We start from the raw sequence: 52,711 nt of genomic DNA, 5'->3' as shown, positions 1-52,711 counted from the left end.
AATAAAAGAAGCTTTAGGGAGCATAACGCTTACAGAGTTTACATTGGATGGCAAGGAATACTATTTAAAGAACAAGATGGATAAAGTAGCAAAAGCTTTATTTAAAGCATTGAAAGTATCTGAACCAACCCATTTAACAGCCAAAGAAGAATTCGGAATCTAAAAGATAAAGAAAATCAAAGAGTTACCCTTTGTGTTGTACAAAAATTTACATTTTTAAAAAATAAAATTCAATTTTTTCAATAACTTACAAAATTAAATTGATAAACTCAGGAAAAGCAATCACAGGTGGAACAGATGCTTTAGGTGAGGTAACAATAATCCTTGAAGAGGCAGGGCATACTGTTCGTGGACACGGTTCTGACACAGACATAATAGTAGCCTCTGCCAAGGCATACATAAATGCATTGAATAAGTTAGCTTTAAAAAATTTAAAGGGCTAATTTTTTAAATAATTTTTTACACCATTCTCTATCTTCAAAGAAGAGGATATTTCTGTTTGCATACTCTTCTTGATAGATGATTTTATCTCGAGAAGTTCCTTTTACTAAGTCTTCATATTTTGTCTGGGAGATAATAAGTGCATTTAAGGATATGTCTTGATCAAGCTTCCTTCCTATTTCTTCTATACCTTCATTGATGAATTCAACTTTTTCATACTCAAGTCCCTTTGTATGGTGAAGTCCTTTTGGGTCAATGAATACCAACCATGTTTTGTTATATCCTTTAATCCACATTATAAAATCTGGATAAAAGCCTGCCCAGTCAAGTTGAAAACCAAATCCAGATTTTGCTTCATTTCGTAAAAGAACAATATCATATCCTTTTAAAATGTGAGGATTATTTTTTAAATACTCCTTTAATCCTTTCACAAACTTTTCTTCGCTTTCAACAAGACCTGGAGGTGAAATTTTATCAATTTTTTCGTTCTTCAAAAGAATCGGTATATAAATAGAATTGTCAATGATGACCCTTCGCAAGATTTTCTCTTCTTCCTTGATTAATTCATCAAGTTTTTTAGAGAGTTCCCTTATCTTATTAATCAAGTTTCTCTTATTTTTATCAATATAAACAGTGTAATACTCAATTTTATCAGAGACAAAAAGAGAAAGTTGTTTCCCAACTTCTACATACTTTATATTATCTGTTTCAAACTTACCTTTATGTCTTTTATAGAATTTATCAATATATCCCTTAAGTAGCAAAATTGTTATTTCTTCAATTTTTTCTAAATCCATATTACTTTTTACTCTTAAAGACTCAACAAGAGCCTTTACTTTACACTGTGCTAAAACTTCCTTTAAGATTTCAACATTAAAAAATAAATTCCAATACCCTCTCAAGAGTTTAAATTCAAGCATTTCATTTAATATTCTTTGCCAGTTAAGCAATTCTATATCAACAATCTCGTATATAGTTTTTTCTTCTATCTCAGTTGTTACCTTGATTTCTTCTATTTGTCTTTCCTCTTTTTTTCTCTCTCCTAAATATCCGGAGAGCCTCGGTGTGAGGTCCAAAATGAAATTTACTGTGTTATCACGCCTTAACATAACAATTTCTTTTTCTTCAAATTTTTTAGATTCATCTTTTTTCAAGTAAGGTAAACTCTGCCATTTCTCTTTTTGCATAACTTTTACAGGTATTTTTATTTCTTCAAACTCAACTTCTTCCTTTTCTATTGCAGAAAGGAACTTGTTTAAATAATCTGCTTTTATTCCGTAGATATTTAAGGTTTCAAGCGGTTTAATCTCTTTATTATCAGACCTTTTAAGTGACATATCTTTTCCCTTTAATCTTACACCTCTTCCAAAAAGCTGAATAATCTGAGGTCCCTGTCCTGTTCCAATGTTCAAAAGTCCCATAGAAGAAACTCGCCATGTATCCCAACCTTCTATGAATTTTTTTGAACCTATAAGGATATTTATGTTGGAATTTTCTTTTCTTATATCCTCAAAAAGGGATGAAGAAATAACATCTTGTTTGACCTCAATACCTTTTTGTGTAAGTAATTTTTTGAACTCTGAGAAATTGCCGATGTTTATAACTCCGAAATACGGATTTTCACCAACCTTTAAACCAAATTCACCCTCAGCGTTTTTTATCTCGTATACTTCTAAAGAGCCTCTGCCATTGAAAATATCTTTGTAGAAAGCATCTAAATCAATTCCTTGCCTAAGTGTGTTAAACTTGTTACTGAACAAGTCATTGCCTTTACTATCCTTAAAATTGCCAGCAAGTATGCCATTAATTTTCTCATTCAGCCAATTCGCATTAAGAGCCCTATTAACAAAATCAACTATCTGTAAAACATCTGATTCTTCTTGTTTTCCTGTGACGGTTGTTCCCACGAATATCCAGAGTGGTTTTTCTATGTTGTATTGCTTAGCAAGAGAAGCTTTTTCTTTATATAAAAGCATCTGCTGGTAGAAATCAAGAAGGTTGGCAATAAACATTGTTTCTTGAAAAACCCCATCTGAAATATTTGATTCCTTTACATTTAAAACCCAGAAATCTTTGCCGTAGCCATCAAGGTAAAAATATTTATATGAGTAATCAAATAGAATTGCTTTAGAGTATTCTTTCAGGATATCTTCATTTTGTTTACTTAAAATCTGACCAAAAGTGGCACTATATTCAAAGACAAAACCTTTTTCTGCAAGTTTATCTCTTAATTTTGCCCATTTTTGCTCTTCGGATTTTTTACCTTTATGTCCTTCATCTACAAAAACAAGATTTTTTCCTTCAAAAGTATCAACTGGAAGAGTAACCCCTCCACCTTTCTTCTCCTCTACAAACTTTGTCATTTCAATGACAAGAACTTCTCTTTCGTTTTTTAACCCACCATTTAAGCTTCCAGAATAAATTCTTGCTGGTATTCCACTTTTTTGCAATTCTTCAAAATGCTGTTTTGAAAGCCCTTCGTTTGGAGTGATAAAGAGGATGTTGTCGGGCTCAAAAAGTTTGTATTTGAAGAATTGATAATAATTTATATGAGCAATAAGTGTTTTCCCTGAACCTGTTGCCATCCAGAAAGCAATTTTTTTAAGGTCATCTTCTGTAAACCCACCTATTAACTCTTTTACTTCTTCATCTTCATAACTTTTTAAAAACTCGTTAAGTTCATATAAAAATTCCAGTTTTCTATTTTTGAGATTATCAAGGAAGACTTCAGTAAAAAGCACAGCAAGATACTGAAAGTATTTTAAAGATACAGGTTCGCGCTTGTAATTTATTTTCCTCAAATAGGATTGGATGTTTGAGTCATAATTAAGAAGGGTATCTTCGGATATTTGAATATTCTTGAGGGATGAACGCAAAACATTTACAAAATGAGTTATTCCATCGCTGTCAGTCCCTGAAGGAGCATCTTTTAACTTCTCCTGTAGGTCCTTGAAATCATTTACTCCAAAAAGAGCAAGCAAGTATTTATTAAGAATAAGGTATTTTTCTATGCTCATTTTTCTTTCTCGAGGTCTTCAAACACTCTCCTTATTTTTTCTTTTAATTCAGGAAGTTTTGATTTTATCGTTTCCCAGACAATATCATATTTTATACCAAAGTAGAAATGGATAATTTTATCTCTAAAGCCCACCATTGTTTTCCATGGTATGTCAGGATATTTTTTTCTTATCATCTGCGGAATATGTCAAGTAGCTTCTCCAATTACTTCAAATTTTCTGATAACTGCGCTCGAAACAAGATCATTATCTTTAAACTGCTCAAAATTCATATCTTGAACAAACCTTTCAATTGCCTCAATTGCTTCCAGTATATCTTTCAGATAAAGTTTTATGTCTCTACCAGTCATAGATAAACTGCCTCTTTTAAAATCCTTTCTTTGATTTCTTCTCTTATTGTGTCATAAGGGACTACATCAACTCTTTTGATGCCAAGTTTTTTTTCAAGAAAAATGGCAAGACCAACAAGTTCAAAAAGTGTTGCTCCTTCATAAAATTTAACCAGAACATCAAGGTCACTTCCCCTTTTTTGCTCACTCCGAACATAAGAGCCGAATATGCCGATTATTTCTGCCCTATATTGGTTTCGTATTTTTTCTTTAAAAGAATTCAATATCTCTTTTATCTCATTGATGTTTTTCATCTTAACTCTCCATCAATCTTTTAAAGTCTGGCTCGATTGCTCTTATTTCAGCATGAAAATCTCCAAAATCTGGAGTTAACACACTTTGCCCGTTTACATAAACAACCTGTGGCTTCCAATCCTTGAGTTCCTCCCTTATAAAATCCCTATCCTCTCTAAACTTTTCTTCATCCCAACTGTCTGAATATTCTCTCCATACTATAGCGTAATCCTTGCTTTGCTTTTCTCCTAAGATAAAGAGATAAAGTTTGCCATTCTTTTCTCTTTTCTTTATCTTTTTGACTTTGATTCCAAGTAGATAATTGAATGTCTCAGGAATATCAACAACCATCTCCTGTGGTTCTCCCACTTCAGAGAGATTAACTTTTAGTTTGTATGAGAAGGGATTTTTAAGGTGTCCAATGTTTAAAAGATATGGACTTTCCCTTGTCTCAAAATCAAGGAAGTATTTGAGAAGATACTCGTCTTTGAAAAGTTCCAGTGCTTTCTGGTTTTCTTTCAGTTCAATATTATCTAAAGTATCTTCATATTGTTCAATGATTTGGTATTTGAAGAAGCCACCTGCTGTCTTTTCATTGTATTTCTCTTTAACATCCTTTTCTTTTGATATTCCAGATTTATCATAAGCCAAAACCTTTTTCATTCTTGGTAAAACTACTGTCCAGAAATGCTCTCCCATCTCAACCCCAATCCATTTTCTTTTAAGTTTATGTGCCACTGCTGTTGTTGTGCCAGAACCGAGAAAGAAATCCATAACTAAATCGCCTTCGTTTGATGTGGATTCAATAACACGTTTTAGAAGGATTTCGGAGTTTTCGGTTTTAAATCCCCACCTCTGGGAATAACCGGGTATGTCAAGCCAATCATTAACTAAAAAATCTGTTTCCCTAATAGGAATCCAATATTTAACAGATTTACCTTCTAATTTTACAAAATCTCTAATACCTGTTCTTAAAGAATATTCTTCCAAAGTTTCACCAGTTGATTTAGCTATCTCCAAGTATTTTCTATAATTCTCGATAGCTTCAAGCCCTCTTTCCTTCCCCCATTTCCAATAATAATTTTTGGGAGGTAACAATCCAAACAATTCATATCTCATTGTAGGTCTTTCCCCACTTGGTTTCATGTCATAGAAATTGCTCCAGTAACCTCCTTTCTTTTCTACTGCTATCTTGAAACCAGTATAACGAGTATTTGGATGTGATGAATACCATAAAAGGTTATCATACATAACGCCAATTGATTTAACTCCCTCAAATTGTTCAAACATTGATGATTTTGGTGCTCCCCTTCTTACCACAATCTCATTCCTAAAATTCTCTTTTCCAAAAATATCATCTAAAAGACATCTTACAATCCAGTTACCATTGTAATCACATCGAACAAAAATGCTTCCCCTTCCATTCAACAACTCTCTTGCTAATCTCAATCTATTTTCCAGCATACTTAACCAAGTTGAATCCTTATACTTTACATTGTAAAGATAATCAGCATCTTGTTCTTTGTTAAAAGGGGGGTCAATGTAAATTGTTTGGACTTTCTCTTTATACTTTTCTAAAATCGTATTCAGCGCCTGCCAGTTTTCGCTTTTGATAAGCAAGCCGTCTAAAAGGTTATCCAGATCCGCATTCTCGGTAAGTTTCTCAAGAAGTCTTTCTTTGAATTCTTGGTTAAAATACTTGGTATCAATTGGGAGTTTTTTTGTTTTAAGTTCATTCAATGTCTTAGGTATTTCAAACCCTAACTCTTCCCATTCCTTTATTTGCTCATTGTTCTTTAAGATTTCTTCATAAAAGTAATTAAGAGATTCTTCGCTTTGCTCAGAACAACAAGCAGAATAAATTCGGTCAGTTGTTATCACATACTCTGTTTTTAAGACAAACTTCTTTTTCTCCCATAATCTCTTCTGAAAATCTTCAATTTGAGATAAAAACTCAATTATTGCTTCTCCAATTTCTTTTACTGTTTTTGCTCTTGTTATATGTTTATCAAGATATTTTTCCTGTGAAAGAGTTTCTACATCTAAAACTTCGGATTTGATGAAATAATCCAACTGCTCAGTTAGGAACCTCTTAAGGTTTTTATGGATGAAGTAATCCTTTGTGTTTTTTGCACTAAATCTGTTTAAATGATATAAAAGATTTGGCTTTTCATTTTTTATTTCGTTAACAAGATACTTAATGAGTTCCAGATGCTTCCCCACTTCAAGATGGGTTTTTATAAACTCAAAACTCTTTTGATTAATCTTTTCCTGCTTCGAAGTGTTACTTCCACCTTCTATTTGATAATCTTTAACTTCCTTTTCAGTTAATTCTCTATACTGAAATCTTATAATTATTTCTCCGTCTTTTACTTCAATCGGATTTTCATCATCTAAAACAAAAAACCTTTCCTTTGTAGCCTTGTTTGAGGATAATTCTTCTTTTGCCTCTATGATTCTGAAAATAACCTTACAATTTCCTGCTTTAAAAGTGTAGTCTCTAAAAAGCAAACCTGTCTTGGTGTAATACTGCTCAGAATTTGCCCAGTAGAGTTTTACTTCTTCTCCATTATAAGGAATAGCATATTTATGCCCCTTGATAGAATATCTATATTGCGGAACAAAATCTCCCTCTTCATAATAGCGAGAGAAAAAACTATAAAGGTCATTAAAAACCTGAAGTTTTATTTCATCAATTTTTTCTGCCTCTTCTTTTTGGGCTTTAATTGTCAGAAATTCCTTGCCGAGAGGGGTATTTTTAAATTCATTCTTTAATTCACCACTTGTTGTTATAGCATCTTTTCCAAGAGTCTCGATAATTTTATTTTTAATATCCTCAAATTTTTCATCAATGTTAGCTTTTTTTTCATCTTTATGTTTTTTGAAAGCCTCTTCTATCTTTTTTGGTAGTGTATTTTCAATAAAATCTTTAATTTGTTGTCTTTTATAATTCAATACACGATAAATTCCAAAATCTAAATCAGAGGCTTCAAACTGGAAAATCCCTTTAAGTAAATTATGAAATTTTTGAATAGCCTCCATTATCCTGCCTCACTTTTTTGTTTTATTTTGTTTAAACATCAATATTATAAAATAGAATAAGATGTTATTAATACATTTTAATTTTTTGCCTTTTATCAATTGCAATTTAAAGGCTTATCTCAAAATTCAATCTGAAGGCTCAATACAAACTGGTAGGCTGAACGTCCTGTTGTTCCATGAATTAAAGCCCACTGATGGGCTTTTTTAATTAATTCTTCCTCTGGCATTTTTATTCCGTCTTTGCTTGCATAGTGCTTTACTATTTCAAAGTATTGTTCTTCTGAGAATCTGTAAAATCCTATTCTCAAACCAAATCTTTCAAGCAGGGATGCTCGCTCCTGAATACTATCTTCAGGAAAAAGCTCATTTTCACTCTGTGACACCGCAGGCATAAGATTTCTTCTATTTGAAGTAGCATAAATTAATGAGTTTTCTGGAATTTCTTCAATTCCTCCATCCATAACAATTTTTAGGTCTCTAAATTCCTGTTCATTTTCATTAAAGGAAAGGTCATCAATAAAGAGGATAAATCTGTACTCGGGACTTTCATGGAGCATGTCATAGAGAAAGGGTATTGTGATTATGTCATTTTTTAAAACCTGAATCATTCTTAACGGTGTTTCTTTGAAATAATTTAAAAGACTCCTTATCAAAGTGGTTTTACCTGTTCCTCTTTCACCCCAAAGAAGAACATTATTTACACGCCTGCCCTCTATAAAAGCCTTTGTATTTGTAATAAGTAACTGCTTTTGCTTTTCTATTCCGTAAAGTTCATCTATATTCTGCTTTGGAAGTCTTATAACAGGCTTTAAATTTCTTTCCTTACCATTCCATATAAATGCCTGATATTGAGCAAACATAATGTTATTATAAAATATTCTGTGGATATCTGGGCTAAAAACATAAGTGAAGCAAGGAAAATCCAGAAAATTCTAAGGAGTAAAGTAACAATCAAGCCTCTTTCCTTTAAGCCTGAATATATCTGTGGAGTTGATGCCTCTTTTTCAGAAAGCAATATTTTTGCCTGTGCTTCTTTATTTAAATTACCTGAACTGATTCATATTGAAGATAGTATTGTCAAAATGAAGTTAGAATTTCCCTATATTCCCAATTTTTTAAGCTTCAGAGAAGGTAAAGCTTTTATGGAAGCAATAAAAAACCTTAAGATAAAGCCTCAAATTATTCTTTTTGATGGTCAGGGAATTGCCCATCCGCTGTATTTTGGAATTGCATCCCACATCGGTGTCTTACTTGATATTCCCTCCATTGGATGTGCTAAATCAAGATTGGTTGGTGAATATGAAGAACCTAAAAAAGAAAAAGGAAGTTACAGTTATCTTTATTATAGAGGGAAAATTGTTGGAGCAGTTTTAAGAACTAAAACCGGAGTAAAACCTATCTTTGTATCCCCAGGTCATTTAATAGATATTGAATCCTCAATTGAAGTAGTTCTAAAGGTAACTAAACAATACCGAATTCCAGAACCTTTAAGAAAAGCTCATCAAAGAACAACCATAGAAAGATATAAAATTGCTGATTGAGACAAGGCTGTCTTTTGCTCAAACTTTCTTTCAGAACTTTAATCCCGATGTATGTCTAAAAAACTAAAGGTGATTAAATAATACAATTGCAACTACATTTACATTTCAAATTCCTTGATTTTTCAAAGGATTCGCGACCTTCTTTGAATGAAAACCAAGCTATGCCAATTGCTCCAATTGAATCTATCCCACCGAATCCTGTAAGTTCATAACCAAGACTTGACAAAAGTAAAATTATTGACAGTTGCATGCAGACTTTTGTGCAAGCTGCATCAGCAAGGATTGCACTTGAATTAAGCATGCGACCTACTTTAGTTTTGTAACTAATTAATATCCACATAGTTAAAATTGATATAACAGAAATGATTATACCCCATAAGGTTGTTTCAGGTTTATGCCCTGTATAAATATTAACAATAGATGTAACTACAAGACCTCCAGCAAGAATATAAAAAGCAGTTCCTGTAACTTTAAGTGCCTGCCTTTCAAATGTGTCAGGTTCTTCATTACCATTTTGTCTCAATCTTCTTATCATATACCATATGCCTATACCTGACATTACTTCAACAAAAGAATCCAGACCAAAACCCAGAAGGGCAATTGTCTCATCGTCAATTCCAAAATATACAGAAACCATGCCTTCAAGAAAATTATAAAAGATAGTAATCAGTGCAAGGGCTGATGCACGGTTATATAATTTTTCCTTATTAAGAATTATGGGAGATGTAACATTCATTTTTTAATTATTTTATCATTATTTTCTTTCTTTATCTTACATTTCTCTCAGTTGCATCTCAGAATTAAATTGCATAAAATTGCAAAATATGGATTAAAAGGAATTTTGTGGAGTTTATATTTTTGTCTCCCTATCGGCAATTTCAGAAATTTATAAATATGTCAGCTTTAAATATTCATGTATGATATAATAAAACAATTGTTATGAGTTGCGAAGGATTAATGGATACTTTAATATATTATGCCAATACTTTTATTGGATCTGAAAAAAAAAGAATGCACGAGGATGAATTTGGCTGTCACCTATTTGTTTTGACAAGGAAAGGTATAAGTAGAAATATTAGATGTTTTGATGAAAAAAAAGGTATAATTGGCAGATTTTTAGGGAATAAAAAAGTTTTTTGTTATGATGAATACAATGGAACTAAAATCGCAATAACTCTTATTTATAGATTTAGCAGTCTAAGAATGGTGACATTGACAACTTTCAAAAAAGGAGTTGATATTAAATGGCCTCCTACAAAGGAAAATCCATCTAAAAAATAAACACTGGGAAAGTTAAAGCGTTCTTTAATTTTCCCAGTGTAGCTAAGAAAGAATCTCAATCTGGTAATCTCATGGATTCTACAAATTTATCTACCTCAGGACCTTCAGGTTTAGTCAACAATGATACTAAAATTGCAGCAATTGCATTACCAAAAAAGCCGAAAATTCCCCATCCAATTGTACCAATTTTGTCTCCAAATAACTCTATCGGAGGAAGTTTTGCTATACCTACTAATATTATATATGGCAATGCTATTAGTAGTCCTGTTATCATTCCAGCAATCATACCATACCTATTAAGTCTCTTCCAGAATATACTTAAAATTATTATCGGCGTAAAAGTAGATGCAGCAAACACAAATGCCCAACCAACAAGTAAAACAACATAAACACCAAATCCAGGGTCTTTAAGGGCAAAATAAGCCATTACAGCACCTATAAAACCAATAATTACTAACAATAGTCTAACAATTAAAATTTCACGATGTTCTGTTGCCTGTGGATTAATGAATCTCTTGTAAACATCTCTTGTTATTGCAGTTGACATGGCAAGTAATAATCCATCAGCTGTGCTAAGAGCTGCTGCTAATCCTCCAACTGCTACCAAAGGAGCAATTACCCAAAGCATTCCAAACATATCAGGCATTCCAACAACTACTATGTCACCATGAAAGACAAGCTCTGCTGGTTGCAATATACCATCAGCATTTTTATCAGAGAGTTTTATAAGTCCCGTTGGTAACCATTTCTGAATCCAGTCTGTACTCATTACCTCAGCAAAAGGCTTTCCCCACAAAGCACTGAAACTGTGTCGAGCTATTGCTGCATATACAGAGGCTGTTATATATAAAAGACCAATAAATGTAAGTGCCCATCCAACGCTTACTCTCGCAGCATGAACTGTTTTAACAGTATAAAATCTTACAAGAATATGAGGAAGTCCCATTGTTCCAAGCATTAATACAAGTGCAAAAAATATCCAGTTTATTGGTCCTTGCCCACCTCCAATAGATCTAACAAATGGCTCAGTAATTAAAGGTAGATTAAATGCCATCTCACGCATTTCTATTTCCTGTATCAAATTACCATACTGGAGCTGAGGAAATGGAAGTAGTCCCAAAAAATAGGCAGCTATGAAAACAGGTGTGCAATACATTGTAATCATGACAAAATATTGTAAGAATTGGACCCAAGTAATACTTCTCCATCCACTTGTCCATGCATAAGCAAGAGCACCAAAAACTCCAATAAAAACCGCAACAGTTGCAGGTAACCCAAGAAATCTTGAAAAAACAACTCCAACACCTACAAGCTGAGCTGTAAGATATGTTAGTGACATGACAAATATCATTATAACAGCCGTGGTTCTTACAGGTCCCCATCCACCAGCTCTTTTTTCAAGTAACTCAGGGACAGTATAAGTCTTGGATTTTCTAACAAATGGAGCAATTGTAAAAGCCATTAATGTATAGCCAAGTGTCCATCCTATTACAAAAGGTAATGCATCATAACCCATAAGAGCAATTGCTCCTGCCATAGATAGATAACTAGCAGCACTCATCCAGTCTGCAGCTGTAGCAGCACCATTAACTACAGCAGGTATTTCTCTACCAGCAACATAGAAATGGGCTACAGACGTAGATCTTAATGTAACTGCTAATACAAGATAAATAAATATTGAACCAATAACTATAATCAGACTGCCCAAAAATTCTCCGCCTATTATGGTAATAATTACAGAACATAGTATCCAGCATATAGTAGCTATTATTGTTGCATTGATGGGTGATGAAAGGTTCATAACAGTTCCTCCTCTGAAACCTTTTTCTTTAATTCTTTGTCAAGTTTGTTCATAATAGCAGAATAGACGAATATTAATATCACACCAATAACTATTACAATAAAGGCATTCATATACCAATGCATAGATGGTAAACCAAATATTCTAACTCCTTTCAATAAAGGGGAAGTTACAGGTAATATCACTGCAATAATAATCCATGCAATTAAAAAAATCACAGTCAGCACTTTTACCCTTCGCCAATAAAAAGCTTTTAAATCTTCCATAAAAGCCTCCTAAATAATTTAAAATTGCTGCTTTTGTTTAATAAATAAGAATAAGTGATTGCATATAGAGAGAGTGGAAAAATTTAGAAGAGAGTTTATTGTCAAATTCATACTAAAATACTTATCAATTTTTATACCCAAAAAAAGAAATTCAAAGAAATAAATTGAAGATATTAAAATTTCAAATTTTTATTGAAAATTATTTGTTACGATAAGTAACAATAGTTGGAAAAAAAGTAACATATTCTTTAGTTAAGTCTGCTTTATTTTCGTTTATGCAGTCATTCCGAGGGGTTATATACCCCGAGGAATCTCTCATTAAAGAATCTATCTGGTGAAAAAGTAGGAGATTCCTCAGTCGCTTACGCTCCTTCGGAATGACAAAATCAGTGTTTTTCTATCGGCAAATTCAGGGGAATTAGTTAATTGCTAAAAATGGTGAAGATAATTTATATTTAACAGTGAGGGATTTTTTGTTAGAAATCTTAATATGTCCATCATGCTTGCCTGAGGAAAATTATTTAGAATTAAAGCATTATATTCATGAATACAATGATATTGTCTCTGGTAATCTAATATGCAATAAATGTGGTACAAAATACAGAATTGAAAATGGAATAGCAATACTTACTCCTAACCCTAATTGGACTCCAAGCAAAGATAATAAATATGAGAATCCAAAGGTGATATCTTCATATCTTTGGAGTCATTACGGTGACTGGCTTAATGATACAGAGTGGGTGCCTGCATACCCTAAATGGGCATCTTTAATTAATTCAGTAAATGGAATTTCCCTTGATATAGGAAGTGCTGTTGGAAGAACAGTTTTTGAGTTAGCAAATAAAAGTAATTTTTCGATAGGGATTGACCTTTCACTCTCTTTTGTCAAGACAGCACGAGAATTGATGAAAAACAGGGAATTAAATTTTGAGTTAATTGAAGAAGGATATATTACAAAGCCAGCTAAAATAAAACTTCCCGATGGTTATCAAAGAGAAAATATTGATTTTATTGTTGCCGATGCATTGGCTCTTCCCTTTAAAAGAGAAGTTTTTAAATGTGTGATTTCTTTAAATGTTATAGATAAAGTTTCTTTACCGTTTAAGCATATTGAGGAGATGAATAGAGTCTCTTCTTTTAAGGATGCTCAGCTCCTTATTTCAGATCCTTTTTCATGGAGTGAAGAAGTAGCAAAAATTGAGGATTGGCTTGGAGGAAAAAGAGAGGGTGATTACAGTGGATACGGAATTGAAAATATTGTTGAAATTTTAAAAAATCAAATTTATCCATCATGGATTATAGCTGACACAGGAGAGGTTTTCTGGAAAATACGAAATCATAGAAACCATTTTGAATTTATCAGAAGTTTATATGTAAAAGCATCAAGGTAGGGAAATATGAAAAAAATAACAAATTGTAGACTTTGTTCAGCCTGCTGTCCTGTGGAAGTTAATATTGAACAAGGAGAAATTACCGGAGCAAAAAGAATTACTCCCTTTGAAAAAACAATATCCTGTCTCAAGCTTGTAAATGTAAGAAAAATAATTTATTCAAAGCAAAGACTTCAAAAACCTCTTTTAAGAGAAAAATTAAATGAGGATTTTAAAGAGGTTTCTTGGCAGGAAGTCTTATCTTTTATAGCTTACAAAATGAATAAAATAAAGGAAGAATATGGTGCTTCATCAGTGGCTCTTTTAAGAGGCATGGCAGCTGATTGGGGAACATCGTGGGATTATGCAGTAAGGCTCATGAGTGCTTTTGGTTCACCAAATGCAGTTGGAAATGGTTCAGTCTGCTTTGTAGCCAGAGAGATGGCACATAACTATACCTATGGTGCTATTACCATTCCACAGGTTAAGGATTCTAAATGCATAATTATTTGGGGAAAAAATGACCGAAATACACTACCTCAAATGGCAGAGGCAATAATTTTCGCTAAGGAAAGAGGATCTAAATTGATAGTCGTAGATCCAGTAAAAACCTTTTTTACTGAAATGGCTGACATATGGATAAGAATAAAACCTGCCCATGATGGTTTACTTGCAATGGCTATTATAAATGAAATAATTAAAAAGAGACTTTATGATAGAGATTTCGTTGATAATTATTGTATTGGCTTTGAAGCCTTAAGAGATATTGCTTCCTTCTATGATGCTGAAAAAGTAGCTGAGCAAATTTGGGTAGATGCAGATTTAATTAAAGAAACAGCAAAGATATATGCAACAACAAAGCCAGCCTGTATAATTGATGGAAATGGTGTTGACATGCAACTAAATATTTTTGATGCAACAAGGGCTATCTGCATATTAAGAGCCATTACTGGCAATATTGATATCCCTGGAGGAGATTTTATTCCTCAACCTATACCAATTCGCAATATTCAACTCAAAGAAAAAATATCAGATATTAAGTCAGTTATGTATAAATATCCTCTTTTTGAAAAATTTCATCCTACATGGGGACTTCATGGACAGTCTACTTTAATAGATGCCATAATTGATGAAGACCCTTATCCAGTTAAGATGTTGCTTGTTCAATCTGCTAATCCGGCAGTTACCATGATGGATTCCCAGAGAGTAAAAAAGGCATTACAAAAACTTGAATGTCTTGTAATGATTGATATGTTTTTAAATAAAACAAGTAATTATGCTCATGTTATCTTACCTGCATCAAGCTGTTTTGAAAAAACCCAGATTAACAGAGCATATATAAGAAACTGTTTTATAATGTTACAACAGAAGGTTATTGAGCCAATTGGTGAAAGTAAACCTGATATTGAAATAATCTTTGAACTTGCAAAGGCATTGGGACTAAAGGAATACTTTCCCTGGGATACAGTTGAGGATGCCCTTGACTTTCAGCTTGAACCAACAGGATTAAAGGTAGAAGATTTAAAAAATAATCCTCAAGGAATCTGGTATGAAAAACCAAGGTTCAAAAAATTTGAACAGGAGGGATTTAAAACACCATCAAAAAAAGTAGAAATATATTCTGAAAGACTTTATGAATCTGGATTTGACCCTGTTCCCTTTATGAGAGGAATTCACGGGCAAACAATCAGTTTTGAGAAAGAGGGATACGATTTTATAGGAATAAGTGGAGAGAGAGTAAGTTGTTTTACCCATACTCAATTCAGGCATGTTGATGAATTAAGAAACATTGAAAGAGAACCCTTTGTAGATATCAATTTGCAGGATGCTCAAAAACTTTTTTTAAAGGAGCAAGATTTAGTTGAGATCACAACACCAAGGGGTAAAGTGACTATGAAAATTAAAATTTCTGATGTTGTTCCAGAAGGAATAGTAAGAATAGCATGGGGATGGGGAGAAGTTGATGATAAATGGAATCTTAATAACCTTACTGATGATTTAGAAAGGAATCCCGTAACATGTACTCCTTCAGGAAGAAGTTTTTATTGTAAGATAAAAAAATTAAAATTTTAATTAGCCTTATTTTTGGGATCGTCTTGTTTTATTTCATCAATTCTTTCTTTTATAATTTCCAGTAATTTTTCATGGAGACCTAATGGTTTTGTGCAAATTATTTCAATGTAAGGATAATTTTTCCTAAATTTTTTAATTATTTCAGGAATATCGTAGCTAACATGGGATCCTGAAAAAAGAAAAAGAGGATGGATTATAATTGTTTTAGCATTTTCTTTTATACATTCTATAATAGATTCCTCAATTGAAGGACTTCCAAACTTAATATAAGCATATTTTATATCCTCTGGTTGTTTTTTAAGAGTTATTGCAAGAGCTTTTGTTAAATCAGCAAGTTTATTGGCATCTTCTTTTGGACTTCCATGTCCTACTATAATTATTTTTTCCAATTTTTTCTCCTTTTTAAAAAATTTTTTTTATAAACAAATCAGGCAGATTTTTTAAGCCTAAAGGACTTAAAAATATCAACTATTGAAAGATTTATTTCTTCACTTTTTCTTATTTCTTCTATATTAAATTCTGGTTCTCCACATATATCTACTCCGATTATTTTATTTTTAGACTGAATCTTTGATAAAAATTCAAAAAGTTGATCTGGTGAAAGATTTCCCTGTGTCCAATTCGTTTTTAAATATTTCCTATCAATAATATCCTTATCTATGCTTATATATACTGGAATCATTATCTCGGGTATATTATCAATATTTGAAGAGTTAATGTAAAAAATTTGTTTAAGATTATTTAGAAGCCCTGCATTATAAATCCAAGAGTCACATCTTATGAAATTATCCTTAGAATATCTCATATCAAGATGGTTGTCAATAACTAAAAGCACAAAGGGTTCATTTATTAATTTTAGAAAAATAAAAGAAAAATAATGATAATCGCCTTTACCTATGAAACTTATTAAAGATTTATTAATCGGAATTTTTTTTTCCATAAACTTTAATTTATCTAATTGACACATCAATTTTTTCTCTTTGAGAAAACGAAGGTCTATTTCCATTGTTGCTCTTTTTCTTAATTTTCTTTGATAAAAATATGTATCATCCAAATGCAGTATTAAGACATGATACATACTCACTAAATACTGTTTATAACTCTTATTATTTCTCTTATTCCTTTTTCTGCTAAAGCAATAAGCTGAAGTAAACTTTCCCTAGAAAAAGGCATTATTTCAGCTGTTCCCTGTATTTCTATGAATTTACCAGATCCTGTCATTACTACATTCATATCAACCTCTGCCTGAGAGTCTTCATGATAGCAGAGGTCAAGACGGGGTTCACCAGTTACTATTCCAACGCTTATTGCTGCGATGTTGTCTTTAATTGGATATTCAGTAATCATTCCAGCATTCATTGCTTTTTTTATAGCTTCCTTTAAAGCTAAATATCCACCTGTTATTGAAGCTGTCCTTGTGCCTCCATCAGCTTCTATTACATCGCAATCAATCCATATTGTTTTTTCCCCAAGTTTTTCAAGGTCAACAACTGCTCTTAATGATCTTCCAATAAGTCTCTGAATTTCGTGAGTTCTTCCTCCAACTCTTCCAGCAGTTGACTCCCTAAGCATTCTTACAGGCGTTGAACGTGGTAGCATTCCATATTCAGCAGTGATCCAGCCCTTTTTCTGATCCTTTAAAAAGGGTGGAACTTTGTTTTCTATTGATGCGGTACATATTACTCTGGTGTTTCCAAGTTCAATTAAAACTGAGCCATCTGCATTTTTTATAAAATTTCTTTCAATCTTTACAGGTCTAATTTCATCATTTTTTCTTCCATCAGGTCTCATCTCTATTTTGCCTCCTAAAGAGATACTTTAAAAATATTGTTAAGTTCATAATCTAAAAATATTTCACCAATTTTTTTAAATCTTTCTGGTGAATCAGTTACATAAAAGATTTTATAATGTCCATCAGATTTTTCATTAAGAAGTCCTTTCTGAGCAAGTAATGTTTTAACTTCTTGTGCTATTTCCTGTGCAGAATCAACAAGAGTTATTCCTTCCATATATTTCTGAATAGTTTTTTTTAATAATGGATAATGAGTACAACCAAGAATTAAGGTATCAATTCCGCTATTTTTTATATCTTTAAGATACCTTTCAACTACTAATTCAGCAATAGCTCCCTCTAAAATACCATCTTCAACCAGAGGTACAAATAATGGACAGGCTTTTGAAATAACCTCTATGTTAGGGTTTAATGATTTGATTTTTTTTGTATAGGATTCACTTTGAACAGTTGCTTCTGTCCCAATTATGCCGATTTTTTCATTTTTTGTAACTTTTAGTGCTGCTCTAACACCTGGTTCAATAACTCCAATAACTGGAATCGGCAATCTTTCCCTTAAAACATCAAGGCTTACAGATGAAGAGGTATTGCAGGCTACAACAAGCATTTTTATTTGTTTTTTAAATAGAAAGTCTGCGCATTCAATAGAATATTTAATAACTGTCTCAGCTGAACGAATTCCATAGGGAACTCGAGCAGTATCTCCTAAATAAACTATATTTTCTGTAGGGATTAATTTTGATATTTCCTTAAGAACTGTAAGACCTCCAACTCCAGAATCGAAAATTCCTATGGGATTTTCTCTCATCTATTTTGCCTCCATAGATTCTTTTAAAGATTCAATTGGTATGTGACCAGAGAGAGTTTCTTTTTCTTCATTCGATATTAATATTTTAACATCTGTTATCCAATTAAAGTTAGTTTTTATTGTTGAATATAAACCTTTAATAAGATAAAATTCATTTTTAGCATCCCTTGATGTTGCAAAATTGCTTGATAAATTTAAATAAATTTTGTTTTCTTTATCACGAAATATAGAATGAATTTTTGTCTCATTCATTGGCTGAGGAAGTTCATTGAAAAAAAATTCTAAAACTTTTTCCAATTTTTTTAATTCACCATTTTCTTTTTTTACATAAATTTCTTTAGTAATCAATGAATTATTTAAGGGCAATATTAATTTAAATATTTCAGTTGTCTGCTCTTCTTGATTAGTTATTTTTTCTCCATCTTTTTTGAAAAAGAAAAAGTATCCCAGTACAGTTGAAGCTAATATTACAACAAAAATTAAAATAAAGATTATTTTTTTATTTATTTTTTGTAAATTTTTCATTAGCTTTTCCTATTTCAAATAAACTTTGAGATAGAACATCAACAATTTTATTTAAGTATTTTTTTTCATTAAGTAAAGTTTTTTGGGGAATTTCAATTAATAAAGCAGGTGAATTTATTTTATTAATTAAATATATGGGTATTTCTTCAATAACTACAGGTTCTGAGAAATTTTTTAGAATTTTTTCCTTAAGATTTGATATTAATTTTTTGGTTATCTGAGTCTTTTCATTTGGAAAATGATACAGTCTGAATAAATTTTCCTGAGAGATATGAATACTTAAAAAAATAGAAGGATTTTGATTATTAGCTATTTCGATTCTTTTTTTTAGGGAAACTTCTTCATCGCTAACACGAGTTAATATATTTTTTATCCCGTTCTGAGCTAATTTTAAAGAGATTTCCTTTGAAAGGTACAATACAATATCTTTTTCACTAACATTATTATTGATCAATCCTTTATCTCTTCCACCATGTCCGGGATCAATTAGAACTGAGAATTTACCATTTAACATCTCATTTACATAAGCATCAATTACTAATCTCGGAGGAGAATTCAATTTATAAACTTTTATGTCACTTAGAGAAGGAATTTCAAAAATGAAACTTTTATCAAATTTTTTTATACCTATTCCATGTAATTTTTCATTATCAGATAAAACTTTATCTTTGTATTCAATTTGGAAATCTTCAGATGAGGAGACTTTAATTTTATTATCTTTTAAAATATTCACACTGGTTGACTGTAAAATCTCTGTATTATTAAAAACAAAAACTAATCTGTAAAATTCTTCATGTTTGCCAATTTTAAGTTTAATTTTTGGGAGCTCTTCTTGGGCAAAAGCAGTGCTTATTTGAAATATATATATACATATACAAATAATAAAAAAAACAGACTTTTTATAGATCATTTTACAGGTTTTGGCGTTCTTAAAAATCTTATTCCAGTCCATATTATAATTAAAGCAAATATTACCCTTAAATAAGACTCTGGTAAGGCATGGGCAATATTAGAACCGATGTAGGTTCCACCAATAATTCCAGTAATCAAGCCAGGAAGAAGTGTTTTGATAACATTACCAAGTTTTAAATGAGTATAAGCACCAACTGCACCAGCAGGGACCATGCATAACAGTGATGTTCCTTGGGCTATATGTTGACCATAATTCAAAATAATAACTAAAGCAGGAACCATTACAGTTCCACCACCTATTCCCATCATGCCTGCAAGAAAACCAGCAAAAATACCTATTACAAGAAGTGTAAAAATTTTTGCAATACCCGCAATTTCAAAATGATACAAATTAGCAAGATAAGGTTTTGTAAGAAGAATTAAAGCTGCAAAGATTAAAAAACCTCCGAATGCTCTTTTAAGTTTCCATTCTGGTAAACTGTGGGCAAATCGAGCACCTGCTCTGGCAGTAAAAATTGCTGTTACAGCTAAAATTAAAGAAGCAAGAACATCAACAGAACCTTTCATTCCGTAAGTAATTGCACCTGTGATTCCTGTAAATACCAAAGCAAAAAGGCTTGTTCCGTGAGCTTTGTGTTGGGTAATTTTAAGAACAGCTACCATAAGGGGAATCATGACTACTCCACCTCCGAGTCCAACAAGCCCACCAAAACAACCCGCAGTAAGTCCTATCCATAGAGAATGAATAAACTGATTCTTCACAATCAAAAAATTTAATATTTATTAATTTAAAAAGTCAAACTTATTTCTTTTGTTGTAATTCAAAGGCTTTTTTTGCAGTTTCTGCTGCTGCCTGTGCCTTCTGAGCCGCGTTATCAGCACGAAGTGAAGCTGCCTTTGACTCTTTTACTGCATCTTCTGACTTTTTTAATGCTTCCTTTGCTGTCAAATTAACAGAATCTACCTTTGAATCAACATTTTTTATATCTGTTCGAAGAGAGGAGATATCATTATTCATTTTTTCAAGTTGTTTTTCAATTCTTTCAAGTCTTTGATTGATAGGATCGGTCTGCTCTTTAACATATTCCTTTGTTGCACATCCAGTTAATAAAATCAAACAGGAACTAATTAGGATAAATAATTTCTTCATTTTTACACCTCCAAATTTTTAATTAGTTTTATCACAGACATCAAGAAAAAGTAAAGTAAAAAGTAATATAATAAATTCATTATGAGATTTCCAGTTAAAATATTTTTACCTCTGCTACTAATTTTTATAAACTTCAGCAATGCCTTTGCAATTGAAGATATGGAAATAAGCATTAACAGAATGCAAAACTCAATCGAAGTAACAACGCATATTATTCCTTCAAAAGAATTTATTGATGATTTTAAGGAAGGTCTCAGCAAAAATCTTTTCATCTTAATTGAATTTTACAGAAAATGGTCTATTATACCCGATGAATTTATATCTGGCGTTCAAATTCAGAGAATTTTTATATCTGATCCAATTAAAGAGGAGTTTATTGTAAAGAGTATAGAAGGACAAATTTTAAGAGAGAAAAAATTTAAAAATTGGCAGGATGCTTTAGAATGGGGTTTGAAAATTAATCCTGTAAAAGTTGTAGAAATAAGCAATTTACAAAAAGGTAAATATTATGTAAAGGTTACTGTGGAGTCAAACATAAAACAACTTCCATCAGTTCTTGAACATATTTTATTTTTTATACCAAAGTATGAGAAAAAAATAATTAAAGAATCAGAAAGTTTTAGACTGCCATGAATAATAAAGTAAAAAAATATTTTTTCCCTGTTTTCCTCACATTTTTACTTCTCGTTGTTTTAGGTTTTGAGGTATACCTTTTAAGACTTTCACCTGAACAGATTCCCACACGATTCATTATTGTATCTCTTTTTGTAATAAATATAATTGCCATAGTAACGCTTGCTTTTTTTGTAATAAGAAGTGTTGTTAGACTTTATATTGAAAAACACAGAGAAGTACCAGGTTATAGATTTAGAATAAAGATAGTTACTATTTTTGTTGGTTTAGTAATGATTCCTTCTATTCTATTATTTGTCGCCTTCAGCGGAGTTCTTGAAAGTTCTATTGAAAAAATATTTTCTAAGTATAATAGAAAAGTAATTTCCAATGCTGTGGATGCTGTAAAGTTCTTTTATGATTTTGAAAAAGAAAAACTTTTGAGTATCCTTGAAGATTACGCAGAGGGAAGAATAAAAAATCTTCCAACAGGCATAACAATTCAAAGATTAAATAGTCCATTAAATAATATGCCTGAAGTTTTTAAAGAAGCCTTTGAAGGGAAAAAATCAACTCAAATTTTATCTTCCTCTGAAGGAGATCAGGTTTTAGCAGCAATTCCATATAAAGGTGCCATCATGGTTGCAAAAATGAATATTCCTTTGCACATTACGAAAAAAGTAGAGGAACTTAAATCATATAATGAGGAATATTTGAAAGTTGGCTCACTAAGAAAGCCTGTAAAATCCAATTATTTAATGTTTCTTAGTTTTTTAAGCCTGATAATAATATTTCTGGCATTATGGGCATCTTTAAAGATTTCTCAAGAAATTACAAACCCTCTAAAAGAGCTTGTTCAAGCCACTCAAAGGGTCTCGCAGGGAGACCTTAAAGTAAAGATTCAAACTAAAAGTTCAGATGAAATAGGTATTCTCGTTAATTCTTTTAATGATATGATAGAAAAACTTGATAGAGCTTATGTTGATTTATCAGAAAGAAATCTATTACTTGAAAGAATTCTTTCAAACATTACATCGGGTGTAATATTTGTTAATCCAGAAGGTTATATATTAACTATTAACAAAGCAGGTGAGGAAATTCTTCAGATTTCTAAGGAGCAAGCTAAAAATATGCATTATTCAAAACTTTTGGGACATATTGAATCTGAAGATTTAAAAAGTTTTATTAAAGAACTTTCTGGAGAAAGAATAACAGAAATAATAAAGGATATTGAGATAACAATAAAGGGTGTGAAAAAGAAAATCAAGGCAAGAATTATATCTTTACGGGAAGATGAATTTGACAGGGCTACTGGAATTCTTGTAGTTTTTGATGATATTACAGAAATAGTAAAGGCTCAACAGGCAATTGCATGGGAAGAGGTTGCAAGAAGGCTTGCCCATGAGATAAAAAATCCTCTTACTCCAATAAAACTTGCCACAGAAAGACTGATAAAAAAATGGAAAAATAGAGATGAAGATTTCGGTAAAGTTTTTGAAAAATCAACTCAGACAATAATCTCAGAGGTAAATTCTCTTAAAAATTTAATTGATACTTTTCAGAAATTTGGAAAGCTTCCTGAAATAAAAAAGGAACCAGTAAATCCTCTGAATCTTATAGAAGAAGTTACAGAACTTTATAGGGGATACAAAGATGTTAAGATAAATATCATATCCAATGAACCAGTTAAACCTGTTCCGCTTGATTACCAAGAGTTTAAAAGAGTTTTAATCAACATAATTGATAATGCCATAAAAGCAATGAATGCTAAGGGTGAAATAACAATATCTGTTAAACTAAATAATAAACTTATTATCGAAATTGCTGATACAGGAGAAGGAATTGATGATGAAACAAAGGAAAAGTTATTCTTACCATATTTTTCAAGGAATAAAGAAGGTACAGGACTTGGACTTGCAATTGCAAGAAAAATTGTAACTGAACATGGAGGAAAGATCACTGTTGAAGATAATTATCCAAAGGGATCTATATTTAGAATAGAGGTGCCTACTTGAAGGGAAAAATTTTAATAGTTGATGATGAAAAAGGAATTCTTGATACCCTTGCGGATATTCTTGAAGATGAGGGATACGATGTTTTTTTAACAGATGATGCAGAGACTGCTTTAGAGATACTCGAAAAAGAGGAAATAGATTTAATTTTTCTCGATGTATGGCTTCCAAAAATGAGCGGAATTGAGGCAATAAAGAAGATAAAAGAAAAAGATTCAGATATTCCTATTATTATGATTTCAGGACATGGCAATGTAGAGATAGCTGTGGAGGCTATAAAACTTGGTGCCTATGATTTTCTTGAAAAACCTCTATCAATGGAAAGAGTTATATTAACTACTGAAAGGGCATTACAATTTAAAAATCTTGAAAGAGAAAACATAAAGCTTCGTAGCAGTGTAGATAAAAAATATGAACTTGTAGGTACTTCATCGGCAATGAAAAAAATAAAAAGTCAGATTGAACTTATTGCTAAAGGAGATTCAAGAGTTTTAATAATAGGTGAAAGCGGAACAGGTAAAGAACTTGTTGCAAGAGCAATTCATTCACTAAGTAATCGCTCAAGGGCTCCCTTTGTAGAGGTAAATTGTGCTGCAATCCCTCAGGAATTAATTGAAAGTGAACTATTCGGACATGAAAAGGGAGCCTTTACAGGTGCTATAGAAAGAAAAATCGGTAAATTTGAGCTTGCCAACGGAGGAACTCTTTTTCTTGATGAAATTGGTGATATGTCATTACTTACACAGGCAAAATTACTAAGAGTAATTGAAACGCAAAAGTTTCAAAGAGTTGGAGGCACCAGAGATATAACTGTTAATGTAAGAATTATCTCTGCAACCAATAAAGATCTTTTAGAAGAGATTAAAAAGGGGAATTTCCGAGAGGACCTTTATTACAGGCTCAATGTAGTTCCTATTTATATTCCTCCTTTAAGGGAAAGAAAGGAAGATATCCCCGAGCTTATTAGATATTTTATTGATGAATTTAGCAAAGAAAAGGGATGGAAAGTAAAAACCATAGATGATCAAGCAATTAAGATACTTCAGAATTATGACTGGCCTGGTAATATTCGTGAATTAAGAAATGCTGTAGAAAGACTTATGATTATGACTGTTAATGAAGTAATAACTTTGTCTGATATTGAGAGTACTGGAATTATAGGACAAAGTACAAAGGATGAGAGTTATTTTAAATATAAAACTTTAAAAGAAGCAAAAGATGCCTTTGAAAGGGATTTTTTAATACGAAAACTTAAAGAAAATAACTGGAACATGACAAAGACAGCTGAAATTATCGGAATTGAAAGAAGTAATCTATACAAAAAAATAAAATCCCTTGGCATATCTTTACCTAAAGAATTTTCAGAAACTTAAAAAGGAGAAAAAAAATGTTTACAGTAGTTATTGTTGGTAGACCCAATGTGGGTAAATCAACGCTTTTTAATAGATTAATTAAATCTAATCAAAAAATTAAAGCTATTACAGATAAACTCCCAGGTGTAACAAGAGATATAAATTATGGATTAGCAAAATGGGATGATAGAGAATTTAGCGTTGTTGATACAGGCGGATTTTTCCCTGATGAAAAGGCAGAGGATATTATTCAAAAACAGATGCTTGAACAGGTTAATATGGCAATATCAGATGCAGACCTTATCATTCATCTTCTTGATGGAAAGGAGGGATTACTTCCCTTTGACATAGAGATAGCAAGAAGACTTAGAAATACTGGAAAGGATATTATATGGGTAATTAATAAAATAGATAACCCTTCAAAGCTTAACATAATATTCGATTTTTACCCCATAGGAACAGATGAATTTGTACCTGTCTCTGCAATTACAGGATATGGAATAGAAGAACTAATTGATAAAATTTTAGAAAAAATTCCAAAACACTATGAAGTCAAACTTGAAACAGAAAAATTGCCTAAAATTGCCATTGTTGGCAGACCTAATGTGGGTAAATCAACAATTATCAATGCTTTACTTGGTAAAAAAAGAATGATTGTAAGCCCTATTCCCGGAACAACAAGAGATGCTGTTGATGCTATATGTACTTACTATGGAAAAAAATATTTATTCATCGATACAGCAGGAATAAAAAGGCTTTCTTACTATAAAAATGAAAGAACACAAATAGCCTATGTTGAAAAACTTTCATATTTTAAGGCTTTAAGAAGCATAGAAAGAGCAGATATTGCAATCCTTGTAATTGATGCAACAGAGGGTATTGTTAATCAGGATCAAAAAATTGCAGGAATAGTGGCAGAACAAAAAAAGGGATTGATTTTATTAATAAATAAGTGGGATTTAATACCTAATGAAGAGAAAGACAATAGGGTAAAATTTTTTAAGAATGAAATAAAGCGTAAGTTATGGTTTGTAGATTATGTTCCCTATTTAACTGTTTCTGGAGAGGATAAGACAAGACTTACAAAAATATTTCCTCTTATTGATCAAATATTAGAAGAATATCACAAAAGAGTATCCACCTCAGAGTTAAATAAGCTTTTTAGCCAGAAATTAAAGGATGCAGTTCTTTCTTCTCATGGAAAAGAATTAAGATTTTATTATATTACACAGGTCGGTATCAAACCTCCTACTTTTGTGACCTTTGTAAATGATGAATCCGCAGTTAAACAACATCATATAAAATTTCTCGAGAATTTATTAAGAGAAACTTTTGATTTTAAATACACTCCCTTGGAAATAAAAATAAAACAAAGAAAGTAAATTTTTATGTTAAAATATAAAACTATGCAGACTATATTAGTTACAGGAAGTGCTGGTTTTATAGGATGGGCAACATGTGATTTACTTTTAAAAAAAGATTTTATAGTTATTGGAATTGATAATATCAACGATTACTATGACCCAAAAATAAAAGAATTAAGATTGAACTCTTTAAAAAAATATGAAAATTTTATTTTTTACAAGGGAGACATCGAAGACCTGGATACTTTAAGGAAAATCTTTAAATCCCATAAAATAGAGGGAATCATAAATCTTGCTGCAAGAGCTGGAGTAAGAGCATCTGTAGAAAATCCATGGGGATATCTTGACACAAATGTAAAGGGAACAATCAATCTTCTGGAATGTGTTAAGGATTTTAATGTAAAAGTTTTTGTTTTAGCATCAACTTCAAGTGTCTACGGAGATACAGATAAGATTCCCTTTAAAGTCTCTGATTTTACTGATAAACCCCTTGCACCTTATCCAGCATCAAAAAAATCTGCTGAATTATTCTGCTATAGTTATCACTATCTATATGGAATAAATACAATAATTCCAAGATATTTTACAGTATATGGTCCCTTTGGTAGACCTGATATGAGTATTTTTAGATTTATAAAAAAAATAGACTCTGGTGAACCAATTACTGTATATGGCGATGGTAGACAAAAAAGAGATTTCACCTTTATTGAAGACATTGCAGAAGCAACAGTATCATGTCTTAATCTTGAAGGTTTCAAAATTTTAAATCTTGGTAATGACAATCCAGTAGAACTTATTTATGTTATCAATCTAATTGAAAAACTTCTCGGTAAAGAAGCAGAAATTCAATGGCAACCAAGACATCCAGCAGATATCTTTGCTACATGGGCAGATATAACAGAAGCAAAACAATACATTGGTTGGATTCCAAAAGTATCTATTGAAGAAGGAATAAGTAAAACAGTTCAGTGGTATAAAGAATATAGAGATTTGTTAAAAGACATAAAGATATAAGGAGGAATTAAAAATGCAGAGAATTTTAGTAGCCCATGATGGCTCAAAAGCTTCAGACAAGGCATTAAGAAAGGCACTGGAGATCGCTTTAAGTATGAATTCATCTCTTACTGTACTTGCTGTTGTCCCAGAGCTCTATCTTACAGAACTTTCCGATGCTGACAGACAAAGAATAACTGAAGTTTTAACCAGAGAAACAGAAGATACAATGGAAAGAATTAGAAAATCTCTATCTGGTAAACCAATAGAGATTAAATTTCTTGTAAGACAGGGCGATCCAGCTGAAAAAATACTTGAAACAGCTCATAAAATGAAAGTTGATTTAATTGTTACAGGTTCTCACGGAAAACACGGAACAAAAAAATTTCTTATTGGAAGCGTTTCTTCAAAAGTTGTTGAATACTCTAAATGCCCTGTTTTGGTTGTTAAGTAACAGAGGGAAAGTAAATATTAACTGTAGTGCCAGAATCTTTTTTGCTTTTTATTTCTATATAACCGTTATGAGCTTCTACAATACCCTTTACAATTGTTAAACCTAAACCAAATTTTTTGGGATCTGTTGAAAAAAGAGGATCAAAACAGTGTTTGAGTGTTTCTTCATCCATTCCCTGTCCAGAATCTTGAATTTTAAGTAATACTTTGGAATTAACTTTTTCCGTAGATATTGATACAACACCTTTCCCTTGAATGAAATTTTTGGCATTTTTTATTAATTCAATAATCAACTCTCTTATTTGTAAAGGATCCCCTTTTATTAATTGAGGTATTTCAGAAAGAGATGTCTCTAATATAATATCGTCTCCTAAAATTTCTTTAATCGTATTTTTTAATGATATTAAGAGATAATTTAAATTGAAGATAGCTTCGTTTGAAATAGAGGATTTTAGTTTTTTTAAAGCATTTACAAATTTTAATCCTTTTTCAGAGGCAATTATTAAATTATATAAATATTTCTGCATTTTCTCCTCTTTAATATTTTTTTCAAGTAATTGAGCAAAACCATATATTCCAGTTAAGATATTTGTGAGTTGATGAGTAAAGTTGGTTAAAATAGAATTTATTGCTTGAGATTCAATGGCTTCCCTATATTTTTCTTTTGCTATCTTAGTTTCTGTTATTTCTTTCCCTATTTCAAAGATCAGTTTCTTATTTTTACTGTATTTCAGTGGTATTGCAGTTAGTAAATAATATCTTCCCTCTGCAGATATCCTTTCATTGGTTTCTACCCTGTTAGTTTTTAATGCCTCATCGCATGGACAATTTTCGCATACTTTATCTCTATGATGCCAAAGGGAGTAACATTTTTTACCAATTACTTTATCATATGTTTTGCCGAGTCTTTCTATATATGCTTTATTTGCCCAAAGAACATTAAATTCTTCATCCAATAAAGAGAGATTATGTTCTATATTATTGAAAATTTCTGTTAAGTCTTCAGCGTTAATATCAAAATTGAAAATATTATTGGTTTCCATATATAGAAACTCTGTCTTTGCCAGCTTTTTTTGCCTGATACATTGCTATGTCTGCTTTTTTTATTGCTTCATCTATATCCTCTCCTGGTTCATAACTGTATGCGCCGATACTTACGGTTGTATTAATTGATTCATATTTTGGTATTTTTATTTGTTTTACTTTCTTTCTTAATCTTTCTGCAATATTATAAATGTGATTTATTTCACATCTGTATAAAATAACTAAAAATTCTTCACCACCGTATCTTATTACTTCGTCAAATCCTTTTATATTAGATTTTAAAGTTTTAGCAACATTTTTTAAGACAATGTCACCTACTGAGTGTCCATACTCATCATTTATTCTTTTAAAATTATCTATATCAATCATAAAAATGCATATTTTCATTTTACTTTTTTCTATCTTTAATTTCAGAATATCTAAATAAATTCTATTGTTAAGCCCAGTTAAAGGGTCTATAAATACCACACCTGGAAAATGTTTTAAAAGATCTCTCATGCTAATTATTCCAACTAATTGATTATTTTTATCAATGACTGGTAAATGACTGATATTGTATTGATTCATTAGATTCATCGCAGTTATTAAATGTTGCGATGCTCTTATAGTTATCAATTTTGAATTATTTTTATTAAGTTTAATAAGTAGATCACTTATTTTATTAGTTGACAATGATAAATTAAAAATTTTAGGGATGTCTCTAAGCGTAAGTATTTGTACTGGAAATTTTTTATCATTGGTTATGATAACACTACCTATTCCTCTTTGGGACATCAATTCTAAAAGCTCCAAAATTGTATTTTCTGTTGAAAGGGTATAAACATTACTTACCATTACACTTTTTACAAGAATCATTTTTGTTCCCTTAATTGTATAAAGATTTTAAAATTATATCAATTTGTTTAAGTTACGGTCAATTTGGTATAATTTTTTCAAGCCCCCTTAGCTCAGTAGGATAGAGCACAGGTTTCCTAAACCTGGTGTCGCAGGTTCGACTCCTGCAGGGGGCATTTTAAAAGGAGGATTCTATGAGAAGATTAAGTTTTATCTTTTTTTTATTATTTCTTTTTTGCTCTTCTGTTTTGGCAAGTGAAAAGAGATATTTCATATCTATTGAGAATTCACCATACATTGGTTCTGAAAACGCTCCTGTTACAATTATTGAGTTTATTGATTATCAATGACCCCATTGTGTAGAGGTCGGTCCGACCATTGATGGATTGGTTAGGGAGTTTGAGGGTAAAATAAAACTTGTTATTAAATTTTTCCCCTATCGATATAGAGATTATGCAAGAATTGCAGCAGAGGCAGCAGTGGAGGCATGGAAACAGGGTAAATTTGCTCAAATGCATGAGTTATTAATTAAAGGCTCACCAAGACTTGACAGAGAATCTTTAATTGGCTATGCAAAGGAGCTTAATCTCGATCTGGAAAAATTTATAAAGGCAATAGACAATCAAGAAGGTGCTTCAATAATTGAAAGAGATTTAAAACTTGCAAAAGATTTAGATCTTTATGTTACTCCTGCTTTCTATATCAATGGAATAAAGGTTTTAGGAGTAAGAGATTATGATTATTTTAAGGAGATAATTTTAAAGGAGCTTCAAAATGTTAAAAAAAAGTAACATTATTTTTATTGTAAGTGTTTTTCTAATCATTTTCGCTCTTGTAAATATTGAGGGCTTTGCATCTGATAAAGAGAAAAAAAAACTTGAACCACTACCTTTACCACCTATTCCAAAAGACAATCCAATGACACAAGAAAAAGTTGAGCTTGGTAAAAAACTTTTTTTTGACAGAAGACTCTCAGGAGATGGAACTACAAGCTGTGCAAGCTGTCACGATCCTGAAAAAGCTTTTACAGATGCCTCTGAAATCTCTTTAAGTTATCCAACAACAAGAAACTTAAGGAATGCACCAACTTTATTGAATGTGGCTTATGCCAAATATCTTTTTTGGGATGGAAGAGCTAAGACTCTTGAAGAACAGGCAGAATTTCCAATTATGTCAGCCTTTGAGATGAATCAGAATCTTGAATTTTTAGAAGAAGAAATTAGAGTTGTCCCTGAATATAGAGAAGCCTTTAAAAAAGTTTTCGGTCAGGAAGTAAATATTAAATTAATAGCAAAGGCAATTGCTGCCTTTGAAAGAACTCTCATTTCTAAGAATGCACCAATTGATAGATTTCTAAGAGGAGATAAAAATGCATTAAGTGAAGAGGCTAAAAAGGGTCTTGAGATTTTTAAAGGTAAGGGGAAATGCATTGAATGCCATTATGGAGCTTACTTAAGTGATCATGAGTTTCATGCTTTGATGGTTCCAGAAAATCCGAAATATGTTAATGAAGATAAATTTATAACTACAAGGCGCTATGTAGCCAAAATTAATAAATATCCTGATTACATGAATGTAAAGGAAGACCTTGGCAGATATTTTAAAACGAAGAAAAAACAGGATTATAAAGCCTTTAAAACACCTACCTTGAGAGAAGTTGCAAAAACTGCTCCATATATGCATAATGGTATATTTAAGAGCCTTGATGAAGTTATTGAATTCTTCAACAAAGGTGGAGGAGAAGGAAACAGAGTGTTGAAACCTCTTAATTTGACAGAAGATGAAAAGAAAGCATTGAAAACCTTTCTTGTAGAGGCACTTACTGGAGAAGATTTACAAATTAAACCACCAGAAATTCCTTAATTTTATTGGAGGAACTATGAAAATTGAAGATATAATAAAAGAAAAGCCTCATTTGCAAAGTCCTCTTGAGCTTTATGAAAAAATTAAAACTTTAACTGACCAATGCAAAAAAGAAAAAGAAAGAGTAAAACTTGACAGTTATACCGAATTAATTGATATAGTCCTTAAAAATTTTTCCTCTGTTTTTCAAATCCCCTATGAATCAATTTCATTTTTGAAGGATGAAATTTTAAAAAGTGGTAAAAATCCTGTTAAAGATCCAGCAAGTCTATGGTCACTTCCGATTCAGAGTGAAGAACTTTCAAGGGAAGAAATTGACAGAATGCTTTTCATTTTGAGCAAACCCTTTTTTGTTTTCTTAAGAAAAGAAGGACAGAAGGCATCTTTTATGGATACTGGAAAATGTCCAATCTGTGGAACAGACTCATCCCTTTCAATGATTGTTGAAAACAATGAAAGGGTAATGATTTGTCCTCTCTGTGAACATGGCGGAAGCTTTTTTAGAATAGGATGTCCCTATTGTTTTAATAAAAATTCAACAAGAATTGAGATACTTCTTGATGAAGAAGAAATAAGAGCAGAGCTCTGTCTTGAATGTAATACCTATATAAAAAGCTTTAAAGAAGAACAGTATATAAAATATAAAGACCCTTTTTTAATTGATATAATCAGTCTTCCTCTTGATATAGTTGTACAGAAGCGTGGATATATAAGGCGATCATCGAATATAATCGGATTGAGAATAATTGAGTAATGAGCAAGAAAGTTTTTCATGAACTTTTATCTCTTGATGAAGCAAAGGAAAAACTTTTATCTTCTTTTAAAGAAAGGGTTTCTACCCCAATTGCCTTTGAATTAGTTCCAGTTAAAGAGTCTTTAGGAAGGATTACAGCTCAGGCAGTTACTGCTCAATTTTCCTCTCCCTATTTCCACTCCGCTGCAATGGATGGATATACTGTTAGAGCCCGTGATACCTTTCAGGCTACTGAAAGAGAACCTGTAAGACTTAAAATCGGCGTTGATACACATTGGATTGAAACAGGAGACCCATTACCTCATGACTTTGATGCAGTAATACCAGTAGAGGATGTAAATATAAAAGAAGGATTTATAGAGATTTACGCATCTGTGCCTCCTTACAATGATGTAAGACCAATTGGAGAAGATATTGTTGCAACAGAGCTGATTATCCCTGAAAGTCATGTTGTACGACCTGCAGATATTGGAGCAATGCTTGCAAGTGGTATAACAGAAATAAAGGTACGAAAGAAACCTATAATTGGAATTATTCCGACAGGTTCAGAACTAATTGATGTTGAAACAATTAAAGAGAGGATGCCGAACCCACCGGAACTCATAGAATATAATTCAGCTGTTTTAGGCAGTTTAGTTACTGAAGTAGGAGCAGAGCCAAAAATTTATCAAATTGTTCCCGATGAAGAAAAGGCAATAAAGAATGCCATATTAAATGCTCTAAAAGAATGTGATGTTGTCTTACTTAATGCTGGGTCTGGATATGGAAAAGAAGATTTTACATATAAAGTTATAAATGAACTCGGAGAAATTATTATAAATGGCGTTGCAATAAAGCCAGGTAAACCCTTTATTGCAGGATTTATAGATAATAAGCCTGTTTTAGGAATTCCTGGTTATCCTGTATCAGCCTTTTTATGCTTTAACCTTTTTGTTAAGCCTATTATAGAACTTTATCTTGGTGTATCAACAAAGAAAGAAGAACAACTCAAAGCAATACTTTCAAGACAGATTTCATCAAACATAGGTGTTGATGAATTTGTAAGAGTAAAAGTTGGAAGGGTAGGTAGTAAATACATAGTAACACCAATGGGAAGAGGAGCAGGACTGCTTATGTCTGTGGTAAGAGCAGATGGGTATATTGTTATTCCAAGAGGTTCTGAAGGCTTTTCACAGGGTACTGAGGTGGTGGTAAATTTATGGCGTAGTAAAGAGGAGATTGACAGCACTGTTGTATGTATTGGAAGTCATGACAACACCCTCGATGTTTTGTATAACTTTTTAAGAAAAAATTATCCCCATGTAACCCTTTCCTCTGCACATGTTGGTTCAATGGGTGGACTTATTGCAGTCAAAAAGGGAGAAGCTCACATGGCAGGAACTCATCTCCTTGATGAGGAAACTGGGCAGTATAATGTTCCTTTTATAAAAAAGCTTTTACTAGATAAAAAAGTTGTACTTATAAATCTTGTTTACCGAATTCAGGGGTTTATTGTGAAAAAAGGTAATCCAAAAAATATTAAAGGATTTGAAGACCTTATAAGGGAAGATGTTGTTTTCATAAACAGACAAGCTGGTTCAGGAACAAGACTTCTTCTTGATAAACATTTAAAAGAGCTTGGGATATCTTCTGAGTCTATAAAAGGTTATGAAAGGGATGAATACACCCATATGGCAGTAGCTTCAGCAGTGCTTACAGGAAGAGCTGATGTTGGATTAGGAATTTTATCTGCTGCACAGGCATTGGGGCTTGATTTTATTCCTGTTACAGAAGAAAGATATGATATACTTATTCCTCAAGAATTCCTTGAACTTCCAATACTTCAAGCAGTTTTAAAAGTAATAAGAGAAGATGAAGAATTTAAAAAATCAGTTCAGTCTCTTGGTGGATATGACACCCGTGATATGGGTAAAATTATTTATTCAAATTAACCTTCCTGATTTTTAATTTCTTCTATAGCCTTTTCGATTGATTCTCTGTTAATTCCAAGAATGCGTTTTGCACCAATGTATCTACTTAGGTAGTAGGGTGCTTCAAGGCTGTCAATTGTTACTTTTTTTGACCTTGTTGATGCATGAATGAAGAGATTGTCTCCAAGATAAATTCCTACATGAGAAGGGAATTTTGCATAGGTTCTGAAAAATACAAGGTCACCAGGTTGAAGTTCCTCTTTTTTAACTGGTACTCCCACTGTAAACTGTTCTCTTGCACTTCTTGGCAAATCAATTCCAACCATTGAGTAAACTTTTTTCACAAAAAAGGAGCAATCAAGTCCACTAAAGCTATTTCCACCAAATCTGTATGGCAGATGAAGCATCTTTTTTGCAAAAAGAAGTAATCTCTCTGTTATGCTCATTTGGGAAAGATCTTCTGATGCTTTAATTTCCTCTATTTCCTCCTTTTTTTCTTCTATGTCTAATTTAGCATTAGATAAAGCAGGAACTTTTTCATTCTCTCTTATTGATAAATTTTCCTTTGGCTTAACTGGAGCTTTTACAAGTAGTTTCTGCCCTATATTTAATTTGTTACTGTTTAAATCATTTAGCCTTTTAAGTTCATCGACTGATATATTGTATTTTTTGGCAATTCTATATAAATTTTCGCCTTTTTTTACAATGTGATATTGAGGTTCTGTTGAATTTTTAAGTTCCTTTGATTTTTTTGTAATTTTACTGTTTTTTTCAGGAATTTCAAGTTTCATTCCTATTTGCAATTTATCAGTTGTTAAATTATTTGCTTCTTTAATATCTTCAACTGTAACATTGAATTTTTTTGAAATCCTGTAGATATTGTCGCCTTTTTTTACTGTGTATGTTTGAGCAAAAACAAGACAGGGGAAAATTATTGAAGCTATTATAAAAATAAATATTTTACTCATAAATCACCTCCTCATGCAGCATTAATTTTTTGAAGATCTATTGCTGGCAATTCATTTAAACTTGAAATACCAAAAACTTTTAAAAATTCCTTTGTTGTCCCATAAAGAAAGGGTCTGCCAGGCACTTCTTTTTTCCCTATGATTTTTATCAGTTTTTTTTCCATTAGAGTTTTTATTGCATAATCAGAATTTACACCTCTTATTTTTTCTATTTCTGCTTTGGTAATGGGTTGTTTATAAGCTATTATTGCAAGGGTTTCAAGGGCTTGTTCAGAAAGTTTATTATTAAGAGTTAAATTTTTAAATAAAGTTATCCAATCAGCATAAGCGGGATTAGTTACCATTTGATAACTTTCTTCCATCTGAACTATTAAAATTCCTGATTCTCTTGATTTATATTCATTAATAAGTTCATCCATTATGTCTTTAATTTCTTTATCTTGAATATTAAAAAGAGAGCTTAATATTTTTATGGAAAGGGGCTTATCGGAGATAAAAAGGAGTGATTCAAGAATTCTTTTTATTTGTTCTTTTTTTTGGAACAAATGCATGCTTAGCCATTATACACAAAAACAAGATGAAAAATCAACTATTAATTTATATAAAGTTCATATGTCATAATTAAAATTATGACTTTCAAATTTTTTAAGACAAGAACCATCAGCTTAATATATTTTGCTGGTTTGATTCTTACCACTGTGGAATTTATTTTTCAACTTATAGGGAAAAGTCTTTGTCAGACTGAAGGATGTAGAATTGTAGAAAGCTTTGTAAAAGGTGGAGATATTGTTTTGCTTATTTTTGGTATTTTTTTATTTACTATTCTGTTTTTCCTTTCTTTTAAAAAGGGACAAAAAGCTGATTATTCCCATTCTTTAATTTTAATAATTGCTCTAACTGTTGAGGGTTACTTATTGGGATTTCAAAGTTTTATCTTGAAGGAATTTTGTGTCTTCTGTCTTACAATTTTTGGATTCCTTTTTATAGCAACTATTTACAGATTTATGCAAGGAAGGAGGGAACTTATATATGCCTTTGTTTGTTTTTTGGCAGTATTTTTTATAATTTACATAGTAAACCCTCAAATCAATGAATTCCCATCTTCAAGATATGTTTTAGTTTATTCTAAGGATTGTCCTTATTGTAATGAAATCATTAAATTTTGTGAACAATTTTCTATTCCAGTGAAAACCATAGAGGCTAACGAAATTGGAGGAATTTTGAAAAGTTTAAAAATAAATTCTGTTCCTGTATTATTCTACAATGATGATTTAGAAAAGAAATTTATTATAGGAAATGACAATATAAAGACATATCTTTTAACTAAGGTAACTCCTCAGCAGAATTCATCTGAAGTATGTCCTATTTTTGCTCCATCGGAATGTAAATAGTGTTATTAAAAAATAAATTGATAAATTAAAATTTTTAAGATAAAATATCCTTTATGAAAATAATTGATTTTCATACACATGCTTTTCCCGATGAAATTGCCGAAAGAGCAATGCAAAAACTTCAGGAAAATTGTATAGTTAAACCATTTCTGAACGGGACAATTTCAGAACTTTTAAGATCTATGGATAAAAACGGTATTTCCACATCTGTTTTATGTAATATTGCTACAAGACCAGAACAGTTTGAATCAATATTAAAATGGAGTAAAAGAATTCGGTCTGAAAGAATTATTCCTCTTTTATCAGTTCATCCTGATGATAAAGAGTTAAAAGAACATTTAAAAATAGTAAAAAATGAAGGTTTCCCTGGAATAAAAATGCATCCCTATTATCAAAATTTCTCTATAGATGATGAAAGAGCATTTTATATTTATGAATCCCTAATAGAAAACGATTTATTTATAGTAATGCATTGCGGATATGATATTAGCTTTCCTGAATGGGATATTGCCTCTCCTGAACGAATATTGAATGTTTTAAATAAGTTTCCAGAACTTAAATTCATTACAACTCATCTTGGTGGATGGAAACAGTGGGATGAGGTGGAAAAGCTAATTATTGGAAAGCCAATATACATGGAAATATCTTTTTCATTTGGATGGTTAGCAGAGGATAAAATAAAAGACTTTATTATTAGACATCCTTCAGATTATATACTTTTTGGAACAGATTCTCCTTGGGCTGATCAAGGCAGGGAGATAGAAAATCTTAAAAAACTAAGCCTATCTGAATCTTTAATGGATAAAATTTTATATCATAACGGTATAAAGCTATTGAATATAAGATGATTCTTAGACTTCCTAAATCGATAATTGTAAGTTTTAAAGATTTTTACAAAGATGAGGGTATTTATCTAAGTGCTGCTCTTGCTTTTTTCTCGATTCTTTCAATTATTCCTTTAAGCATGTTCATTGTAAATATATTAATTACATTTACAAAAGAAGAGACTATTGTGAGATTTGTTTACAATAAATTAGTTTATTTATTCCCTTCAATAGAAATTCAGATGATGACTGAAATCAAAAAGTTACTTATGTTAAAAGGAGTCAGTGAAATTTCAATACTTTTGTATGGATTTTTCTCATTACAGCTTTTTACAGCAATTGAGTTTTCTTTAAATAAAATCTTTAAAATATCAAAACAAAGAAATATTCTTGTGTCTTTTTTAATGTCCTTTTTCATAATTTTAATAATAATTGTAGCAGTTGCTGCTTCTTTCGGGATATCTTATATAATTAAGCTGATCCGACCTCCCATGATTGAAGAATTGAGCACAATAATGAGATTTTTCGTAAAATACGTTATTACCTTTCTTCTTGTTTTTGTAATAATAGGATGTCTATATAAGTTTCTTCCAAAAAAGAAGATTAAAACAGTTCCCATTCTTATTGGAACTTTAATCACTACTATATTGATTGAGTTTGCAAAATATATTTTTGCCTTTTATGTATCTAATATAATAAAAATAAGTACTCTTTATGGCTCTGTATCAACTTTTCTTGCCCTTCTTATGTGGCTTTTTTATGCCTGGGCAGTTTTTTTATATGGTGCCGAATTAATAAATAATCTTGATAGAAAAAAATGAAGGTGGCTCTAACAATAGGTGGCTCAGACCCTACCTCTGGAGCAGGTATTCAGATGGATTTAAAAGTTTTTCAGGTTCTTGGTGTTTATGGTGTAAGCGTATTGACAGCCTTAACTTCGCAAAATACTACTGAAGTAGAAAATATTTATCCCTTATCATATGATTTAATTGATATTCAATTTAAAACTCTTCTTAAAGATATTAAACCCTATGGAGCTAAAACAGGAATGATTTATACTGAAGATGCTGTTGAGTGTATACATGAAAATATATTAAAATTTAAAGTTACGAATTTGATAATTGATCCCGTCATAATTTCAACGACAGGAACAAAATTAATTGAAGATTCTGCTCTTTTAAAACTGAAGGATAAATTAATTCCACTATCAAAAGCCGTAACTGCTAATATTTTAGAGGCTGAGATTCTTTCAGGAATTAAGATAAATTCTATTGATGAAGTAATAGATGCTTCAAAAATTATCCATAAAATGGGCACAGAAATAGTAATTATTAAGGGTGGACATTTTAATCATAAAGTTCCTGATTTTTTATATGATGGAAGAGATTTCTTAATGATAGAAGGTGAAAAACTTAAAGGACAATTTCATGGGACAGGATGTGCTTTTTCCTCAGCTTTTTTATCTTTTATTTGTAATGGCTATAATCCAAAGGAAGCCTTGAAAGCATCAAAAAATTTTGTTAAAAATGCGATTAGAAATGCTTTAAAATTAGGACAAGGCATGAATTTACTAAAAATATAGGATGAGGATATGCAAAAAATTGTGCTTGAAACAAATCTTGAAGGTGTAAAATTCCTTCGTAGAGGAAAAGTAAGAGATATTTATGAAGTGAATGATTATTTACTTATTGTTGCTACAGATAGAGTTTCTGCCTTTGATGTTGTACTTCCAAATGGAATTCCAGGGAAGGGTAGGGTATTAACGCAGATTTCTTTGTTTTGGTTTAATCAGGTAAAAGATATTATAGAAAATCATGTTGTTTCAGCAAATGTGGAAGAATTCCCAGAGTCTTTAAGAAAATATAAAGACATTCTTGAAGGAAGAAGCATGCTTGTAAGAAAGGCAACACCACTTCCTGTGGAATGTATAGTTCGTGGATATATAACTGGCTCTGGATGGAAGGATTATCAAAAAACAGGAATGGTCTGTGGAATTAAACTTCCTCCTGAACTTTTGGAATCTCAAAGACTTCCAGAACCAATTTATACTCCAAGTACAAAGGCAGAGCAGGGTCACGATATAAATATCAGTTTTGAAGAAACCGTAAAAATTCTTGGTAAGGAAACAGCTGAAAAAATAAGGAATTTTGCCATTACTATTTATAAAAAGGCATCAGAGATTGCAGAGAAAAAAGGAATTATAATTGCTGATACAAAAATGGAATTTGGTTTTTATAATGATAAAATCATTCTAATTGATGAGCTTTTAACGCCTGATTCTTCCCGATTCTGGTCAATGAAGGATTATTCTCCTGGAAAATCTCAAGACAGTTACGATAAGCAAATTGTAAGGGATTATTTGCTTTCAATAAAATGGGATAAAAAACCCCCTGCACCTGAGTTACCAGAAGAAATAGTAAAGAAAACTGCGGAAAGATATGAAGAAATATTTAAGATTCTAACTTTTTAAGGATCTCTCTCACAGTAGAAAGATTTTTTAAATCATCCTGGAGAGATTTTTTTGGTGTTTCAAGGATTAAGGGAACATTAGATAATTCTTTTATGTTTAAAAAGTTTTCAAACCCTTTGATTCCAATGTGTCCTTTGCCAATGTGCTCATGTCTGTCAATTTCAGAGCCTGCTGATGTTTTGGAGTCATTTAGATGAATTAGTTTAATTAGATCAAAACCATATTTATTTGATTCTTCAATGAATTTTGATATACCATCATCACTGGAAATGTCATAGCCAGCAGCAAAAAGATGGCAGGTATCAATACAAATCCCGCCAAGATTTTCATTATTAATATTGTTAAATGTTTCAATCAAATCTGGGATTTTAGATGTTATCTTACTTTTTGCGGTGTTTTCTATTAAAATTTTACATTTTTCAAGTTTTCCAATTTTACTGAATCCTTCACGGGTTTTGGCAAAAATTTCATTTTTATCCATGTCTTTGTTATCCTTTAAATGGATTACATAATAATCTGCACCGAGTAAATCTGCCATTAAGACTTCTCTTTTCAATAAATATCTGGAAGAAGCAATAGTTTTTGGATTTGATGAAATAAGATTTATCAAATAGGAGGCATGAACTATTAGAGGATTCAGTGCATGAAGCTCTCTTAAACTTTTAAATTCATCAATAATTTCTTGTTCAAATTCTGGAATCTGCCAAACTTGAGGACTGTGAAGAAAAATCTGGAAAGTGTTACATTTAAGTTCTACTGCTTCATTTATAGAGTTAATGAGACTATTTTTTATAGAAGTATGAACACCAATAGGTCTCAATTTTGTAAAATTTCTTCTACTTTTTTATACAAAACTTTAATTTCTGGAATTTTATTTTTTACTGTTATGATATTCTGCCAATTAATTTTTAAATATTGATGAATTGTTTCATTTATGTGTTTTGTAAGGGGTGCAATTTTATAAACAATGTCCCCTAAGAATTCATAACAGGCAAGCACTGTTTCTTTGTAGGTGTCAGGAATTTCTCTGTTGTATTTTTTTAAAACTTCTTCACAGAGGTCAACTATGCAAAGAATGATATCATTGATACATTTGTCAAGGATATATCTTATATCTCTATTCGCAAAATATTTATCTCTGTCAACTCCATAAATTTTATTCTGAAAATACTCAATAGTTTCTTTAAGAAAAGAAAGCAATTTTTCAGATTTTTTTTTCATATTTTATGCTCTCTTCTAAATCTTATACTTTCTGCTTCATGGAGTGCTTTGTGTGCAACATTGTAAAGAGTATCTAAATGAGGCTCTACAAGTGGAATACCCTTAAGAGCCTGCTGAATTATAAATGGGGATTCTTCTTCATCATCAAGCCTAAGAATTTCAATCTCTCTATCTGTGCTCATTAATATTTCATCAGTTATTTCAATAGCTTCTTTTTCAGAGGCATTTATGTATATGGCAAGGTCTATGTCTGAACGAGTATGTGGTTTCCCACTGGCAAAGGAACCGAAAAGATAAGCCAGAAGAATTTTATTTTCTTCCCTGAGTTTTTTTAGGACTTTTTCAAGATTTTCTAACTCTTTTTCAATGTGCATATTTCATATAAATAAAAAGGCGACGGCCGGATTCGAACCGGCGAATGGCGGTTTTGCAGACCGCTCCCTTAGCCACTTGGGTACGTCGCCAATAAAAAAGCGGGCGACGGGATTTGAACCCGCGACCCCAACCTTGGCAAGGTTGTGCTCTACCAGCTGAGCTACACCCGCATCAATTAACTCTCTTTTTAGGATCAAGAGAATCTATGATTTTCTCAAAGACCTCAAACTGTTCTTCGATTCTGCTTAATTTTAATTCTAACTCTTTTATCCTTTTATTTGCAAATAGTTCTATTAACTCTGCTTTTTTTGTTAAATTATCAAGTTCAGCAATTAATTTAATTATTCTTTCTTTTTCTCTTTTTCTTCTTTTTTAGCAATGAGTTTTTTAAAAAAGGAAATCATTTATAAAAAAATAGCACAAGGAATCATTTAAAGTCAACAATTGAGGATAATTTTCTAAAATTATATAATTTATTTATATAAACGAGGCTTTATAAAGGAAATGGAAGAGTTCATCTTTAAGCCAATAGGTTATGTTAAGACAAGGGCAGAAACAATCCCACGGCATTGGAGTGTTTCAGATGTGGAGGGTGAGATTATTGTAGATTCTGAATACAAAGTAGGTCTTAGGGATATAAAGTCAGGAGAAAAAATTGTTGTTATATTCTGTTTCCATAAATCTCCTCCTTTTACTGCTGAAAAACTTATTCAAAAGCCACCGCATTTAAATGAGACAAGAGGTGTATTTAGCACCTGCTCACCACACAGACCAAATCCAATTGGACTTTCAATACTTGAGGTAATTGATGTGGTGGATAACATAATAAAAGTAAGAAGGATTGATATGTATGACGGCACTCCGGTTCTTGACATAAAGCCTTATGTTGAATATACATCAAAATAGTTTTTATAAGAATTCAATTAACAATGTCTAAATATTAGTTAGAGATGAAGATAAAAAATATTCTAATTACAGGTAAGCCCAGATGTGGAAAAACTACATTAATTAAACAACTTGTAAAAGAACTAAATATTCCCGCCTCTGGATTTTTTACAGAAGAAATAAGAGAAAAAGGAGAGAGAACAGGTTTTAAAATTGTTACCTTAAGTGGCAAAGAGGGCTTACTTGCGAAGAAAGACATCAATAGTAAATTTAAAGTATCAAAGTATGGAGTTCTATTAAATGCTCTTGAAGAGATTGGAGTAAAAGAGTTGGAAAAGGGTTTGCAAAGTCACGCATTAATTGTTATAGATGAAATTGGTTCAATGGAACTTTTTTCAGAGAAATTTAAAAAGATTGTGCTGAAAGCTTTAGACGGGGATTGTTTTGTTTTAGGCACAATTACAATTAAATCAGACCCCTTTTGCGACATGATAAAACAAAGAAAGGATACAAAAATCTTTTTTCTTCAAAGAGAAAAATTTGATGAACTCAAAAAAGAAGTAAAGAAATTTTTAAACCAGCTATATTTAAAGCATATTTGACAAATAAATGTAAATCATAATTAATCCAAAATTACTGAGAATTAAAAATCTGTCTTTCGATTTTGCTGTCATTTAGAACTGGCAAATACCCTATGAATCTCTTATAATAAGCCATGAGATTTTTCGTATTTGGTTCAGAATTATAAAAAAGGATTTGTTTTTCTGATTAATGGAAAAAGTTTCAGTTTTAATTAGTGTTATAATATTTTATGAAAATAAGTCTAGATGGAGAAAAACTTCAATCTTTAGGAGTATCTGCTATATTAATTTTTGGTTCAACTGTTGAAGGAACAATGCATCCTAACAGTGATATAGATTTTGCAGTTTTGTTTAAAGACAAATCCCATTTAAAATCATCGCCTGTACAAGTATATGGTGAAATTTATGAAGAATTAACAAAAAATTTTAAAGGTAACATTGATATAGTTTATTTACATGAAACACCTCTTAGCCTTCAATTTAATGCAGTAAATGACGGTGAATTGATATTCTGTGCAGATGAAGAATTCTTTTATGAATATAAAGACAGAGTGATAATGCTATATCTTGATTTTAAGTACTTTGAAGGAATATTTGATAGGGCATTAATAAAAAATGATTAAAAAAGCACCAGTAAATACTGTAAAGGTGAGAAATATTCTTGCTCAGATTGAAGAAGGAATAAAAGAACTTGACACATTAAGTAGATTAACTCTAAATGATTTTTTATCTGATAAGAGGAACTATATTGTTGCAGAACATTATTTAAGAAGATGTCTTGAGAGAATATTAACAATAGGAAGTCATTTTCTCTCACGTATTAATGCCAAGACAAAGGATTATCAACAGATTATATTAAGTCTTGGTGATCATGGTTTAATTCCAAAGGACTTTGCTGAGAGAAATAAAAATCTTGCAGGATACAGAAACAGATTAGTTCATATATACTGGGAGATAACGCCTGAAGAACTTTACAATGTCATAAATCAGCATTTAAATGATTTAATTGAATTTTGTAAATATTACCAAGACATTTTATCAAATCTTAAAAAATATGGCTTAGAAAGTTAAATCTAAAGTTGGTGCCAGATGTTTTATGCTTTTCTACCCATTCTGGTAATTCTTTTTTCATTAAATAAAAAAATTTGTTAATATGGAAAGAAAATATAAGATTTATCAATGTGATGAAGAAATTTGCTTAATTGCCTATTACTTAATTTAGGCGGTGTTAAGGTTTAATCTTTTCTTTTTTGTTTAGAAATGTGCAAAGAAATATTTCTGCTTGGCGTAGCTCATTCAAAAAGGTTCAGCTTTATTTCCACACTTCTGATAAACTATCTCAAGCACCTGCCAGAAGAAATCTATGGCTCTACCAATACCGTTTGTCCTGCCTATAATAACCACTTAACGGCATCTTCCCAATCTCTAAGTAAAAGAAGATTTATGATGTATTAGGATTCAAAGAGCGACCTTATAGAAGGAGAAATTTGTGTTACCCAAAACACAAAAACTACTCCTCTGAAGCTTTGTGCAGTAATGGTTTTTTCAAAAAACTTAACAAGTTGGGTAAAGTTGGAAAAAATCAGAAGTTTAAAAATACCATTTGCTACTATAGATATTTTTACTTCAATCTTTCATAAGTTTCTTCAAATAGATGTGCTGTTTTTTTGAATGCTGAAAGAATGTTAGGGTCAAAATGGTATGGCATAGTTCTTCCATCACCTTCTACAATAATTTTATAAGCTGTTTCATGGTTAAAGGCTGGTTTGTAAACTCGTGCATTTCTTAAAGCATCATACTGGTCTGCCAGATTTACTAATCGACCTTCAAGAGGAATTTCTTCACCTTTAAGTCCCTTTGGGTACCCAGTGCCGTCAAATCTTTCATGGTGTGTTAATGCAATAGTAGCACCAATGCTTAGCCGTGGGTGTTCTCCAATTATTTTATAGCCGAATACGGTGTGCATTTTCATCAATTCCCACTCTTCGGGGGTAAGTTTTCCTGGTTTTCTTAAAAGGTCTGGATGAATATGGAGTTTCCCAACATCGTGGAGAGTTGCTTGTATTCTTATTTTATCTATAATTTTTTCTGGTAGATTCAATTCTTTACATAGTATGGCACAGTATTCACCTACTCTTAATATGTGATTTCCGGTATCTTCATCATTTGCCTCTGCACCTCTTGCCAAGGCATATACGGTATAATTAAAAGCATCTTCTGTTTCTTTTGCCTGATTGGATAGGGAACGAAGAAACATTATCTGTGTTACGAGACTTCTTAAAACTGAAACATCATATTCTGTAAGTTTTTTCCCATAATTTAATGCAAAGACACTCAGATTTTCACTAAAAAAACATGCAAAATTATAAACTCTTATTCCAAATTCCCGAAAGAAAAAGTGAAATGAAGATCTTTCGTTTTGTTCTTCATTTGAAAAGAATACATCAAAGTCCCCTTTTTTAAAAAAGCCATAGTTATCTCTTAATATGACCTTATTTTTTAATAGTTTGGTATTTTTGTATTCGTACATATACCAATCAATGTTTTGTTCGTCTTTTAAACCGAGTATAATGATTTGGGGGTTGCCTGATTGTTCATGCTCTTTTTTGAGTAAACCTTGTATAGTTATCTCAAAGCTTGTTAGGAAGTCAAAAGAGGCAGGATCAAAAAGTTTAATCAGTTTTTCGCTTGTTTCAGTCAGAGCGATAATATTTTTATAAGAACTTATCACCCTGTCATTTAAGTCTTTTACCTTGAGTAAAACTTTAATTCTCGCAAGGACTTCCAATCTGTCAAAGGGCTTTGTGAGAAACTCTTCTGCGCCTGCTTCAATACCTTTTATTCTTTCTTCTTTACTTGCGAGGGCGGTTATAATAATAACTGGTATATGTCGCCACTTCTCAGAACTTTTTATTCTTTTTGTAACATCAAAGCCATTCATCTCTGGCATCATTACATCAAGTAGTATGAGGTCTATATTTTTTTCTTCAAGAATTGCCAAAGCTTCTTTGCCATTTTTAGCCTTAATCACATCGTAACCTACAGGTTCTAAAATGGCAGAAAGAAGTTCAAGGTTGTAGGGTTCGTCATCAACGCAAAGTATAACTGGTCTTTCCATTTTTTACTCTTTTTTTAGATGTTTCTTAATAATTTCAGGTATTTTTCTTGTTTCATAGGGTTTTGTAATATAGTCTTCAGCGCCTAATGAAAGAGCCTTTTCTATTTTATCACTAAAAGCTACTGATGATATAATCAAAACCTTTATTTCTTTTATTTCAGGATCATCTTTTATTATTTTAAGTGCTGTCAGCCCATCCATTACGGGCATTTGCACATCCATTAAGATTAAGTCAGGCTTGTTCTCTTTAGCTATTTTTATTGCTTCTGCTCCGTTGCTTGCTGAAATAACATTGTAGCCGTGGTATTCTAACAATTCAATAAGCAATTTTCTGTTTATTTCGTTGTCATCTACTACAAGTATTACTGCCACTGCTAATTCCTTAAGGATTTTACTAAATTCTCATTTTTTTGTATCTTCTTTAGTTAAATTAACGGGAATAGTAAAGAAAAATGTGCTTCCTTTGCCAAACTCACTTGTAAAGCCAATCTCCCCTTGATGTAATTCAACTAATTTTTTTGTAAGGGCTAAGCCTAACCCTGTGCCTTCATACTGCTTTGTGTAAGGCGACTCTAACTGACTGAATGGCTTAAACAACCTTTCAAAATCTTCTTTTTTGATCCCAATCCCTGTGTCAGTCACAGAAAATTGGATAAAATTATCTTTTTTCTCTGTTTTTATAGTAACGCTGCCACCGTCTTCTGTAAATTTAACGGCATTGCTTAGAAGGTTATAGAGCATTTGCTTGAGTTTTCTTTCATCAGCCTTAATGATTATATCTGTTTCAGGGGATATTTCCATTTTTAAGGATATGTTGTTTTTCATTGCCTTTTCTTTAATCATCATAACAGAGGAGTTTATGACCTCTTTTATGTAAACTTCACTAAGTTCTAATGTCATCATACCTGCTTCAACCTTAGAAAGGTCAAGTATTTCATTAATTAGAGAAAGCAGGTGCTTTCCGCTGTTATAGATGATAGTCAAGTATTCCCTCTGTTTTTCATTTATTTTTCCATAATGTTCATCAAGAAGGACTTCAGTATAACCATTAATTGAGTTTAAAGGCGTTCTAAGTTCGTGACTCATGTTTGAGAGAAACTCACTTTTAGCTCGAGAGGCTTCTATAATCTGGTTATTTAGAGATTCCAGTTCTATTTTTCGACTTTGTAGTTTATCAATTGATTCTTGCAAATTCTCTTTGAGAATTATTATTTCATTCATACGCTTTATATTACTAATACCTATAGAAAGCTGGATGGCACAGTTTTTTAGTAGTTCTATATTATTCTCATCAAAGCCATGAATACAAATAGTTTCCAATACACCTAAGTTTTCATCACCATATATTAATGGAAGGGCTACAATATCCTTTGGAATTATCGTTCCAAAGGCAGTATCTAACTTTACTGTATCCTTTGGAATATTTTTTATTGCCACTATATCCTTGTCTAAAAAGGCTTTTTTGGAAATCTCATCAGCTTCCGATGGAAGAGTAACAAGATAAGTAGCAGTTGGGTTTAGTCTCCCCCATTCATTAATGTATAAAATAGAGCCTTCTGCACAGGTGATTTTTGCCAGCTTATTTAATATTGTGTTTGAAAAATTATGTAAATCAGCAAATGACTGGTTAAGTATTGTTAGAAATTCAGCATATCTTTTATCTATATCTTCTTTCTCAATAAGCTTTTTATTCAAATCATTAAGTTGATAAATTAAGCGGGCAAACTTGATACTAATTATTCCAGTGGCAAAAGAAGAAAACAATAAAATTCCTATCAAAATTTTTAATAATGACGATATCGGTGCCATAACTGTTGTTTTATCATGTGTAACTATTATAGTCCATGCAGGATTGGGCAGTCTTTTGTAAGACAGAAACACATCATTTTTAAGAATCGGGTCTGTGGCTGATAGAACTTTATTTTCTATAAAATCGTCTTTGATAAAGGTTTCAAATTCTGGAATTTTTACAAGATTATCGCTCAATTTTAGACTGCTGTAAATTATATGATTGTTTTTATCAACTATATAAATATGCTTATCTTCTGAAGCAAGTATGTCTAAATAAGCCTTAAAATAGTCCCTTTCAGGAGATGCAAAGATGACACCAATAAAATTGTTGCCATCTAAAATAGGCATGGATATTGTGAATGTATATCTAATCGGCATACCTTTTCTTAGGTAAAGTTCAGATATATGAGGTTGTAAGGTCTCTTTTGCACCTTTAAACCAATCTCTAAAAGAAAAATCCTTTCCAATTATATTTGGATCATGGGGAGCTCTTGATATCAATATACCATCTTTTGTTGCGATGCCTGCTGTCTCTAATTGTGGATTATTGGCAATTAAATCATCTAAATGCCTCTGAAGATCTCTAAAATCCCCCTTTTTTAGAGCATTAATAAGAGACCTTCTTATAGCAAAAGCCTTAATATATTTTATATCGCTATTTAGTCGGGCATCAATCCTGCTTTCTGTTATTTGAATGGACTGAATAATATCATTTTCGATATGGTTTTTTAATATCTTATACGGCACAAGATAAAAATAAATGCCTATTGCAGTAGCTGGTATAATAGTTAAAAGCAAGCCACTAAGGAAAATGCGCCATTTTTTTTCGATCAGCCAGTTAATCATAATTAACCTTCACATATGTCTAAAATAAATTTAGAGAGGAAGCCTCAATAAGGTAAAATTATTTGACAAAACCCTAAAAGAAGGCTTCCTTATACTAAGTATATCAGTATTTTTGTAAAAATTCTATAAAAAATAGTCCACCCTCTTAGCCCTACCGATTTTGAATTGAAATTAATATTATTTTCTCTATTTTTCAGTGCCTAATACCTGTTTAATTTTTAAGGAGAGGTCTTTTATGGTAAAAGGCTTTTGGATAAAGGGAGTGCTTTCATCAAGCACTCCATAATGAGCGATAGCGTTATCCGTGTATCCTGACATATAAAGCGCCTTGATGTTAGGGTGATTCTTTCTAAGCCTTTCCACCAAAACCTTCCCATCCATAATCGGCATAATGACATCGGTAATGACAAGGTCAGGCTTTATCCCTTTTTCTTCCACCAATAGCAAAGCCTCTCCACCATTTGCTGCAACAGTGACTTGATAACCTAATAAAGTAAGCATTTCTTTAAACAAATCCTGTAATGATGGTTCATCTTCGACAATAAGGATATGTTCTCCTCCAACTTTGAGTTCGGCATCTATCTCTTCTTTTTTTACCTCTGTTTTTGTCTCATACACAGCAGGAAGATATATCTTAAAGGTTGAGCCTTTCCCAAGTTCAGAATAAACATGGATATGTCCGCCTGATTGCTTCACTATTCCATATACAGTGGAAAGTCCTAATCCTGTGCCTTTCCCTTTTTCTTTGGTAGTAAAGAATGGTTCAAACAGCCGTGATAAGATCTCTTTGTCCATACCAATACCTGTGTCAGTAATAGCAATCATTACATAATCTCCAGGTTCAACTGATACATGATTTTGGATATACAATTCATCTAAAACAACATTAGCAGTCTCGATTATGAGCTTCCCGCCATAAGGCATAGCATCACGGGCATTAACTACAAGATTCATGATGACCTGCTCAATCTGTCCTGGGTCTGCCTTAACATTGGATATATCTTCTGCTAATACCATAGTAAGCTCAATGTTTTCACCTATTAAACGTCGTAGCATTTCCTCTATTGCCTTAAGTGATTCATTGATGTTTAAAATCTTAGGTTGGAGTATCTGTTTTCTGCTAAAGGCTAATAGTTGCTGGGTAAGTGACATAGAACGGCGACCTGCTTCAATGATTTGGAGTATATCTTTTCTTATAGGGTCTTGGGGATGTAACTTATTAAGTATCATCTCACCATAACCTAAGATAACATTAAGCATGTTGTTGAAGTCATGGGCTATGCCACCAGCAAGTTGTCCTATGGACTCCAGTTTTTGCGCTTGATAGAGTTGAGCCTCCAATTCTTTTTCTCTTGTAATATCGTGAATGATTGAATGAAGATACTCTTTTCCCTTTATCTCAACCTTACTACTGAATACCCTTACATCTCTGATAGAACTGTCTGCAAGACGATGGCGAAACTCAAAATAGGTCTTCTTTAATGTCCTTGCCTTTTCCATCTCTTTTTTGATTTCTTCAGGCGGAAGGGTGTTAATCTGCTGGATCTTCATCCGTTTAAGCTCTTCACGACTCCAGCCATAGAAATTAACAGCAGCCTTATTGGCATCAACGATCTGTCCTGTATCAGGGTCAATCAGAAGTTTTACGGCAGCATGGTCTTCAAATAATCTGCGATAACTCTCCTCGTTCTCTATTAGAGCCTTTTCCATTCTTTTGCGTTCAGTGATGTCAGTTATAATGTGGACAAAACCGTCAATCTTGCCGTCTATATCTATGATAGGGTCCGATACAATCTCAAACCAATTACCGTTAATTCTTAATTCAACGCTTTCCCTACGAAGGCTTTTTCTTACTTTAAAAACAGGGCATTCTGGTATCGGCTCAGCTGTGTTATGCACATATTCCCAACAGTGACGACCGACTATTTCATTACATGATAGATGAAAATATTGTTCTACAGCCTTATTTGACTGCAGTATCCGCATGTCCTTATCCATAATCCAGATTACACTATTGACAGCATCAAATGTTCGCTGCCAGGCTTTAGCTCTCTCTGCTACCAAATCTTCAGCATTTTTGCGGTCTGTGATATCCTGAATATATCCTTCAAGAAAGAGTAGTTCACCATTTTCGTCGAATACTCCTCTACCCTTTTCCCAAACCCATTTTATCTCTCCCGAGGCAGTGCGTATCTGATACTCGTCCTCAAAGGGAAGCTTCTTCTCTTGTATTAGTTTTTGCCATTTTTCCCAAAGGTATGTTTGATATTCCTCTAAAATTAAATCATTAAAAGAGATTTTTTTATTATTAATCAAATCCTCAGGTAAGTAACCAGTTAATTCATAGCATCCATCGCTGACAAAAAGCATAGTCCAGTTCTTGTCGTTTAATCGGCGATAAGCCATACCAGGCAGATTACTAAGCAGTGTTGAAACCTCTCGTTCCTTTTCTCTTAGGGCATCTGCTGATTGTTTGGCTAATCTTTGGTTGTGATGAGCCTCAAGAAGTTGCCCGATAGTATTAAGCAACGGTTGGAGGAAATTTACAATGTTATAGTCATAGCCATCTGGACGGTTGGCTATCCCAACCATTGCAACTAATTTATCTGCAAACTTAATGGGCAGACCAAGATAGGCATTCATGGGCGGATGTCCCTTTGGCAAACCACCTCTGCGGGGGTCATTGAGGGGGTCATTACTTATTACAACATCGCCAGACGTGAGAGTTGCGCCAAAGAGGGTCTTAAGATTATAGAATTCGAACCCCTCTGACGCTTTCTCCTCATATAATCTCCGCGTCTCATCGTCCCAAGAGATATTCGTAATGGCATGAGTTTTTAGGTAAGGCTGTCCGTTAGGTGTTAACAAAACCTCGCCGATGAAGCCATACTCGCTATCCGTGATTGCTAATATATCAGTAAGCATATTTTTGAAAGTGCTTGATATATCCATGTTTGCAATGAAGTTTTGCTGCGCTCGGGTTATAGCCATGAGCAATTTTTGCTGCCTTATCATCATCTCTTCTGCCCGTTTTTGTTCTGTGATATCGAGCATGGACACAACGCTTCGTTTCGTTTCTGGTATCATTTTCACTTGTAGCAAGGCGATGCGCTCTTCACCTGATTTGTTGATCAACTTCACTTCGTATTGAAAGGGCGCTTTTTCTGGATCTTCACGCCTTAGCTTGTGATATCTAAGCATCATCTCTAAACTCTCAGGAGCAACATATTTAGTCCAACTTGTTCCAATAAGCTCTTCTGGGCTATAACCTGTAACCTGAGAACATGTTTTATTTGCCATAATAATAGTAGTATCTTCGTCAACAATCAAGGTTGCAGTGCCTGTGGCTTCAAATATTGCTTGATAAATAGATTCACCTTTTTGAGTAAGTTTTTTTGATTTTTCTCTTAACCGAAGTAGAAGTCCCACTTTAGCCTTGAGTTCAACATCTGAAATGGGCAAAAGAAGGCAGTCGTCAAATCCCTCAGACAGCCAAAAATCTAAGTCATCATCCTTATCAAGGATAATTAAGACTGGCAAAAGGGTATCAACTTTTTGCTTTAAATCGAGGATTTGCTTTCCAATTTCAGATGCAGATTTGGTATCCAAAATAAAGAGATCCGCCTGAGTCCAGCCTTCTTCATGATAATGAAGGATTTCATAGCCAAAAGAGGCAAGATGTCTGGCAATAAAATTCCACTCCTCAAGATTACTTATAGAAGTTACAATTTTTTTATTGTTTTTGCTCATGCAATACTATCACCTTTTGTTGAATTCTAACAAAAAATTGTGATTTTGTAAATATCAAAAATTGTCGATAAAAAATGCAAATATTTTTTGTTTTATCACATTTATGAGCCTTCTTTTTGAGGTTTTATTTTACCAATTTGGTGATATTTTATATAACCCTTAAAACTAAAATCCATAAAAGGAGGCTCGTTTTTTTATATCCCTATCGGCAAATTCAGGGGCTTGACATAAATTTTAAATTTTTGTTTTAATATTTTAACCTAAGAAGGGTTTAAAAAAGGTCATGAAGGCCGTGTAAGGGAATGTATCCCTACACGGCTTTTTTATTGAATAAGGCTCATGAAGGGTCTATGCCTCTCAGAAGGGAGCTGACATTAAAAAATAATCAAGGAGAGGTGTAGAAATGGTTAAGATTATTTTATTTGGTATTGTTTTTTTATTATGTTTTGTTTTTTATGTTTTCGCAGGGGAAAAAGAGAAAATACTTGATGAAATTGTTGTAACCGCTACAAAAACTGAAAGAGAAGTCAAAGAGATACCAACAAATGTTACTGTAATAACGGAAGAAGATATTAAAAAATATGAAGCAAGAGATGTATCTGAACTTTTAAAACAAATTCCAGGTTTTAATATTTCCTATTTTGGTGGAGTCCATGCT

General features: G+C 32.0%; 50 protein-coding genes, 3 tRNA genes and 3 pseudogenes (1 of these 56 cut by a window edge). 27 read left to right on the top strand and 29 right to left on the bottom strand.

Going from position 1 to position 52,711, the window contains the following annotated elements; all coding sequences use genetic code 11:
* The first annotated feature begins 260 nt into the window (after positions 1–260).
* Positions 261–443 (top strand): alpha-isopropylmalate synthase regulatory domain-containing protein, encoded by a 183-nt coding sequence (locus QI155_RS08780; RefSeq protein WP_068861149.1) that lies wholly within the window; start codon positions 261–263, stop codon positions 441–443.
* Here QI155_RS08780 and QI155_RS08775 read toward each other — a convergent pair.
* The 5 genes and pseudogenes from QI155_RS08775 to QI155_RS08755 form a co-directional block, all read right to left on the bottom strand.
* The gene (locus QI155_RS08775) at positions 432–3,458 is read right to left on the bottom strand and encodes a DEAD/DEAH box helicase family protein (RefSeq protein ID WP_281321450.1); all 3,027 of its coding nucleotides are present in this window, start codon (positions 3,456–3,458) and stop codon (positions 432–434) included. The genes QI155_RS08780 and QI155_RS08775 overlap by 12 nt on opposite strands.
* Positions 3,455–3,808 (bottom strand): annotated as a pseudogene (locus QI155_RS08770) (DUF86 domain-containing protein). The gene QI155_RS08775 and the pseudogene QI155_RS08770 overlap by 4 nt, the downstream one beginning before the upstream one ends.
* The gene (locus QI155_RS08765) at positions 3,805–4,101 is read right to left on the bottom strand and encodes a nucleotidyltransferase family protein (protein ID WP_281321449.1); all 297 of its coding nucleotides are present in this window, start codon (positions 4,099–4,101) and stop codon (positions 3,805–3,807) included. Before QI155_RS08765 ends, QI155_RS08770 begins: the two are co-directional and overlap by 4 nt.
* Before the next feature lies 1 nt (position 4,102).
* Positions 4,103–7,123 carry a site-specific DNA-methyltransferase gene (locus tag QI155_RS08760; RefSeq protein WP_281321448.1) on the bottom strand — a complete coding sequence of 1,007 codons (3,021 nt, stop codon included), beginning with the start codon at positions 7,121–7,123 and terminating at the stop codon, positions 4,103–4,105.
* Positions 7,124–7,242: 119 nt separating this feature from the next.
* Entirely contained in the window at positions 7,243–7,983 is a 741-nt protein-coding gene (locus QI155_RS08755) for an ATP-binding protein (protein WP_068861403.1), read from the bottom strand.
* Between QI155_RS08755 and nfi the strand changes: the two genes are divergently transcribed.
* A complete protein-coding gene (gene nfi / locus QI155_RS08750) occupies positions 7,972–8,664 on the top strand; it encodes a deoxyribonuclease V (RefSeq protein ID WP_281321447.1) in 693 nt (230 codons plus the stop codon). The two genes, QI155_RS08755 and nfi, sit on opposite strands and share 12 nt — an antisense overlap.
* Positions 8,665–8,737: 73 nt before the next feature.
* Here nfi and QI155_RS08745 read toward each other — a convergent pair whose 3' ends face one another.
* Positions 8,738–9,400 (bottom strand): cation transporter, encoded by a 663-nt coding sequence (locus QI155_RS08745; RefSeq protein ID WP_281321446.1) that lies wholly within the window; start codon positions 9,398–9,400, stop codon positions 8,738–8,740.
* 221 nt (positions 9,401–9,621) lie between these two features.
* On the opposite strand from QI155_RS08745, the gene QI155_RS08740 reads away from it, so the two are divergent.
* On the top strand, positions 9,622–9,945 hold the full coding sequence (locus QI155_RS08740; protein WP_281321445.1) for a hypothetical protein: 324 nt from the start codon (positions 9,622–9,624) through the stop codon (positions 9,943–9,945).
* A gap of 55 nt (positions 9,946–10,000) precedes the next feature.
* Here QI155_RS08740 and QI155_RS08735 read toward each other — a convergent pair whose 3' ends face one another.
* Together QI155_RS08735 and QI155_RS08730 are read right to left on the bottom strand one after the other, a co-directional pair.
* Positions 10,001–11,746 carry a VC_2705 family sodium/solute symporter gene (locus tag QI155_RS08735; protein ID WP_281321444.1) on the bottom strand — a complete coding sequence of 582 codons (1,746 nt, stop codon included), beginning with the start codon at positions 11,744–11,746 and terminating at the stop codon, positions 10,001–10,003.
* Positions 11,743–12,012, bottom strand: coding sequence for a sodium/substrate symporter small subunit (locus QI155_RS08730; protein ID WP_068861399.1), 270 nt, complete (start codon positions 12,010–12,012; stop codon positions 11,743–11,745). Before QI155_RS08730 ends, QI155_RS08735 begins: the two co-directional genes overlap by 4 nt.
* Positions 12,013–12,485: 473 nt before the next feature.
* Here QI155_RS08730 and QI155_RS08725 point away from each other — a divergent pair, with 473 nt between their 5' ends.
* Both QI155_RS08725 and QI155_RS08720 read left to right on the top strand, forming a co-directional pair.
* A complete protein-coding gene (locus tag QI155_RS08725) occupies positions 12,486–13,403 on the top strand; it encodes a methyltransferase domain-containing protein (RefSeq protein ID WP_281321443.1) in 918 nt (305 codons plus the stop codon).
* Between the two features lie 6 nt (positions 13,404–13,409).
* Entirely contained in the window at positions 13,410–15,455 is a 2,046-nt protein-coding gene (locus tag QI155_RS08720) for a molybdopterin-dependent oxidoreductase (RefSeq protein ID WP_281321442.1), read from the top strand.
* On the opposite strand, the pseudogene QI155_RS08715 reads toward QI155_RS08720, so the two are convergent.
* From QI155_RS08715 to QI155_RS08680, 8 genes and pseudogenes are all read right to left on the bottom strand, one after another.
* Positions 15,452–15,850: pseudogene (locus QI155_RS08715) on the bottom strand (CbiX/SirB N-terminal domain-containing protein); the annotation flags it as partial. The gene QI155_RS08720 and the pseudogene QI155_RS08715 sit on opposite strands and share 4 nt — an antisense overlap.
* A gap of 32 nt (positions 15,851–15,882) precedes the next feature.
* Positions 15,883–16,509 (bottom strand): hypothetical protein, encoded by a 627-nt coding sequence (locus QI155_RS08710; protein WP_143600825.1) that lies wholly within the window; start codon positions 16,507–16,509, stop codon positions 15,883–15,885.
* A gap of 29 nt (positions 16,510–16,538) precedes the next feature.
* Positions 16,539–17,246: a ribonuclease PH gene (gene rph, locus QI155_RS08705; protein ID WP_068861394.1), complete on the bottom strand. Its 708-nt coding sequence runs from the start codon at positions 17,244–17,246 to the stop codon at positions 16,539–16,541.
* Between the two features lie 14 nt (positions 17,247–17,260).
* Complete coding sequence (gene murI, locus QI155_RS08700; RefSeq protein ID WP_068861393.1) at positions 17,261–18,055, bottom strand: glutamate racemase; 795 nt, start codon at positions 18,053–18,055, stop codon at positions 17,261–17,263.
* Positions 18,056–18,580 (bottom strand): hypothetical protein, encoded by a 525-nt coding sequence (locus tag QI155_RS08695; protein ID WP_281321441.1) that lies wholly within the window; start codon positions 18,578–18,580, stop codon positions 18,056–18,058.
* The gene (locus QI155_RS08690) at positions 18,555–19,490 is read right to left on the bottom strand and encodes an N-acetylmuramoyl-L-alanine amidase (RefSeq protein WP_281321440.1); all 936 of its coding nucleotides are present in this window, start codon (positions 19,488–19,490) and stop codon (positions 18,555–18,557) included. Before QI155_RS08690 ends, QI155_RS08695 begins: the two co-directional genes overlap by 26 nt.
* Positions 19,487–20,254, bottom strand: a complete 768-nt coding sequence (locus tag QI155_RS08685) for a sulfite exporter TauE/SafE family protein (RefSeq protein ID WP_083200196.1) — start codon at positions 20,252–20,254, stop codon at positions 19,487–19,489. Before QI155_RS08685 ends, QI155_RS08690 begins: the two co-directional genes overlap by 4 nt.
* Positions 20,255–20,294: 40 nt before the next feature.
* Positions 20,295–20,642 carry an alanine-zipper protein gene (locus QI155_RS08680; protein ID WP_068860281.1) on the bottom strand — a complete coding sequence of 116 codons (348 nt, stop codon included), beginning with the start codon at positions 20,640–20,642 and terminating at the stop codon, positions 20,295–20,297.
* A gap of 81 nt (positions 20,643–20,723) precedes the next feature.
* Here QI155_RS08680 and QI155_RS08675 point away from each other — a divergent pair, with 81 nt between their 5' ends.
* From QI155_RS08675 to QI155_RS08650, 6 genes are read left to right on the top strand one after another with little or no spacing between them, the layout of a single operon-like run.
* A complete protein-coding gene (locus tag QI155_RS08675) occupies positions 20,724–21,275 on the top strand; it encodes a DUF4390 domain-containing protein (RefSeq protein WP_068860284.1) in 552 nt (183 codons plus the stop codon).
* Positions 21,272–23,269, top strand: coding sequence for a HAMP domain-containing histidine kinase (locus tag QI155_RS08670; protein WP_068860286.1), 1,998 nt, complete (start codon positions 21,272–21,274; stop codon positions 23,267–23,269). The genes QI155_RS08675 and QI155_RS08670 overlap by 4 nt, the downstream gene beginning before the upstream one ends.
* Complete coding sequence (locus QI155_RS08665; RefSeq protein ID WP_068860288.1) at positions 23,266–24,639, top strand: sigma-54 dependent transcriptional regulator; 1,374 nt, start codon at positions 23,266–23,268, stop codon at positions 24,637–24,639. Before QI155_RS08670 ends, QI155_RS08665 begins: the two co-directional genes overlap by 4 nt.
* Before the next feature lie 14 nt (positions 24,640–24,653).
* Positions 24,654–26,000 carry a ribosome biogenesis GTPase Der gene (der, locus tag QI155_RS08660; RefSeq protein WP_068860290.1) on the top strand — a complete coding sequence of 449 codons (1,347 nt, stop codon included), beginning with the start codon at positions 24,654–24,656 and terminating at the stop codon, positions 25,998–26,000.
* 24 nt (positions 26,001–26,024) lie between these two features.
* Positions 26,025–26,996, top strand: a complete 972-nt coding sequence (locus QI155_RS08655) for a GDP-mannose 4,6-dehydratase (RefSeq protein WP_068860345.1) — start codon at positions 26,025–26,027, stop codon at positions 26,994–26,996.
* Positions 26,997–27,009: 13 nt separating this feature from the next.
* On the top strand, positions 27,010–27,429 hold the full coding sequence (locus tag QI155_RS08650) for a universal stress protein (RefSeq protein ID WP_068860292.1): 420 nt from the start codon (positions 27,010–27,012) through the stop codon (positions 27,427–27,429).
* On the opposite strand, the gene QI155_RS08645 is transcribed toward QI155_RS08650, so the two are convergent.
* Positions 27,422–28,471 carry a PAS domain-containing sensor histidine kinase gene (locus QI155_RS08645; RefSeq protein WP_068860294.1) on the bottom strand — a complete coding sequence of 350 codons (1,050 nt, stop codon included), beginning with the start codon at positions 28,469–28,471 and terminating at the stop codon, positions 27,422–27,424. The genes QI155_RS08650 and QI155_RS08645 overlap by 8 nt on opposite strands.
* Positions 28,458–29,327: a GGDEF domain-containing protein gene (locus QI155_RS08640; RefSeq protein ID WP_068860296.1), complete on the bottom strand. Its 870-nt coding sequence runs from the start codon at positions 29,325–29,327 to the stop codon at positions 28,458–28,460. The genes QI155_RS08645 and QI155_RS08640 overlap by 14 nt, the downstream gene beginning before the upstream one ends.
* Positions 29,328–29,408: 81 nt before the next feature.
* Between QI155_RS08640 and QI155_RS08635 the strand changes: the two genes are divergently transcribed.
* The 6 genes and pseudogenes from QI155_RS08635 (at position 29,409) to QI155_RS08610 (ending at position 33,854) form a co-directional block, all read left to right on the top strand.
* Positions 29,409–29,482, top strand: a tRNA-Arg gene (locus QI155_RS08635).
* A gap of 18 nt (positions 29,483–29,500) precedes the next feature.
* Positions 29,501–29,656: a hypothetical protein gene (locus tag QI155_RS08630; protein WP_173894043.1), complete on the top strand. Its 156-nt coding sequence runs from the start codon at positions 29,501–29,503 to the stop codon at positions 29,654–29,656.
* A 12-nt stretch (positions 29,657–29,668) separates the two neighbouring features.
* A pseudogene (locus QI155_RS08625) lies at positions 29,669–30,097 on the top strand (thioredoxin domain-containing protein); the annotation flags it as partial.
* Positions 30,081–31,169: a cytochrome c peroxidase gene (locus tag QI155_RS08620; protein WP_281321439.1), complete on the top strand. Its 1,089-nt coding sequence runs from the start codon at positions 30,081–30,083 to the stop codon at positions 31,167–31,169. The pseudogene QI155_RS08625 and the gene QI155_RS08620, both read left to right, overlap by 17 nt.
* A gap of 16 nt (positions 31,170–31,185) precedes the next feature.
* Complete coding sequence (gene fdhE / locus QI155_RS08615; protein WP_068860298.1) at positions 31,186–31,923, top strand: formate dehydrogenase accessory protein FdhE; 738 nt, start codon at positions 31,186–31,188, stop codon at positions 31,921–31,923.
* Positions 31,923–33,854, top strand: a complete 1,932-nt coding sequence (locus tag QI155_RS08610) for a molybdopterin biosynthesis protein (protein ID WP_068860300.1) — start codon at positions 31,923–31,925, stop codon at positions 33,852–33,854. The genes fdhE and QI155_RS08610 overlap by 1 nt, the downstream gene beginning before the upstream one ends.
* Here QI155_RS08610 and QI155_RS08605 read toward each other — a convergent pair.
* Both QI155_RS08605 and scpB read right to left on the bottom strand, forming a co-directional pair.
* The gene (locus QI155_RS08605) at positions 33,851–34,801 is read right to left on the bottom strand and encodes a C40 family peptidase (RefSeq protein WP_068860302.1); all 951 of its coding nucleotides are present in this window, start codon (positions 34,799–34,801) and stop codon (positions 33,851–33,853) included. The genes QI155_RS08610 and QI155_RS08605 overlap by 4 nt on opposite strands.
* An 11-nt stretch (positions 34,802–34,812) precedes the next feature.
* Complete coding sequence (gene scpB, locus QI155_RS08600; RefSeq protein ID WP_068860304.1) at positions 34,813–35,352, bottom strand: SMC-Scp complex subunit ScpB; 540 nt, start codon at positions 35,350–35,352, stop codon at positions 34,813–34,815.
* 78 nt (positions 35,353–35,430) lie between these two features.
* On the opposite strand from scpB, the gene QI155_RS08595 reads away from it, so the two are divergent.
* From QI155_RS08595 to QI155_RS08575, 5 genes are read left to right on the top strand one after another with little or no spacing between them, the layout of a single operon-like run.
* Complete coding sequence (locus QI155_RS08595; RefSeq protein WP_068860306.1) at positions 35,431–36,192, top strand: hypothetical protein; 762 nt, start codon at positions 35,431–35,433, stop codon at positions 36,190–36,192.
* A gap of 53 nt (positions 36,193–36,245) precedes the next feature.
* Positions 36,246–37,040 carry an amidohydrolase family protein gene (locus QI155_RS08590; RefSeq protein ID WP_068860308.1) on the top strand — a complete coding sequence of 265 codons (795 nt, stop codon included), beginning with the start codon at positions 36,246–36,248 and terminating at the stop codon, positions 37,038–37,040.
* Positions 37,037–37,837, top strand: a complete 801-nt coding sequence (locus tag QI155_RS08585; RefSeq protein ID WP_068860310.1) for a YihY/virulence factor BrkB family protein — start codon at positions 37,037–37,039, stop codon at positions 37,835–37,837. The genes QI155_RS08590 and QI155_RS08585 overlap by 4 nt, the downstream gene beginning before the upstream one ends.
* Positions 37,834–38,598, top strand: a complete 765-nt coding sequence (thiD, locus tag QI155_RS08580) for a bifunctional hydroxymethylpyrimidine kinase/phosphomethylpyrimidine kinase (RefSeq protein WP_068860312.1) — start codon at positions 37,834–37,836, stop codon at positions 38,596–38,598. The genes QI155_RS08585 and thiD overlap by 4 nt, the downstream gene beginning before the upstream one ends.
* 9 nt (positions 38,599–38,607) lie before the next feature.
* Positions 38,608–39,486 (top strand): phosphoribosylaminoimidazolesuccinocarboxamide synthase, encoded by an 879-nt coding sequence (locus tag QI155_RS08575; protein ID WP_068860314.1) that lies wholly within the window; start codon positions 38,608–38,610, stop codon positions 39,484–39,486.
* Here QI155_RS08575 and QI155_RS08570 read toward each other — a convergent pair.
* From QI155_RS08570 to QI155_RS08550, 5 genes are all read right to left on the bottom strand, one after another.
* Complete coding sequence (locus tag QI155_RS08570; RefSeq protein WP_068860316.1) at positions 39,467–40,306, bottom strand: deoxyribonuclease IV; 840 nt, start codon at positions 40,304–40,306, stop codon at positions 39,467–39,469. The genes QI155_RS08575 and QI155_RS08570 overlap by 20 nt on opposite strands.
* Entirely contained in the window at positions 40,303–40,707 is a 405-nt protein-coding gene (locus tag QI155_RS08565) for a hypothetical protein (protein ID WP_068860317.1), read from the bottom strand. The genes QI155_RS08570 and QI155_RS08565 overlap by 4 nt, the downstream gene beginning before the upstream one ends.
* Positions 40,704–41,081, bottom strand: a complete 378-nt coding sequence (locus QI155_RS08560; RefSeq protein ID WP_068860319.1) for a nucleotidyltransferase domain-containing protein — start codon at positions 41,079–41,081, stop codon at positions 40,704–40,706. The genes QI155_RS08565 and QI155_RS08560 overlap by 4 nt, the downstream gene beginning before the upstream one ends.
* 17 nt (positions 41,082–41,098) lie before the next feature.
* Positions 41,099–41,171 (bottom strand) — tRNA-Cys (locus QI155_RS08555).
* A gap of 8 nt (positions 41,172–41,179) precedes the next feature.
* A tRNA-Gly gene (locus QI155_RS08550) sits at positions 41,180–41,252 on the bottom strand.
* Between the two features lie 334 nt (positions 41,253–41,586).
* Between QI155_RS08550 and tsaA the strand changes: the two genes are divergently transcribed.
* From tsaA to QI155_RS08530, 4 genes are all read left to right on the top strand, one after another.
* On the top strand, positions 41,587–41,988 hold the full coding sequence (tsaA, locus tag QI155_RS08545) for a tRNA (N6-threonylcarbamoyladenosine(37)-N6)-methyltransferase TrmO (RefSeq protein ID WP_068860321.1): 402 nt from the start codon (positions 41,587–41,589) through the stop codon (positions 41,986–41,988).
* A gap of 44 nt (positions 41,989–42,032) precedes the next feature.
* A complete protein-coding gene (locus QI155_RS08540; protein ID WP_068860323.1) occupies positions 42,033–42,569 on the top strand; it encodes a nucleoside-triphosphatase in 537 nt (178 codons plus the stop codon).
* A 209-nt stretch (positions 42,570–42,778) separates the two neighbouring features.
* The gene (locus QI155_RS08535) at positions 42,779–43,171 is read left to right on the top strand and encodes a nucleotidyltransferase domain-containing protein (RefSeq protein ID WP_068860325.1); all 393 of its coding nucleotides are present in this window, start codon (positions 42,779–42,781) and stop codon (positions 43,169–43,171) included.
* Positions 43,164–43,619 carry a DUF86 domain-containing protein gene (locus QI155_RS08530; RefSeq protein ID WP_068860327.1) on the top strand — a complete coding sequence of 152 codons (456 nt, stop codon included), beginning with the start codon at positions 43,164–43,166 and terminating at the stop codon, positions 43,617–43,619. The genes QI155_RS08535 and QI155_RS08530 overlap by 8 nt, the downstream gene beginning before the upstream one ends.
* 550 nt (positions 43,620–44,169) lie before the next feature.
* On the opposite strand, the gene QI155_RS08525 is transcribed toward QI155_RS08530, so the two are convergent.
* The 4 genes from QI155_RS08525 to QI155_RS08510 all read right to left on the bottom strand — a co-directional run bounded on the left by QI155_RS08525 (position 44,170) and on the right by QI155_RS08510 (position 52,053).
* Positions 44,170–45,666: an HD domain-containing phosphohydrolase gene (locus tag QI155_RS08525; protein WP_068860329.1), complete on the bottom strand. Its 1,497-nt coding sequence runs from the start codon at positions 45,664–45,666 to the stop codon at positions 44,170–44,172.
* 3 nt (positions 45,667–45,669) lie between these two features.
* Complete coding sequence (locus QI155_RS08520; protein WP_068860331.1) at positions 45,670–46,038, bottom strand: response regulator; 369 nt, start codon at positions 46,036–46,038, stop codon at positions 45,670–45,672.
* 30 nt (positions 46,039–46,068) lie between these two features.
* Positions 46,069–48,303 carry an ATP-binding protein gene (locus QI155_RS08515; protein ID WP_068860333.1) on the bottom strand — a complete coding sequence of 745 codons (2,235 nt, stop codon included), beginning with the start codon at positions 48,301–48,303 and terminating at the stop codon, positions 46,069–46,071.
* Positions 48,304–48,489: 186 nt separating this feature from the next.
* Positions 48,490–52,053, bottom strand: a complete 3,564-nt coding sequence (locus QI155_RS08510) for a PAS domain S-box protein (RefSeq protein ID WP_281321438.1) — start codon at positions 52,051–52,053, stop codon at positions 48,490–48,492.
* Between the two features lie 403 nt (positions 52,054–52,456).
* Here QI155_RS08510 and QI155_RS08505 point away from each other — a divergent pair, with 403 nt between their 5' ends.
* Positions 52,457–52,711: the 5' portion of a TonB-dependent receptor gene (locus QI155_RS08505; RefSeq protein WP_281321437.1), read on the top strand. It continues 1,695 nt past the right edge of the window; 255 of the gene's 1,950 nt are visible here — the first part of the coding sequence; its start codon is at positions 52,457–52,459; its stop codon lies beyond the right edge, outside the window.

This window comes from Thermodesulfovibrio sp. 1176 (genome assembly GCF_029946585.1).
GTDB lineage: Bacteria > Nitrospirota > Thermodesulfovibrionia > Thermodesulfovibrionales > Thermodesulfovibrionaceae > Thermodesulfovibrio.
The sequence above is the reverse complement of the archived record's forward strand: the minus strand, read 5'-3'. Positions and strand labels throughout refer to the sequence as shown.

Excerpts from the sequence above, each read along its gene's own strand:
- QI155_RS08775 (WP_281321450.1), bottom strand. The coding sequence starts at position 3,458 with ATGAGCATAGAAAAATACCTTATTCTTAATAAATACTTGCTTGCTCTT.
- QI155_RS08765 (WP_281321449.1), bottom strand. The coding sequence starts at position 4,101 with ATGAAAAACATCAATGAGATAAAAGAGATATTGAATTCTTTTAAAGAA.
- QI155_RS08760 (WP_281321448.1), bottom strand. The coding sequence starts at position 7,123 with ATGGAGGCTATTCAAAAATTTCATAATTTACTTAAAGGGATTTTCCAG.
- QI155_RS08755 (WP_068861403.1), bottom strand. The coding sequence starts at position 7,983 with ATGTTTGCTCAATATCAGGCATTTATATGGAATGGTAAGGAAAGAAAT.
- QI155_RS08745 (WP_281321446.1), bottom strand. The coding sequence starts at position 9,400 with ATGAATGTTACATCTCCCATAATTCTTAATAAGGAAAAATTATATAAC.
- QI155_RS08740 (WP_281321445.1), top strand. The coding sequence starts at position 9,622 with ATGGATACTTTAATATATTATGCCAATACTTTTATTGGATCTGAAAAA.
- QI155_RS08735 (WP_281321444.1), bottom strand. The coding sequence starts at position 11,746 with ATGAACCTTTCATCACCCATCAATGCAACAATAATAGCTACTATATGC.
- QI155_RS08730 (WP_068861399.1), bottom strand. The coding sequence starts at position 12,012 with ATGGAAGATTTAAAAGCTTTTTATTGGCGAAGGGTAAAAGTGCTGACT.
- QI155_RS08720 (WP_281321442.1), top strand. The coding sequence starts at position 13,410 with ATGAAAAAAATAACAAATTGTAGACTTTGTTCAGCCTGCTGTCCTGTG.
- rph (WP_068861394.1), bottom strand. The coding sequence starts at position 17,246 with ATGAGACCTGATGGAAGAAAAAATGATGAAATTAGACCTGTAAAGATT.
- murI (WP_068861393.1), bottom strand. The coding sequence starts at position 18,055 with ATGAGAGAAAATCCCATAGGAATTTTCGATTCTGGAGTTGGAGGTCTT.
- QI155_RS08695 (WP_281321441.1), bottom strand. The coding sequence starts at position 18,580 with ATGAAAAATTTACAAAAAATAAATAAAAAAATAATCTTTATTTTAATT.
- QI155_RS08690 (WP_281321440.1), bottom strand. The coding sequence starts at position 19,490 with ATGATCTATAAAAAGTCTGTTTTTTTTATTATTTGTATATGTATATAT.
- QI155_RS08680 (WP_068860281.1), bottom strand. The coding sequence starts at position 20,642 with ATGAAGAAATTATTTATCCTAATTAGTTCCTGTTTGATTTTATTAACT.
- QI155_RS08675 (WP_068860284.1), top strand. The coding sequence starts at position 20,724 with ATGAGATTTCCAGTTAAAATATTTTTACCTCTGCTACTAATTTTTATA.
- QI155_RS08670 (WP_068860286.1), top strand. The coding sequence starts at position 21,272 with ATGAATAATAAAGTAAAAAAATATTTTTTCCCTGTTTTCCTCACATTT.
- der (WP_068860290.1), top strand. The coding sequence starts at position 24,654 with ATGTTTACAGTAGTTATTGTTGGTAGACCCAATGTGGGTAAATCAACG.
- QI155_RS08655 (WP_068860345.1), top strand. The coding sequence starts at position 26,025 with ATGCAGACTATATTAGTTACAGGAAGTGCTGGTTTTATAGGATGGGCA.
- QI155_RS08650 (WP_068860292.1), top strand. The coding sequence starts at position 27,010 with ATGCAGAGAATTTTAGTAGCCCATGATGGCTCAAAAGCTTCAGACAAG.
- QI155_RS08645 (WP_068860294.1), bottom strand. The coding sequence starts at position 28,471 with ATGGAAACCAATAATATTTTCAATTTTGATATTAACGCTGAAGACTTA.
- QI155_RS08640 (WP_068860296.1), bottom strand. The coding sequence starts at position 29,327 with ATGATTCTTGTAAAAAGTGTAATGGTAAGTAATGTTTATACCCTTTCA.
- QI155_RS08630 (WP_173894043.1), top strand. The coding sequence starts at position 29,501 with ATGAGAAGATTAAGTTTTATCTTTTTTTTATTATTTCTTTTTTGCTCT.
- QI155_RS08620 (WP_281321439.1), top strand. The coding sequence starts at position 30,081 with ATGTTAAAAAAAAGTAACATTATTTTTATTGTAAGTGTTTTTCTAATC.
- fdhE (WP_068860298.1), top strand. The coding sequence starts at position 31,186 with ATGAAAATTGAAGATATAATAAAAGAAAAGCCTCATTTGCAAAGTCCT.
- QI155_RS08610 (WP_068860300.1), top strand. The coding sequence starts at position 31,923 with ATGAGCAAGAAAGTTTTTCATGAACTTTTATCTCTTGATGAAGCAAAG.
- QI155_RS08605 (WP_068860302.1), bottom strand. The coding sequence starts at position 34,801 with ATGAGTAAAATATTTATTTTTATAATAGCTTCAATAATTTTCCCCTGT.
- scpB (WP_068860304.1), bottom strand. The coding sequence starts at position 35,352 with ATGCATTTGTTCCAAAAAAAAGAACAAATAAAAAGAATTCTTGAATCA.
- QI155_RS08595 (WP_068860306.1), top strand. The coding sequence starts at position 35,431 with ATGACTTTCAAATTTTTTAAGACAAGAACCATCAGCTTAATATATTTT.
- QI155_RS08590 (WP_068860308.1), top strand. The coding sequence starts at position 36,246 with ATGAAAATAATTGATTTTCATACACATGCTTTTCCCGATGAAATTGCC.
- QI155_RS08585 (WP_068860310.1), top strand. The coding sequence starts at position 37,037 with ATGATTCTTAGACTTCCTAAATCGATAATTGTAAGTTTTAAAGATTTT.
- thiD (WP_068860312.1), top strand. The coding sequence starts at position 37,834 with ATGAAGGTGGCTCTAACAATAGGTGGCTCAGACCCTACCTCTGGAGCA.
- QI155_RS08575 (WP_068860314.1), top strand. The coding sequence starts at position 38,608 with ATGCAAAAAATTGTGCTTGAAACAAATCTTGAAGGTGTAAAATTCCTT.
- QI155_RS08565 (WP_068860317.1), bottom strand. The coding sequence starts at position 40,707 with ATGAAAAAAAAATCTGAAAAATTGCTTTCTTTTCTTAAAGAAACTATT.
- QI155_RS08560 (WP_068860319.1), bottom strand. The coding sequence starts at position 41,081 with ATGCACATTGAAAAAGAGTTAGAAAATCTTGAAAAAGTCCTAAAAAAA.
- tsaA (WP_068860321.1), top strand. The coding sequence starts at position 41,587 with ATGGAAGAGTTCATCTTTAAGCCAATAGGTTATGTTAAGACAAGGGCA.
- QI155_RS08540 (WP_068860323.1), top strand. The coding sequence starts at position 42,033 with ATGAAGATAAAAAATATTCTAATTACAGGTAAGCCCAGATGTGGAAAA.
- QI155_RS08535 (WP_068860325.1), top strand. The coding sequence starts at position 42,779 with ATGAAAATAAGTCTAGATGGAGAAAAACTTCAATCTTTAGGAGTATCT.
- QI155_RS08530 (WP_068860327.1), top strand. The coding sequence starts at position 43,164 with ATGATTAAAAAAGCACCAGTAAATACTGTAAAGGTGAGAAATATTCTT.
- QI155_RS08525 (WP_068860329.1), bottom strand. The coding sequence starts at position 45,666 with ATGGAAAGACCAGTTATACTTTGCGTTGATGACGAACCCTACAACCTT.
- QI155_RS08515 (WP_068860333.1), bottom strand. The coding sequence starts at position 48,303 with ATGATTAACTGGCTGATCGAAAAAAAATGGCGCATTTTCCTTAGTGGC.
- QI155_RS08510 (WP_281321438.1), bottom strand. The coding sequence starts at position 52,053 with ATGAGCAAAAACAATAAAAAAATTGTAACTTCTATAAGTAATCTTGAG.